This is a genomic window from Streptomyces zaehneri, from assembly GCF_032248645.1.
In the GTDB taxonomy this organism is placed as follows: domain Bacteria; phylum Actinomycetota; class Actinomycetes; order Streptomycetales; family Streptomycetaceae; genus Streptomyces; species Streptomyces coriariae.
In genome coordinates, this window is sequence record NZ_JASTTJ010000007.1 from 1 (window position 1) to 55,668 (window position 55,668).

Sequence of the window (55,668 nt, forward strand, 5' to 3'; positions counted from 1 at the left end):
CGGCTGGCCGTACCCCTGCGGGGGGACGCCCTGCGGCGCCTGCTGGCCGTAACCGGGCTGGCCCTGCTGGGGGTAGCCGTAACCGGGCTGCCCCTGCTGGGGGTTCTGCGGCTGACCGTAGGGGTCGTTGGGCGGGCCGAAGCTCATGGCGATTTTCCTCCGTTGCACAAGCGGGGACGACGCGGAGTGCGCGGAGGAACATCTTCAGATGAGCGGTTTGCCCCCCAACACCGACCGCATACTGCGGAGACCCATCGTTCTTGGACAGGTGTGCTCCTGTCCAGCCGCATTCCGCAGGCTTTGTGCAAGTGCAACCTTCCCGATCATGGCCGAAACGCCACCGTGCGGACCCGTCGTTGGGGGTGGCCGGAGCCGGGTTCGCCGGTGCCCGGGTTCATCCGGATTGGAACCGGGGGCCCGTCATCCGGGAGGATGGGTCCATGACCGCCCAGATTCTCGATGGCAAGGCCACCGCAGCCGCGATCAAGTCCGATCTGACCGCCCGGGTGGCGGCGCTCAGGGAGAAGGGTGTGACGCCCGGACTCGGCACGATCCTCGTCGGCACCGACCCCGGCAGCCAGAAGTACGTCGCCGGCAAGCACCGCGACTGCGCCGAGGTCGGCATCGCCTCCATCCAGCGCGAGCTGCCCGGCACGGCCACCCAGGAGGAGATCGAGGCGGTCGTCCGCGAGCTGAACGACGACCCCGCCTGCACCGGCTACATCGTCCAGCTCCCGCTGCCCAGGGGCATCGACGAGAACCGGATCCTGGAACTCATGGACCCGGCCAAGGACGCCGACGGCCTGCACCCGACGAACCTCGGCCGGCTCGTCCTCAACGAGCCCGCCCCGCTGCCCTGCACCCCCAACGGCGTGCTCACGCTGCTGCGCCGGTACGGCGTCGAGATCAAGGGCGCCGAGGTCGTGGTCGTCGGCCGCGGTGTCACCATCGGCCGTTCGATGCCGCTGCTGCTGACGCGGCGCAGCGAGAACGCGACGGTGACCCAGTGCCACACCGGCACCCGGGACCTCTCGGCGCACCTGAAGCGGGCCGACATCATCGTCGCCGCGGCCGGGTCCGCGCACCTGATCCGGGCCGAGGACGTCAAGCCGGGCGCGGCCGTGCTGGACGTCGGCGTGTCCCGCAACGCGGAGGGGAAGATCGTCGGCGACGTCCACCCGGACGTCCGTGAGGTGGCCGGCTGGATCTCCCCGAACCCCGGTGGCGTGGGCCCGATGACCCGTGCCCAGCTGCTGGTCAACGTGGTGGAGGCGGCGGAGCGCAGTGCCCACTGACGGAACCACCGGCAAGGCCGGGAACCTCGACGAGACCGACTGCGCCGACGTCACCGACGCCGGCAGCAGCAACAACAGCAACAGCGGCAGCACCGACAGCGGCAACAGTGCCGACCTCACCGAGGGCATCGACGGCATCGAGGTGCGGGACCCGGTCAGCGCGCCCGACGCCGACGGGGTGCCGCGTCGCACCACCCGCCGCTTCCCGCTGTTCACCCGGGACACCGCGCGTCCCGAGGGCGGCGGCCGGGCGGCGCCCGGTGACGCGCTGGCGGCCCGGCAGTGGCCGATCATCGTCGTCCTGGGCATCGTCGCGCTCGGTCTGCTGGTGACCGCGCTCGACGTGTTCCGGATCGGCACGATCCTGATCGGTGTCGGGCTGCTGGTCGGCGCGGTGATGCGCTGGCTGCTGCCCGGGGTCGGCATGCTCGCCGTCCGCTCCCGCTTCACCGACATCGTGACGTACACCGTGCTGGGCACGGCGATCGTCCTGCTGTCGCTGATGGCGCAGCCCAACCCGTGGCTCCAGATCCCCTTCCTCAAGGACACCCTGCACTTCACGGTCAGCAGCTGAGCCGAACCGGGCTCGGTACAGCGCGACGCGTCGGCGGCCCGTCCCCATCCCCCGAGGAGGACGGGCCGCCGACGCGTTCCACGTTCCACCCTCCTGAACTGCCTGTTCAACAGTCGGCCGGTCGCTGTGGCACGGAGGTGACCGTTCCGCCACCGTGTGCGCGCCCCGCCACAGCCGCACCCGCTGCGGGAACCGTCCGGCCGTCCCGCGTCGTCCCCCCAACGGATCGAAGGAAAGGTGGGCGGGATGGGCGCCTGGCAGCCGCTGCCGGACGGGCTGCCGTCGGAGGTACGGCACTTCGTGGAGCAGTTGCGGCAGCTCAAGGACGGTACGGGCCTCAGTCTGGCCTCGCTCGGCGCGCGCACCGCGTACAGCAAGTCCTCCTGGCAGCGCTACCTCAACGCCGTCCAGCCGCCGCCCCGGCAGGCCGTCGCCGCGCTGTGCCGGGTGGCGGGTCTGGCCGGTGCGGACGCCGAACGGCACGTCGTGCGCTGGGAGCTGGCCGTCGAGGTCTGGCCGCGGCCGGCGCCGGTGAACCCGGCCGAGGAGTACCGCGACGACCCGACGATCCCCTGGTGGGAAAGCCTGGAGGAGCCCGCTGCGCAGGCTTCGACCCGGCCCGCCGGACGCCTGCTGCTGTACGCGGCCCTGTTGCTGCTGGCCCTGCTGTGCACCGCCGTCGGGGGAGCGGTCGTCTTCGGCTGACGTGCGTTCGTCGTGCGGAGGCGCGCTCGTCGTGTCGATACGTTGACGGTTCGGGTATGTGTCCCGAATCGTCTCGGCATCGGGTTTAACGTGGCCGATGGGGGATTTGGCGGAGGGAGGGGGGTTCGATGGCTCGCTGGAGGGCTCTGCCCGGTGAACTCGACCCGCAGGTGAGGGAGTTCGCCGAGCAGTTGCGGCGGGTCGTGGACCGCACGGGACTGAGTGTCGCGGCGGTGGCCGACCGTACGGGCTACGGCAAGACGTCCTGGGAGCGGTATCTCGACGGCCGGCTGCTCGCACCGAAGGGCGCGATCGTCGCGCTGGCCGAGGTCACCGGCACGCCTCCCGTCCATCTCACCACCATGTGGGAACTGGCCGAGCGGGCCTGGAGCCGCTCGGGGACCCGGCACGACCGGACCATGGAGGCCGTCCGGATCTCCCAGGCGCGGGCCGCGCTGGGGGAGTTCGGGCCGGCGCCCGATGTGCGGGAGTTCGACGCCGGCCGGATGGCGTCGACCCCGGGCGTCGCTGGACCGGCGGGCGTGTCACCGACGATGCCGGTGTCGCGGGAGACGCGGCGGACGCGGGAGGCGCGGGAGAAGCGCGGTTCCGCGGGGGGCGCCCCGGGTGGTTCCGGCCCACGGCGCACGACGCTGTTCCTCGCGGGGGTCGTGGGTGTCGTGACGATCGTCGTGGGCGCGTTCCTGCTCACCGACGGAGGGGACCCACGGCAGGCGGTGGGCACCACCAAGTCGCCGTCGCCCGCCTCGGCGGCGCCGAGCACCGCGCTGCCCTCCGGGGTGCTGTGCGCCGGCTCCGACTGCACGGGCCGGGACGCGGAGGAGACGGGGTGCGGTGGCGACCTCGTGACGACGGCGAAGACCGCGACGGTCGGGACGACCCTGGTCGAGGTCCGCTACAGCGCGACGTGCGGGGCGGCCTGGGGCCGGATCACCCGGGCCGCGCAGGGCGACGGGGTGCGGGTGACCGTGGGTGCGGTGCGGCAGACCGGCGCCGTCACCGAGTTCGGCGACACGATCGCGTACACCCCGATGGTGGCGGTGAGGAGCGCGGCGGACGCGACGGCGTGCGCGGTGCTGGCGTCGGGACAGCAGGGGTGTACGCCCTGAGGCGGCCGGACGCCGGGCCGCGCGCTGGGCCGAACGGGTGAGGTGAGCGGCGTCGGCGGAAGCCGCGCAAAGAAAGTCGGAGCGGGCAGGAATACCCGCCTTGGCCCCGGGCACGCGAAACGTACCCCCACGGGAGTCGGGCGCGACCCGATACCCCCTCCACGGCGGCCGCTCGGTTCCACCTCTCCCGGACCGGCGGCCGCCGCCTTCCGCACGGCCGGGGCCTCTCCGCCCGGACGGCCGGGGCCTCTCCGCCCGGACGGCCGGGGCCTCTCCGTCCGTACGGCCGGGGCCACCCCGTCGGGGCGGCCTGGACCACTCTGTGGGACGGGCCACACAACCCCGGACGCCCGGGATCCCGACGGCGCGATAGCCTGACCGCTGGTTGGATCTCTTGATACCAAGAGATCGATCATTTGTACGTCCCACCAGGGGCAGGGACGCCCCACCGACAGCTGTCATACGGAGAACGCCATGACCCGCACTCCCGTGAACGTCACCGTCACCGGCGCGGCCGGCCAGATCGGTTACGCCCTGCTCTTCCGCATCGCCTCCGGCCAGCTGCTCGGCGCGGACGTGCCGGTCAAGCTGCGCCTGCTGGAGATCACCCCCGCGCTGAAGGCCGCCGAGGGCACCGCCATGGAGCTCGACGACTGCGCGTTCCCGCTGCTCCAGGGCATCGACATCAGCGACGACCCGAACGTCGCCTTCGACGGCGCCAACGTCGCCCTCCTCGTCGGCGCCCGCCCGCGCACCAAGGGCATGGAGCGCGGTGACCTCCTCGAGGCCAACGGCGGCATCTTCAAGCCGCAGGGCAAGGCCATCAACGACCACGCCGCCGACGACATCAAGGTCCTGGTCGTCGGCAACCCGGCCAACACCAACGCCCTGATCGCCCAGGCCGCCGCCCCGGACGTACCGGCCGAGCGCTTCACCGCGATGACCCGCCTCGACCACAACCGCGCGCTGACCCAGCTCGCGAAGAAGACGGGCTCGACGGTCGCCGACATCAAGCGGCTGACCATCTGGGGCAACCACTCCGCGACCCAGTACCCGGACATCTTCCACGCCACGATCGCCGGCAAGAACGCGGCCGAGACCGTGAACGACGAGAAGTGGCTGGCCGAGGACTTCATCCCGACCGTCGCCAAGCGCGGCGCGGCCATCATCGAGGCGCGTGGCGCGTCCTCCGCCGCCTCCGCCGCCAACGCGGCCATCGACCACGTGTACACCTGGGTCAACGGCACGGCGGACGGCGACTGGGCCTCCATGGGCATCCCGTCGGACGGCTCCTACGGCGTCCCGGAGGGCCTCATCTCCTCCTTCCCGGTCACCACCAAGGACGGCTCGTACGAGATCGTCCAGGGCCTGGACATCAACGAGTTCTCCCGCGCCCGCATCGACGCGTCGGTGCAGGAGCTCGCGGAGGAGCGCGAGGCGGTCCGCGCCCTCGGCCTCATCTGAGTCCTGCCGGCCGGTCCCTGACCGCTGCCGACCGTTTCCGATCCCCGGGTGGCCGTGGCCGCCCGGGGATCAGTGCGTCCGGGTCCTCACGACCCGCTCGGCCAGGTCGAGGAACTCGTTCAGGGTCGGCGGCCGCAGCTGGCTCAGCTCCCGGTCCTGGAAGCGCGGCGAGCTCAGCGCCCGGTCGAAGGGGACCGCGATCACCTGGTTCACGCTCACCCCGATACGGCTTGCCAGAGCGGCCGGTACGCGCCGGGCCGAGGGCCCCTCGACCTCGGTGACGACGATGATCGCCTCGTCGGCCAGCCGCCAGCGGCGAGCGGCGCGCAGCCGCTCGAGGACCTGCCGGGCGGCGGTGAGGAACCAGTCCGCGGTGCCGCAGCACAGGATCAGCCGGTCGGTCAGGTCCAGCACGGTGTCCGCCGAGTCGTCGAGCCGCTGCGGGGCCCAGTCGGTCAGCACGAAGGAGTAGAAGGGCTCCGTCCGGGCCAGCACGTGCTCATAGGCCTGGGCGTGCACCAGGTTCGGGTTGGCGTGGCCGGTGGGGTGCGCGGCCACTTCCAGCCCGGACGGCAGACGGGTGGTGAGGGCGCGGACCTCGTCGTACGGGGAGTCGGCGGGAAGACCCGCGAGATCGCGCACGGTGGCCGGGTTACGGTCCGTCAGGAAGCGTCCCAGGGCACCCTCGTGAGCCGCCCCGTCGAGGGCCAGGACGGGCTCGCCCCGGACGGAGGCGAGCAGGGAGCCGAGCACCATGGTGGTGGTCGCCCGCCCGCTGTAGTGGTAGGCGCCGACGACGGTGAGGCGCCTGCCGTGGCGCAGCGGCGTCCGCAGCCGGGCCAGCCGGGCCTCCGCCGCACGGCGGGCGGCGCCGAAGCGGGGCGGGCGCAGGGCCGGCGGCGCGCCGGCGCCCGCCGGAGCGGCGGCCGGCGGCAGGGTGAGCGGAACGCGCTCCGTGGGCAGTGCGTTGACCGCGGACGCCGGCGGGACGGTGCGGGTGACGCGGGACTGGGCGATGTACCGGGCCAGGACGTCCGCGACCTCGGCCGCGCTGGGCCGCTCGGCCGGGTCGGCGGCCAGGCAGCGCAGGACGCGCCGCCGCAGTTGCTTCCAGGTGTCGCCCTGCCACAGGTGCATGCCCTCCGGGCGGCCGGGCAGTTCCCAGCCCGCCTTGCTGCTGACGATCTGGAGCAGCTCGCCCAGCGCGCGCACGTTGTCCTCGGGGGTCGGCGTGGGCCCGGTGCCCGCGTACGCGCCGTCCACGGCGCAGTCGGACAGGTCCGCGAGGACGACCGACCGGCGCAGCACGTGGATGTTCTCGGCGTTGAGGTCCGTGAGGACGATTCCGTGCAGGTGGCACAGGGCCAGGGCGCTGGCGAGGTGCCAGCCGACGACCAGCGCGGTGATCTTGTCGAAGGGGGCGCGGCCCCCGGCGTGGGCCGCGTTGAAGATGTCCGACAGGACCGCCAGGCTGGGCTGCTGCGGGCCGTCGCCGATCGGAGCCACCGCCAGCCAGGGCCGGTCGTCGCGGACCCCGGTGGCGAGCAGGGCGGGGGCGTACTGGCCGCCCAGCCGGCGCAGCGCCTCCGTCTCGGCCGCCAGGGCGTCGCCGGCCGGGAGTTCGGGGCGCGGGGTGCGGACCAGGGCGCGGCCGCCCTGCTGGTCGACGCCCTCGTACTCCACCGTTCGCCGCAGTCGTCGGCGTCGCAGCAGCAGGTACGGTCCGAGGTGCCGCGGGTCGTCCTCGATCAGCCGGGTCCAGCCGTCCGGCGAGTCGGCGCCGCGGCCGCGCCCCGCTTCCAGCCCCTGCGCCTCCCGCTCGAACGACACCCCGAAGCGGGTGAGCAGCCGGCGTTCGACGCTGGTGAACGGGCGGTGGCTGCCCGGGAGATGGGCTGGGCCGTCCGGGTGGGCGAGCCAGGCGGGGAAGTCGGGTGAATGGCCCGCGAGTCGTTCCAGGCGCTGTCCGATGCTGCGGCTGGTCCTGAGGAGTTCGGCCTGCGGAACCGCGTCCAGGAGCACCAGTCTGGAGGTGTCGGAGAAGTCGAAGACCTGGTGTTTGGCGGGCAGCGGCCCCGGCACCGGGGCGGGGTGCGGCCGCATGAGTCCGCCGAGGAAGACCTCCGCGAGGTGGGAGGTCCGGGCCCGCCACGGGACCGCCGTCTGCACGAGCCGCATCACCGGCACGGTCAGCGGCGACACGGCCGCCAGATGCGCCGCGAGCCGGTAGGCCTCCGGGGTGGCGGCGTCCCGGAAGTGCTGGGCGTCGCCCGGGTCGGGGGCGGGTCCGGCCGCGCTGTGCCGGCCGGGCCGGGACAGCAGGGGCAACGGGACCGTGGCGCCGGGGGAGGCGAGGAGATGGGCCCAGTTCCGCAGGGAGGCGGCCGTCGGCTCCAGGACGGGTACCGGCACGCCGTCGAAGGGGGCGAGATCGGCCGGGAGGACCGGGTCGGTGATCTCCCAGGAGGTGTTGGCTCCGCCGATGCGCCGGGTCGTGGCCTGCCAGCGTTCGGCGTGGATGCCGGATCCCTCCCACAGGTCGGGCGGGAGCGTGTGCAGCACCGCGGTGGGTCCGCGCGAGGCCCACTGCGACAGCAGCCCGTGCAGCGAGCCGCTGCGCCAGGAGGCGCCCGTGCCGTCGCTGACGACGAGGACGAGGGTGTGTCCCGAGGGGTCGCTGACCGAGCTGAGCGGCACGGGCGGGCTGTCGTGCCGGAAGGGGCGGGCGTGCAGCCGGGGTTCCTGAGCGTTGCGGGTGTCGAGGCCGAGGACGCGGTTGGTGGCGAAGGCGCCGAGCCGTTCGAGGAGGGTGCGCAGTTCCGCGCCGAGGCGGTGCCACAAGAGCATCGACAGGCCGTCGTCGACGAGCAGCACCAGATGCAGCCACCTTTCCTGCACGGGCCGTTGCACCACGTCGGGCAGCCGGGTCTCGGCGAGTTCGGCGGCGGTGCGCTCCTCGTCGATCTCCAGACGGTGCGGGCTGGGGCGGCGGCGGCGCAACGGCCGGAGCGCGCGGGCCAGAGCCAGTTCGGCCGCGAGGGCCTTGTCCTCGGGCACCCGGACGGGCATCGCCCGGTTCGGCTCGGTGCTCGGCCGCAGCCGGATGTCGGGCAGCCGCGGCGGTGCCGGACGGGCCGACCCGTACAGCGAGGACGCGGTCAGGTCGGGCAGGTCCGGGTCGTCGGGGTCGGGCGGAGTGCGCTCCCGGTCGGCCGCGTCGGCCTCGGGCGCGGACGGTTCGGCGTCCGTCGGGTGGCCGGCGGCGGTGGACCGGCTCAGCGGGGTGGCCGCTCCGGAGGGCAGCGCCCTGGCCAGCCACAGCACGTCGAGTACCTGGTCCGCGTCCAGCTCGTGCCCGCAGGCCCGCAGCACCCGCAGGGCCTGCGCGAGCCGCGCACCGCCTTCCTGGGCCCCGGTCACCGCACCCCCCTGGTCACGGCCGCCTCACATCGCGCCGGTGAGCTGGTGCAGTACGGCGTCCAGCAGGCCTTCCGCGTCGAGGTCGACGCCTCCGGTGCGCAGGAACACGGCGTTGAGGAGCTGGTCGGTGGCGAGTTCGCCGGGGGCGCGGCGGCGCAGGAACGCGTCGATCAGATCGTCGGCCTCGCGCAGCGCCTCCTCACCGAGGTGGGCGGTGACGATGGCGCGCAGCCGTGCCTCGTCGGGCACCGGCAGGTCGAGCCGGACGCAGCGGCGCAGGAAGGCGGGCGGGAAGTCGCGCTCGCCGTTGCTGGTGATGACGGCCACCGGGAACTCGGCGCACTGGACCCGTCCCTGGCGCACCGTCACGGTGCCCCGATGGTCGGCGGTCTGCACTTCCACCTCCGCCATGTCCTCGGGCAGCCGGGTCAGTTCGGGGATGTCGAAGTAGCCCTCCTCGAAAACGGTGAGCAGGTCGTTGGGCAGGTCGACGTCACCCTTGTCCATCTCGTCGATGAGCAGGGCGCGGGGCGTGGCGCTCGGTACCAGCGCGGTGCCGAGCGCGCCGAGCCGGATGAACGTCCCGATGGACGGCTCGCGTTCGCCCCGGTCGCGACTGAGGGTGGTCTCGCGCAGTCGCCCGATCGCGTCGTACTGGTAGAGCGCCTCACGCACGGCCGACCGGCTGTTGATGGACCACCGCAGCAGCTCGCCGAGCCGCAACTCGTGCGCGACGGCCCGCGCCAGCGAGGACTTGCCCGTGCCGGCCGGTCCGGTGACCAGCAGCGGACGGCGCAGGTGCAGCGCGGCGTTGACGACATCGGCGTGCTGCGGCTCGATCAGGTAGGGAAGTTCGGGTCGCACGGCCGGCGTCGGGCTGAAGCGCCGCCATGGCGGGGCCGAGGGCAGGTCGACGGCCCGCGGGACGCCGTCGCCGCGGAACAGGCGCCAGTCGGCGCCGGCCCCGGAGTCCTCTGGGGAGGTCATGCGCTCTCCTGTGGTTCGGTCAGGTGCAGCCGGGGCACCGTGCGGTCGGCGTCCGCCCAGGCGAGGACCGGGCGGCCGGGGAACTCCGGAGCGCGTTTTCCCTTGGCGTTGGCCCGGTAGACGCGGACTCCGTCGGGCAGTTCACGGGTGGCGACCGCCTCCATGTGCCGGACGACATGCGACGACGTCGAAGAGGTGGACGCAGTGGGGGCCGCAGAGGATGACACCGGGGGCGAGGACGGTGCGGAAGTGCGCGAGGACGCCTCCGTGCCGTCCCCGCGGTCCCACACCACCACCGGTATGCCCACGGCGAGGCAGATCTGGACGATGGCGTCGCGCGGGCCCGGGGGGACGTCGACGCAGACGCGGACCGTGTCGAGCCGGCCCATCAGCTCGTAGTAGATCTGGTGCGGGTCCTGGGAGGGGTCCGAGACGACCAGCGTCTCCCCCGAGTCGAGCTGCCTCCACCGCTCACGCCAGTCCGGGAGGAAACGCTCGTGCCGTCGCAGCAGTTCCGGGCAGTGCACCACCAGCGGGAACTCGACCCCGAGCACACCCGGCACGATCTCCCCCGGCGACTGGGCGGCCCATTCGTCGACCGGGAGATTGAGGTCGGCGCGGTCCACGAGGACCTCGACCAGCGGCCGCGCCCCGTCCGTGGCCGAGGGCGCGAGGGATTCCAGGACGCGCATCAGTTCGCGTGCCGCTCCCGACGCCGTGAACGCGGCGGAGCTGTCGGTCGACACCTGCCGCGGCCCCGTGCCCTCGTCGCACCACACGCGCAGCCGGTGACGCCCCCGCCCGGCTCGCGTCACCTGGGCCAGGACCCGCACCCGCCGGGCCCCGCCGCGCAGCATCCGGGCCCAGTCCTCCGCGTCGGAGCGCCGCTCGCGCAGCGCCGCCGCGGGGATGCCGAGCCGGCCGGCCACCGCGTCCGACCACAGCCGCAGGTCCGCCTTGCGGGGTTGCGGACAGAGCGCGGCGATGTACTCGACGACCCGCAGCAGCGCCGGGACCCGGGGCCCGCCGTCGTCGGAGTGGCCGTCCCCGGGCAGCGTCTCCAGACGGTCGAGGACGACGTCGAGGGTGTCCCCGTCGGCGGGCACCGCGACCCGCTTCGTCGCCTCGCGCACCGCTTCGGGGAACCGCGCGAGGACGGGCCGCTCGACCCGGCGCAGCACCTGGTGCAGTCGGCGGTGCTCGCGCGGCGCGAGCAGCAGTGGCGTGTCGGTGAGCCGGCCGGCGACCAGGAGCCGGTCGGCGGAGCCCGGATCCCTGGGCCGCAGGATCTCGACCAGGGCGGGCAGCGCACGCGGGTGGGTGACCAGGAAGTCCGCGAACTCCTCGACCGCGGGCGGCGTCACCGGGCTGCCCGGCTCGATCCCGCACTCGTGCGCGAGCCGGCGGGCGGTGTCGCCGAGCGTGTACGGCGACGCCAGGACGTTCCGCAGCGCCAACACGAGCATGCCGCGAGCGGGGTCGTCGGACTCGGCGCCCCCCGCGTCACCCGCGTTGCCCGGGTCTCCCGTGTCGAGGACACCGAAGGGCCGCAGTTCCGCCTCGACCCGCTGCCAGGGGATGCCCCAACTACGTCGGATCAGGTGCTGCGGGGAGGCCGGGAGGGGTACCCCGCCCGGATCGCACGGCGGCATGAAATGCGCGGCGACGAGTCCCACGACCGCCCCGTCCTCCTCCGACCACAACGGGCCCCCGCTGTAGCCGGGGCCGACCGCCATACCGGTGCTCTTCCCGTCGAGGTAGCCGATCGGGCCGTCCAGAGCGGCGACCCGAAGATCGGCGAAGGTCGCGCCGTGCCCGCTGCCGTGCCAGGCCCGCACCTGCTGGCCCGGCGCCATGGCCGCACGGGGAACCGGGGCGGGGATGCCGCCGAGCGGCGCGTCCACCCGCAGCACCGCGAGGTCACCGAGCCACTCGCTGTCGCCGTCCCGGACAGCGCCGCCGTCCCGCGCACGCGGGGCGATCCAGTGCACCACGCGCGCGGGAAACCGCTCCGTGCCGCGCGGCCCGTCCAGCGCGACGAACACGTCGTCGAGCCTTGGTGTCCTGGCCTCGAACAGATCCCTGCCCAAAGCGTCGTTGACGACATGTGCGCAGGTCAGCACCGTGTCGATGCCGAGGATGACCGCGGCGCCCGCCGGCGAGCCGTCGGCCGCCCGGCACACGGACGCCACGCGTGACCTCGTCTCCTTGTCGCCGGACGCCCCCACGGCCCTGAACCACCCCATGGCTCACTCCGCGCCGGGCGCCGGTTTCCAACTGGCGGTCACCGTGAGATGCGCCTGCCCGTTCCCGCCCACGATCCCGAGCTTCAGGTCCTGCCCGATCTGGACACCGAACGTGACGCTCAGCTCGGCGGGTGGGTCCGGCACGGCCGAGACGACGTCGTGCACCTCCTGCAGCAGTGGCCCGAGCGGCTTGAGCGCGGCCTTCAGCGCCCCCGCCGCGAAACTGGCGACGGCGGCGCCACCGGTGGCCACGGGGACGGCCCGGCCCATGCCCTCGGGGAGGCCGTCACCGCCCGCCGGGACGGGGGCGGCCCCGGGCGTGAGGAGGAATCTGACGGGGGTCCCGTCGTCCAACTCTGCCTCTGCGCTTATCGGTTCGGCCACGCCGACATTGTGATCGACGAGACGAAAACGGACCAGACCCCCGCATCGAACAGGAGCGCTCCGCGCTCCGGGGCCTTGCTGTCCCGCACGGGGACCAGGGCGGGGACGCCTTCGGCGACTTCGAGGCAGTTGCCGCCGTCCGGGTTGCTGTAGCTGGACTTGCGCCATGTGGCGGTGCTCAGGAAGTCGTCGGAGACTTCCAGGCAGTCGCCGCCAGTGGTGTTGCTGTAGCTGCTCTTGCGCCAAGTCGCGTTGCTCAGATCGATGGCTCGCACGGCGCTTCCTCCAACATCCGCAGGATGAACTTCCGCGACTCGACCGGGGAAAGAGCCAGGTCGCGCATCAAATCGTACGCACGTTGCAGTCGCTCGACCGATACGTTTTCCTCGATCAGTTCGCCACGGTGAGCGGTCTCGACGTAGGCGACGGTAATGCCGTCCAGCAGCCGCAGGAACATCGTGTCGGTGTTCACCAGTCCGTACAAACCCGAGCTCTGGGGCATCACTTGGAGCGTGATGTTGGCGCGCTCAGACACTTCGAGCAGGTACTCCAGTTGATCCCGCCACCCCTGGGTGTCACGCATCGGCGTGCGCAGTACCGCCTCGGACAGGATGGCCCGGAAAGGTGGTGCGTCCTCTCCTTCGAGTAACTTCTGTCGCCCCGTGCGCGCTTCGATCTGCTGATTGAGGTCCTTGCCCTTGAGGCCGCCCAGAGCGAGCACCTCCCGTGCGTATCCGGGCGTCTGGAGGAGACCTGGCGTGACGCTCACGGAGAACTGCCACAAACTCACCGCCTCCGCCTCCAGCGCCATGTACCGCCGGTACTGCTCCCGGAACTGGCTCGGATCCGCCAGCGCCAGTTCCCACAGCGTCAGCAGCAGCCCCGGCGTGCCGTAGTGCTGGTCCAGTGCCTCGACGATCTCGGGGCTGCCCAGCGACTCCCCGCTCTCCATCTTGCCGAAGGTGGACGGGTCCCAGCCCAGCCGCTCGCCCACCTGCCGCAGGCTCTCCCCGCGCGCGCCGCGCAGCAGCCGCAGCTCCTCGGCGAACCGGCGGCGCGGTTCCTGGCTCCGTCCGGTGACCACTCGTCGCGATGGCATCGCACGCTCCTCGGTGTAACCCCTGGAACACGCAGAGTAATTCAACGCCGTTCCGGGATCGGGCGGTTCGCCGGTACTGCCTGGTCGGCGGCCACCCCGGTCGCGCGGGCCGGCTTCGGCCGAAGGTCCTGGCCGCGTCCACGGTCCGCCCAGCCGTCCGTTCATGATCACCAGTACGTTTTGTCAATTTATGTCCATAACTTCAGTGATGCAGCGCACTTTCGGCCAAACATTGCGCATGCAATGAGAGGTTGGGGGCATGTGGACGCCGTCGCCGAGACGGACCCATAGGTGACGCAGGGGGACTGAACAGGAACGGAAGGCGACAGCGATCATGGCCGACAGGACGGAACAGCCGGAACAGCGCGACCACCGGACGATCCACGCGGGCGGAGAGTGGCTGGAAGCCTTCTCCGGCGCGACCCGAGAGATTCTCGACCCCGCGGACGGCCGCCCCTTCGCGGTGGTCGCGGAGGGCGACGAGAAGGACACCGACCTCGCGGTCGCGGCCGCCCGCACCGCCTTCGACGAGGGCGACTGGCCGCGCACCCCCGTCGCCGAACGCGCCGCCCTGCTGTACCGCGTCGCCGATCTCCTCGTGCGCGATCGCGAACGGCTCGGCCTGCTGGAGAGCCGGGACGCGGGCAAGACGGTCGAGGAGGGGCGCGTCGACATCGACTGCGTCGCCGACGCCTTCCGCTACTTCGCCGCCCTCGTCGCCGCCGAGTCCCCGGGCCGGGTGGTGGACGCGGGCTCGCCCGACGTCCACAGCGTCGTCGTACACGAGCCGGTCGGCGTGTGCGCGCTGATCACCCCGTGGAACTACCCCCTGCTTCAGGCGAGTTGGAAGATCGCTCCGGCGCTCGCCGCGGGCAACACGTTCGTCGTCAAGCCGAGCGAGATCACCCCGATGACGACGATCGCGCTCATCGACCTGCTCCTCGAGGCCGGGCTGCCCGCCGGGGTCGCCGGCATCGTCACCGGACCCGGGCACACGGTCGGCGCGCGGCTCGCCGAGCACCCCGACGTCGACCTCGTCTCCTTCACCGGCGGCCTGGTCAGCGGCACCAAGGTCGCGCAGGCGGCCGCCCCGACCGTCAAGAAGGTCGCCCTCGAACTCGGCGGCAAGAACCCCAACGTGGTCTTCGCCGACGCCTGCGCCACCGAGGAGGCCTTCGACACCGCCGTCGACCAGGCCCTCAACGCCGCCTTCATCCACAGCGGCCAGGTCTGCTCGGCGGGCTCCCGGCTCATCGTCGAGGAGTCGGTCCGGGACCGATTCGTCGCCGAACTCGCCCGCAGGGCCGAGCAGATCCGGCTCGGCCGCGGCACCGAGGACGGCGTCGAGTGCGGTCCGCTCGTCTCCGAGCAGCAGCGTGCCAAGACCGAGGCGTACGTCGCCTCCGCGCTCGCGGAGGGCGCGGTGCTGCGGTCCGGCGGCCGGCGTCCGCAGCCCGCCCCGCAGCGGCCGGAGTCCGGCTACTTCTACGAGCCCACCGTCCTCGACCGCTGCCACCGCGAGATGCGGGTCGTGCGGGAGGAGGTCTTCGGACCGGTCCTCACCGTCGAGACCTTCCGCACCGAGGACGAGGCCGTCGCGCTCGCCAACGACACCGAGTACGGCCTCGCGGGCGCCGTCTGGACCGCCGACGCGGGCCGGGCCCGCCGGGTCGCCGGCCGGCTGCGGCACGGCACCGTCTGGATCAACGACTTCCACCCCTATCTGCCGCAGGCGGAGTGGGGAGGCTTCGGGAAGAGCGGAGTGGGCCGCGAACTCGGCCCCGCCGGGCTCGCCGAGTACCGCGAGTCCAAGCACATCTACCAGAACCTCGCGCCGCGCCCCGTCCGCTGGTTCGCCGGCTGACGCCCCGCCCGACCCGCGCCTGATCGAAGACTTCGCACGCCCCTGGAGTACCCCCATGCCAGAGAACGCACATGTCTACGACTACGTCGTCATCGGAGGCGGAACCGCCGGTTCCGTCATCGCCTCCCGGCTGACCGAGAACCCCGACACCACCGTCGCCGTCATCGAGGGCGGCCCCAGCGACGTCGGCCGCGACGACGTCCTCACCCTGCGCCGCTGGATGGGCCTGCTCGGTGGTGAGCTCGACTACGACTACCCGACCACCGAGCAGCCGCGCGGCAACTCCCACATCCGGCACAGCCGCGCCCGCGTCCTCGGCGGATGCTCCTCGCACAACACGCTCATCGCCTTCAAGCCGCTGCCGTCCGACTTCGACGAGTGGGAGGCGGCCGGAGCCCGCGGGTGGGGCGCGGTCCCGATGGAGGCGTACTACGCGCGCCTGCTGAACAACATCGTCCCGGTCGACGAGAAGGACCGCAACGCCATCGCCCGCGACTTCGTCGAGGCCGCTCGGCAGGCCACCGGAGTGCCGCGGATCGAGGGCTTCAACAGCAAGCCCTTCGACGACGGCGTCGGCTTCTTCGACCTCGCCTACCACCCGGAGACCAACAAGCGGTCGAGCGCCTCGGTGGCCTATCTGCACCCGGTGATGGACGAGCGGCCCAACCTGACGATCCTGCTGGAGAGCTGGGCCCACCGGCTGGAGCTCGACGGCACCCGCGCGGAAGGCGTGCACGTCCGCACCAAGGACGGCGAGGAGATCCTCGTACGGGCCCGCCGTGAGGTCGTGCTGTGCGCGGGCGCCGTCGACTCGCCGCGCCTGCTCCTGCACTCCGGCATCGGCCCGAAGGCCGACCTGGACGCGCTCGGCATACCCGTCGTGCTCGACCTGCCCGGCGTCGGCGAGAACCTCCTCGACCACCCCGAGTCGGTGATCGTCTGGGAGACCCACGGGCCGCTCCCGGAGAACTCCGCGATGGACTCCGACGCCGGTCTCTTCATACGCCGCGACCCCGCCCACCAGGGCCCCGACCTGATGTTCCACTTCTACCAGGTCCCCTTCACGGACAACCCGGAACGCCTGGGCTACGAACGCCCACCCTACGGCGTCTCGATGACCCCCAACATCCCCAAGCCGAAGTCCCGCGGCCGGCTCTACCTGGAGAGCGCGGACCCGGCCGTGAAGCCCGCCCTCGACTTCCGCTACTTCACCGACGAGGACGACCACGACGGCCGCACCCTCGTCGACGGGATCAGGATCGCCCGCGAGATCGCCAAGACCGAGCCGCTGGCCGGCTGGCTCAAGCGCGAGGTGGCGCCGGGCCCGGACATCACGGGCGACGAGGAACTGAGCGAGTACGCCCGCAAGGCCGCACACACCGTCTACCACCCGGCCGGCACCTGCCGCATGGGCGCCGAGGACGACGAACTGGCCGTGGTGGACCCACGGCTGCGGATCCGAGGCCTGGAGGGCATCCGCATCGCGGACGCCTCCGTGTTCCCCACCATGACCGCCGTGAACCCCATGATCGGGGTGCTCATGGTCGGCGAGAAAGCCGTCGACCTGATCGGAGACGATGCGCGATGACGATCATGCCCGCCACCCGTAAGCCGCCCACCGCGGACACCGAAGCCCCCGTCTTCTCGGTGGACGGCCTCTGGAAGGTCTTCGGACCCAAGTCCGCGAACATCCCGGCCGACCCCGAACTCGCCGCGCTCCCGCCCGCCGAACTCCGTGCCCGCACCGGCTGCACCGCCGCCGTCCGCGACGTCTCCTTCGACGTGCGCAAGGGCGAGGTCTTCGTCGTCATGGGCCTGTCCGGCTCCGGCAAGTCCACCCTGGTGCGCTGTCTGACCCGGCTGATCGAGCCGACGGCCGGCACCATCGTCGTCGACGGCGAGGACGTCCGCGCGATGGACCGCACCCGGCTGCGCGAACTGCGCCGGCACCGCGCCGCGATGGTCTTCCAGCACTTCGGCCTGCTCCCGCACCGCACGGTCCTCGACAACGTGGCCTACGGCCTGGAGATCCAGGGCATGGGCCGCGCCGAGCGACGCGCCCGCGCCAAGGAGGTCGTCGACAAGGTCGGCCTGGACGGCATGGAACAGCGCAGGCCCGCCCAGCTCTCCGGCGGCCAGCGGCAACGCGTCGGCCTCGCCCGCGCGTTGGCCGTCGACCCCGAAGTGCTCCTCTTCGACGAGCCCTTCAGCGCCCTCGACCCGCTCATCCGGCGCGACATGCAGGAGGAGGTCGTCCGGCTGCACCGCGAGGAGGGCCGCACGATGGTCTTCATCACCCACGACCTCAGCGAGGCGCTGAAGCTGGGCGACCGGATCGCCCTGATGCGCGACGGCGAGGTCGTGCAGCTGGGCACGCCCGAGGAGATCGTGGGCTCCCCGGCCGACGACTACGTCCGCGAGTTCGTCCGTGACGTACCGCGCGAGCAGGTCCTGACGGTGCGCACGGCCATGCGGCCCGCGTCCCTGGAGGAGGCGGGCGCCGGCCCGGCCGTGTCCCCGGACGCCACGGTGTCCCAGGCGATCGAGGCGGTCGCCCGGGCGGGCGTCCCGGTACGGGTCATGGACTCGGCCCGCTGCCTGGGCGTCGTCGACCACGAGGGACTGCTCGGCGTGGTGGCCGGCACGGGCCCCGCAGCCGTCCCGGCCGGACGGGAGCCCGGATCCGTCGCGGTCGGAACGGAGCCCCGTAAGGAGGCGGTCTGATGGCCACGCTGACCACACCCGCCCCCCGGTTCGCCCTCCCGGGCGTCCTCAGGCACCAGACCGTCCGCAAGCTGCTGATCCTCGCGCTCGCGGCCGCGATCCTCGTCCCCCTGGCCCACGCCCGGTGGTCCAGCGGCACCTGGCCGCACGCGCTCACCGTCGACCTGACCGACCCGCTCACCGGTGCCAGCGACTGGATCGTCGACAACCGCGACAGCAACCCCCTGTTCCTCTACTTCTTCGGCTACCTCAGCAACGGCGTGGTCCTCTCGGTGCGCGCCGTGTACCTGGTGCTGCTCGGCGCGGGCTGGGCCGGGGTCACCGCGGCGGCCGCGCTGGTCGCCTGGCGGGTGGCCGGGGTGCGGCTCGCGCTCGGCACGGCGGCCGCCTTCCTGGCCTGCGGCCTGCTCGGCATGTGGGTGCCGACCATGCAGACACTGGCCCTGATGATCGTCGCCGTCCTCGTGTCGGTCGTCGTGGGCGTGGTGCTCGGCCTGGCCGGCGGTCTCTCCGAGCGCCTGGACCGCGGCCTGCGCCCGATCCTCGACACCATGCAGGTACTGCCCGCCTTCGCCTACCTGCTCCCGGTCGTGCTCGTCTTCGGCATCGGCGTCCCGGCGGCCGTCCTGGCCACCGTCGTCTACGCCGCCCCGCCCATGGCCCGGCTCACCGCGCTCGGACTGCGCGGCGCGGACAAGGAGGTCCTGGAAGCGGTGGACTCGCTGGGCGCGACCGCCCGGCAACGCCTGCTGACCGCCCGGATCCCGCTGGCCCGCAAGGAACTCCTCCTCGGCCTCAACCAGACGATCATGATGGCGCTGGGCATGGCGGTCATCGCGTCGGTGATCGGCGCGGGCGGCCTCGGTGACCGCGTCTACCAGGCGCTGGCCTCGGTCGACGTGGGCGCCGCCCTCGCCGCCGGTATCCCGATCGTGCTCCTCGCGGTCGTCCTGGACCGCGTCACGGCCGCCGCGGGCCGCGCCGGCGACGGCGAACCGGGCAGCCACCGGGCCGGCTGGCTCTACGCCGCCGGCGCCGCCGTGGCCGTCGCCCTCGCCGGGCGCGCGGCCGGCCGGCTCGACTGGCCCGACGCCTGGACGGTGAGCATCGCCGCCCCGGTCAACGACGCCGTCGACTGGATGACCGACCACCTCTACTCCGGGGTGCCCGTGATCGGCGGCACCGCCGACTGGGCCGGCCACTTCACCACCTGGGTCCTCGACCCCCTCAGGGCCGGCCTCCAGGGCCTGCCCTGGTGGGCCGTGCTGCTGCTGGTCGCCGCGATCGCCTGGCCGATCGGCACCTGGCGCACCGCCCTGACCGCCGTCCTCGCGCTGGCCGCGACCGGCGTGCTCGGCGTGTGGGAACCGTCCCTGGACACCCTCTCCCAGGTGCTGGCCGCAGTCGCCGTCACCCTCGTCCTCGGCTTCGCGACCGGCATCGCCGCCGCCCGCAGCGACCGTGTCGAACAGGTGCTGCGCCCGGTCCTGGACGTGTTCCAGACGATGCCGCAGTTCGTGTATCTGATCCCGGTCGTCGCCCTGTTCGGCGTCGGCCGCGCCCCCGCCGTCGCGGCGGCCGTCGTCTACGCGCTGCCCGCCGTCGTCCGCATCACCACCCAGGGCCTGCGCCAGGTCGACCCGGCGGCGATGGAGTCCGCCCGGTCCCTCGGCGCGACCGGCGCGCAGCAACTGCGTCAGGTCCAGCTTCCGCTCGCCCGGCCCGCGCTGCTGCTCGCCGTGAACCAGGGCGTGGTCCTCGTCCTCGCCGTCGTCATCATCGGCGGTCTGGTCGGCGGCGGCGCGCTCGGTTACGACGCCGTGTTCGGGCTCGCCCAGGGCGACCTCGCGACCGGTCTGGTGGCCGGCGCCGCGATCGTCTGCCTCGGCCTGATGCTCGACCGGGTGACCCAGCCGGCCGACCGCCGCGTGAAGAAGGGAGCGTGACATGCGACTTCGTGACCTGCGGCTTCGTACGACCGCCATGACCGCCGGGGCGTCCGCGCTCCTGCTGCTCACCGGCTGCGGCGCCGCCGACATGACCAAGCAGGCGTCGCCCTTCGCCAACGCGCAGGGCGCCAGGACCGTGACCCTCTCGGTCCAGTCCTGGGTGGGCGCGCAGGCCAACGTGGCCGTCGCCCAGTACCTCCTGGAGCACAAGCTCGGCTACCGCGTCGACACCGTCCAGGTCGACGAGGTGCCCGCCTGGGACGCGCTCAGCCAGGGCCGGGTCGACGCGATCCTGGAGGACTGGGGCCACCCCGGCCAGGAGCAGCGCTACGTCGACGACAAGAAGACGATCGCGCGCGGCGGCGACCTCGGCGTCACCGGGCACATCGGCTGGTTCGTCCCGACGTACTTCGCCAAGCAGCACCCGGACGTCACGAACTGGAAGAACCTCAACAAGTACGCGTCGCGGTTCCGCACCGCCGAGAGCGGCGGCAAGGGCCAGCTCATGGACGGCTCCCCGTCCTACGTCACCAACGACAAGGCCCTGGTGCAGAACCTGAAGCTCGACTACCAGGTCGTCTTCGCCGGTTCCGAGGCCGCCCAGATCACCCAGATGAGGCAGTTCGCCAAGGAGAAGAAGCCCTTCCTCACCTACTGGTACGCCCCGCAGTGGCTCTTCGAGAAGGTCCCGATGACCGAGGTGAAGCTGCCCGCCTACAAGGAGGGCTGCGACGCCGAGCCGGACAAGGTGGCCTGCGCCTACCCGCACACCCCGCTCCAGAAGTACCTCAACGCGGACTTCTCGAAGGACGGCGGCAAGGCGGCCGCCTTCCTCAAGAAGTTCAAGTGGACGACGGAGGACCAGAACGAGGTGTCCCTGATGATCGCGGACCAGAAGCTCACTCCGGAGGCGGCCGCCAAGAAGTGGGTGGACAGCCACGCGTCGACGTGGAAGGCGTGGCTGTCCTGACGGTCACGGCCTCAGCTCGGTGACGAGATCCCGCAGGAGGGTCATCGTTCGCCGCTGGAGTCCCGGTCCGAACGTGACGCGGGTGGCCCCGAGTTCACCGAGTGCGGTGGGCGAGGGGCCCGCGCCGACCTGCGCGAACACGTTCAGCGGCCCCTGCGTCCCGGACCGCAGCAACGGCAGGACGGCCGCCGGGGCGCCGATCGGATAGACGCAGTCGGCGCCCGCGGCGACGTACGCCGCCGCCCGTCCGATGGCGTCGTCCGGGTCCCCGGCGCCGTGCGCGAAGGTGTCGACGCGCGCGTTGACGAAGAGCCGGTCGCCCGCCGCCCGCCGGACCTCGGCGAGCCACTCGGCGTGTTCGCGCGGGTCCTTGAGGACGCCGTCGGCCGAGTCCTCCAGGTTGCAGCCGACGGCGCCCGTCTCCAGCAGCCGCTCCACCAGCTCCTCGGGCGCCAGCCCGTACCCGCCCTCGACGTCCGCCGACACCGGCACGTCCACCGCCCGTACGATCCGGGCGACCGCCGCGAACATCTCGTCGGCCGGGGTCCGCCCGTCCGCGTACCCGAGCGAGGCGGCCACGCCCGCGCTGGGCGTGGCGAGCGCCGGGAACCCGGCCTCGGCGAACACCCGGGCGCCGGCCGCGTCCCAGGGGCCGGGCAGCACGAGAGGGTCGCCCGGCAGCCGGCCGTGGTGCAGCCGACGGAATTCGTCCACCTTGCTCACGGCGTCCACCTCGCTCATGGTGTGTAACCCCCGGGCGGGATGCGGCGGGCGACCATCACCCGGTTCCAGCTGTTGACAGCGGTGATCAGCGCGACGAGGTGGGCGAGCCGCGGGGCGTCGAAGTGCCCGGCCGCCCGCTCGTACACCGCGTCGGGCACGAAGCCTTCCGTCAGTACGGTCACCGCCTCCGTGAGGGCCAGCGCGGCCCGCTCCCGCTCGTCGTAGACGTCCCCCGCCTCCTCCCACGCGCTCAGCAGCTCGAGCTGCCTCTCGCCCACCCCGTGCGCGCGGGCGAGGGCGAGGTGCATGTCGAGGCAGAACGCGCAGTGGTTGAGCTGCGAGGCGCGGATCACCACCAGCTCGGCGAGCGCGGGGTCGCCGAGGCCCTGCTTCGCGGCCGCGCTGAGCGTGGACATGGCCCGGCCGACCTCGCGGTCGAGGAGGTTCGTACGGCTCACGCGTGCTGCCCCGGCCGGTAGTGGCCCGGCACCAGCCGGCAGGTCACGCCGAACCGGTTCCACGCGTTGATCACCGTGATCGCGGCGATCAGCTGCGCCAGCTCGGCCTCCTCGAAGTGCGCGGCGGCCCGCTCGTACACCGCGTCGGGCACGAAACCGTCCGTCAGCACGGTCACCGCCTCCGTGAGGGCCAGCGCCGCGAGCTCCTTCACGGTGTAGAAGTGCGCCGACTCCTCCCACGCGCTGAGCTGGATGATCCGCTCGACGCTCTCGCCCGCCGCGAGCGCGTCCTTGCTGTGCATGTCGACGCAGAGCGCGCAGTGGTTGAGCTGCGAGGCGCGGACCTTCACCAGTTCGACCAGCTTCGGGTCGAGGCCCTTACGGGCGGCGGCGTCGAGCCGGAGCATCGCCTTGAGGACCTCGGGGGCGTGCGCGGACCAGTTCAGCCGGGGGGTGTGCTCGGGGGCGTAGGGAACCTGTTCGTCGGTGGTCGTGGGGTCTGCGTGCGTCGTCATGCCCTCGACCCTAGGAGCGGGGCAGCCCAGGGGTATGGTCCATTTCCATGGCGAGATCCTGGGCCACTTTCGGCGTCGACCTGCATCTGGAACCGACCGGACCGCACCTGCGCCGGGGCCTGACCGACGCCCTGCGCGAGGCCGTCCGCGGCGGCCGGCTGCCCGCCGGCACCCGGCTCCCCTCCTCGCGCTCGCTCGCCGCCGACCTGGGCATCGCCCGCAACACGGTCGCCGACGCCTACGCCGACCTCGTCGCCGAGGGCTGGCTCACCGCCCGACAGGGCTCGGGCACGCGGGTGGCCGAGGGGAGGACCGCCCCGACCGCGGGCGCGGCATCCCCCCGCCCCGAGCGCCGCCGGCCCGCCTACGACCTGCGGCCCGGCACCCCCGACCTCGGGTCCTTCCCGCGCGCCGAGTGGCTCAGGGCGGCCCGCCGCGCCCTCACCGCCGCCCCCTCCGACGCCCTCGGCTACGGCGATCCCCGCGGCCGGACCGAACTGCGCACCGCCCTCGCCGGCTACCTCGCCCGCGCCCGCGGCGTGCGCGCCGACCCCGAACGCATCGTGGTGTGCGCCGGGTTCGCGCACGGCCTGAGACTGCTCGCCACCGTCCTGCGGGCGCGCGGGGTGCGCACGATCGCCGTCGACTCGTACGGCCTGGACGAGCACTGGAGGCTGCTGGCGGCGGCCGGGCTGGCCATGACCGCGCTGCCCGTCGACGAACGCGGCACGGACACAAGGCTGTTGACGGACCCGGGGCTGTCGAGGGGCGCGGGCGCGGTCCTGCTCACCCCCGCCCACCAGTTCCCGATGGGCGTGCCGCTGCACCACGACCGGCGGGCGGCCGTCGTGGACTGGGCGCGGCACACCGGCGGGCTGGTCCTGGAGGACGACTACGACGGCGAGTTCCGCTACGACCGCCAGCCCGTCGGCGCCCTCCAGGGCCTGGACCCCGACCACGTGGTGTACCTGGGCACCGCGAGCAAGTCACTGGCCCCCGGCCTGCGCCTGGGCTGGATGGCGCTGCCGCCGGATGTCACGGACGAGGTGCTGGCGGCCAAGGGCGGGGTGGACACCTCGGGGGTGCTGGACCAGTTGACGCTGGCGGAGTTCATCACCTCGGGCGCGTACGACCGTCATGTCCGGGCGGCGCGCACCCGCTACCGCCGACGCCGTGACGCGCTGGTCGCGGCCCTGGCCGCGCACGCCCCCGCGGTCCGCGTCACCGGTATCGCGGCGGGCCTGCACGCCGTGCTGCGGCTGCCGCCCGGCACGCTGGAGGCGGTGGTACGTGCGGCGGCCTACCAGGGCCTGGCGGCCGACGGCCTCACCCCCCGCTACCGCCACCCCGACGCGGTCACCGAGCCCCTCGACGCGCTGGTCGTCGGCTACGGGACCCCGCCGGACCACGCCTGGTCCGGCGCGCTGGACGCGTTGTGCGCGGCGCTTCCCTCCGGTGAGAACGGCTCCGGAATTCCTTTTCCCGGATGAACCCGCGCCGACAGGAGGCCGTCGAGACGGCCACCCTCGCGCCGGAGGCGAGGACCCGCCCGCGGGACGGCATCACGGAGACGATGGCCTGACCGGCGGCTCCGGCGCCGGCTCCGCCACGGGCGCCGCTTCGGGCGCCTCCCCGAACCGGGCCGGCTCCGGCGCTCCCGCCACGGCGACGGCGAAGCCGAGCACGGCCGGCCGGCCGGCCGAGTCCCTCCCGGGTCCGTCCGGTCGCCCAGCCACACCACGCCCACCAGCGCCGGCCCGATCGTCTCGCCGATCACCACCCCGGCCGTGGCGGTCGTCACGGACCCAGCACCGTCGCCGTGCCGAAGCAGACCGCCGCGCCGAGGGCGCACACCATTGCGAAGAGCACGAAAGGACTGTGGGGGAACGGCTGGTGGGCGGGCCGCCTTCGGTCGCTCTCGGCAGGGTGTCTAGGCTGACGGCCGGAAATCGTCGTAGGGGCGATGCGGAAACGGGGAGACGGAACATGGCGGACGCGCGGCGCAGACTTCGCTCGGGCACGGTCGTACTCGGCGGCATGGGAGTGCTCGCGGCGGCCCTCTCCGCCTGCTCCTCCGACCCCGACAAGCGCTGCGTCGACCGCGACAGCTACAACCTCACCAAGGGCTACAAGGTCGTCGCCGACAAGAACTGCAAGTCCACGTCCGGCAAGTCCGGCTCGGCCGGCAAGGTCGGCGGGTCCACCACGGCCTCCACCGACGCCGCCTGGTACTACGGCGGCGACAAGAAGGGCTCCTGGGTCGACGGCGGCTCCTTCACCAAGCCGGGCAAGGGGTCCGGCGGCTCGACCGGTTCGAGCAGCAGCGGCGGCAGCAGTAGCAGTGGCGGGAGCGGCAGTGGCGGCAGCGGCGGCAGCGGAGTCGACCGGAACGGGTTCGGCGGCGACGGCGACAGCGGCAGCGGCGTCGGCAAGGGCAGCTCGGGCGGCTGAGCGCCCGAGCGGCTGAACAGGACACCGGCACCGTGCGACGTCACAGCATCGAACCCCGCCCCGACTGGCAGCGGACCGTCGAGGACCAGGGTCTCGTCTACCCCCTCACCCGTCACCCCGACGGCCGACTGCGCCCCTACTGGGACGAGAGCGCGTACTACGTCTTCACCCTCGACGAGGTCGAGGCGCTGGAGGAGACCGTCGAGGAACTGCACACCATGTGCCTGGCGGCGGCCGCCCACCTCGTCGAGACCGACCGCCTCGCCGACCTCGGCATCACCGACCCGCGGGTCGCGGCGGCGGTCGCCGAGGCCTGGCACCGGCGTGCCGAACTCCCGTCCGTCTACGGCCGTTTCGACCTCCACTACGACGGCACCGGCCCGGCGAAGCTCCTGGAGTACAACGCCGACACCCCGACCTCGCTCGTGGAGGCGGCCTCCCCCCAGTGGTTCTGGATGGAGGAACGATTCCCCGGCGCCGACCAGTGGAACTCCCTCCACGAACGCCTGGTCGCCGCCTGGAAGAAGCAGGCCCCCCTGCTCCCGCCCGGCAGCCCGCTGCACTTCGCGCACTCCTCGCAGGACGAACTGGGCGAGGACCTCATGACGGTCGCCTACCTCAAGGAGACCGCCGAGCAGGCCGGCCTGGACACCGCCTGGATCTCCATGGAGGAGATCGGCTGGGACCCGCTGTCCGGCCGCTTCGTCGACCGTCAACTCCGCTTCATCCGCAGCTGCTTCAAGCTCTACCCCTGGGAGTGGCTGACCACCGACCGCTTCGCGGGCCATGTCCTCGACACCCTCGACAACGGCGGCGGCACCGGCACGACCCTGTGGATCGAACCGGCCTGGAAGATGCTCCTCAGCAACAAGGCCCTGCTGGCCGTCCTGTGGGAGCTGTACCCCGGACACCCCAACCTCCTCCCCGCCTACCTCGACGGCCCCCGCGAACTGGCGGCCACCACCGGCTATGTCGCCAAGCCGCTGCTGGGCCGCGAGGGCGCCGGCGTCACCCTGCACGCACCGGGCGGCGATCTTGCCCCGCGCACCGACGAAGCCTGCTGCTACCAGCAGCTGGCGCCCCTGCCCACGTTCGACGGCAACCACGTCGTCCTCGGCGCGTGGACGGTGGAGGACGAGTCGGCCGGCCTGGGCATCCGCGAGTCCTCCGGCCTGATCACGGACGAGTACGCCCGCTTCCTGCCCCACGTGATCCTCTAGTAGGGCGTTTCTTCTATCGGGTCGGATCAGGCGCCGGGCGCCGTGGACCCAGGGCTGATCCAGAAGAGGCGCCCGAGGCCCCGCGACCCCGGTCCGGCGGCTGCTCCGGGGCGACCGGAGGCGTGCTCCAGCGCGGGTCCGGCCTCGCTCGCATGGTGGACGCCGGACCTTGGGATCAGGGCCTGCCCGGTAGGCTGGCGAGCGGGCCGTGACTGGCGCGCTGGGATGGGACGGACCATCGGGGAGCGGCCTGTGAGCGACAAGAGTGCCGTGCGCCTGGGCCAGACCGAGAACCGTGACCGCACGCCACGCCCCCGGAGGCCGACGACATGTCCGAGCAGCAGTCCCTCTCCACCGAGTCCACCGCCTTCCGTGCCGCGCTCGACGTGATCCGCGCCGTCGAGCCGCGCGTCGCCGACGCCATCGGCCAGGAGGTCCACGACCAGCGCGAGATGCTCAAACTGATCGCCTCGGAGAACTACGCCTCCCCGGCCACCCTCCTCGCGATGGGCAACTGGTTCAGCGACAAGTACGCCGAGGGCACCATCGGCCGCCGCTTCTACGCCGGCTGCCGCAACGTGGACACCGTCGAGGCGCTGGCCGCCGAGCACGCCCGCGAGCTCTTCGGCGCCCGCCACGCGTACGTCCAGCCGCACTCCGGCATCGACGCCAACCTCGTCGCCTTCTGGTCGATCCTCGCCGACCGCGTGGAGGCCCCGGCCCTCGCGAAGGCGGGCGTCCGCCAGGTCAACGACCTCTCCGAGGCCGACTGGGCCGAGCTGCGCCAGGCCTTCGGCAACCAGCGGATGCTCGGCATGTCCCTGGACGCCGGCGGCCACCTCACCCACGGCTTCCGCCCGAACATCTCAGGAAAGATGTTCGACCAGCGCTCGTACGGCACCGACCCGGCCACGGGCCTGATCGACTACGAGGCCCTGCGCGCCACGGCCCGTGACTTCAAGCCGCTGATCATCGTCGCGGGCTACTCCGCGTACCCCCGGCTGGTGAACTTCCGGATCATGCGCGAGATCGCCGACGAGGTCGGCGCGACCCTCATGGTCGACATGGCGCACTTCGCGGGACTGGTCGCGGGCAAGGTCCTCACCGGCGACTTCGACCCGGTCCCGCACGCCCAGATCGTGACGACCACCACCCACAAGTCCCTGCGCGGCCCCCGCGGCGGCATGGTCCTGTGCGACGACTCCCTCAAGGACCAGGTCGACCGCGGCTGCCCGATGGTCCTCGGCGGCCCGCTCCCGCACGTCATGGCCGCCAAGGCCGTCGCCCTGGCGGAGGCCCGGCGGCCGTCCTTCCAGGACTACGCCCGGCGCATCGTCGACAACTCCCGCGCCCTCGCCGAGGGCCTGACGCGGCGCGGTGCGAACCTGGTCACCGGCGGCACGGACAACCACCTGAACCTGATCGACGTGGCCTCCTCCTACGGGCTCACCGGCCGCCAGGCCGAGGCGGCGCTGCTCGACTCGGGCATCGTCACCAACCGCAACGCCATCCCCGCCGACCCGAACGGCGCCTGGTACACCTCCGGCATCCGCATCGGCACCCCGGCGCTGACGACCCGGGGCCTGGGCACGGCCGAGATGGACGAGGTCGCCGGCCTCATCGACCGGGTCCTGACCACGACGGAGCCGGGCACGACGAAGTCGGGCGCCCCCTCGAAGGCCGCCCACGTCCTGGACGCGAAGGTCGCGGACGAGATCTCCCGGCGGGCGACCGACCTGGTGGCGGGCTTCCCGCTGTACCCGGAGATCGACCTCGGCTGACCCCGGCGGCACCCCCGGGCGGCCCCCGTGGCCGCCCGGGACCCGTTCCGGGCGGTCTCCGCGCTCTGAGACAATGATGGACATGGCCTCAGACCGACCCCGCGTGCTCTCCGGAATCCAGCCCACCGCAGGCTCGTTCCACCTCGGCAACTACCTCGGCGCCGTCCGCCAGTGGGTGGCGCTCCAGGAGTCCCACGACGCGTTCTACATGGTCGTCGACCTGCACGCGATCACGGTCCCGCAGGACCCGAAGGAGCTCAGCGCCAACACGCGGCTGGCCGCCGCCCAGCTCCTCGCGGCCGGCCTCGACCCGGACCGCTGCACGCTCTTCGTCCAGAGCCACGTCCCCGAGCACGCCCAGCTCGCCTGGGTCATGAACTGCCTCACCGGCTTCGGCGAGGCCAGCCGGATGACCCAGTTCAAGGACAAGTCCGCCAGGCAGGGCGCCGACCGCGCCTCCGTGGGCCTGTTCACGTACCCGATCCTCCAGGTCGCGGACATCCTGCTCTACCAGGCCGACGAGGTCCCGGTCGGTGAGGACCAGCGCCAGCACATCGAGCTGACCCGCGACCTCGCGGAGCGCTTCAACGGCCGCTTCGGCGACACCTTCACGATCCCGAAGCCGCACATCCTGAAGGAGACCGGGAAGATCTACGACCTCCAGGACCCGTCGATCAAGATGAGCAAGTCGGCGTCCACGCCGAAGGGCCTCATCAACCTGCTCGACGAGCCGAAGGCGACCGCGAAGAAGGTCAGGAGCGCGGTCACGGACACCGACACGGTCGTCCGCTACGACACCGAGAACAAGCCCGGCGTCAGCAACCTGCTCAGCATCTACTCGACGCTGACCGGCACCGGCGTCGCCGAGCTGGAGCAGCGGTACGAGGGCAAGCTCTACGGCGCGCTCAAGACGGACCTCGCCGAGGTCGTCGTCGACTTCGTGACGCCGTTCCGGGACCGCACCCAGCAGTACCTGGACGACCCCGAGACGCTCGACTCGATCCTGGCCAAGGGTGCGGAGAAGGCGCGCGCCGTCGCCGCGGAGACGCTTTCCCGGACGTACGAGCGGGTGGGCTTCCTGCCCGCGAAGCACTGAGCGGCGCCCGGAAGCACGCGGAAGCACCAGGGGCGCACCGCACACCTGTTCCTCCGGGCAGAGCGCTGCACATCACTTTCCCTGCGCCTGCCCAGAGCACAGCTGTGGCCGTACAGTCGATAGCCGTACGACTGAGTACGAACCCGGCAACACACCCCGCCATGACGACATGACGACAGGAGAAGACGTGGGGACCGTAACGATCGGTGTGTCGATCGCGGTCCCGGAGCCTCACGGCAGCCTGCTCCAGGAGCGGCGTCTGGGCTTCGGCGACGCCGCGGCGCACGGCATCCCCACGCACGTCACGCTGCTGCCGCCGACCGAGCTCGGGAGGAGCGCGCTGCCCGCCGTCGAAGCGCACCTCGGCGAGGTCGCCGCGGCCGGCCGCCCCTTCCCGATGAGGCTGTCCGGCACCGGCACCTTCCGGCCCATGTCGCCCGTGGTCTACGTGCGGGTCGTCCAGGGCACCGAGACCTGCGCCTGGCTCCAGCAGCGGATCCGGTCCGCCTCCGGGCCGCTGACCCGCGAGCTCCAGTTCCCCTACCACCCGCACGTCACCGTGGCGCACGGCATCGACGAGGCGGCGATGGACCGGGCCTTCGCCGAGCTCGCCCACTACGAGGCCGAGTGGTCCTGCACCGGCTTCGCCCTGGCCGAGCAGGGCGCCGACGGCGTCTGGCGCAAACTGCGCGACTACGCCTTCGGGGGCGCGGTCGTACCCCCGCAGGCGGCCCACGTCGACCGCGGCTCGCTGCCGACGCGCTAGCGGCCCGCCCCGGCGCTCCGCCGGATCGGCAGCCTGCGGCCCGCCCGCGGCCTAGATCGGCAGCCTGCGGAACAGCCCGCGGGGCGCGTGGCGCAGCGCCGACATCACCACGCGCAGCACGCCCGGCACCCACACCGTCTCCGAGCGGCGCCGCAGCCCCAGCTCGACGGCCGTGGCGACCGCCTCCGGTGTGGTCGCCAGCGGAGCCTCGGGCTGCCCGGCGGTCATCTTCGTCCGGACGAACCCGGGGCGTACGACCATGACGTGCACGCCGGTGCCGTGCAGCGCGTCGCCCAGCCCCTGGGCGAAGGCGTCGAGGCCCGCCTTGCTGGAGCCGTAGATGAAGTTCGAGCGGCGGGCCCGCTCGCCGGCGACGGAGGAGAGGACGACCAGGGAGCCGTGGCCCTGGGTCTGGAGGGCGCCCGCGGCGACCAGCCCCGCCGACACCGCCCCCGTGTAGTTGGTCTGCGCGACGCGCACCGCGGCCGCCGGGTCGCGCTCGTCGTTCGCCTGGTCGCCGAGGACGCCGAAGGCGAGCAGCACCGCGTCGACGTCGCCCTCGGCGAAGACCTTGCCGAGGGCCGTCTCGTGGGACTCGGGGTCGAGCGCGTCGAAGGGCACGGTGTGGACGTCCGCCCCCAGGGTGCGCAGCTCGGCGGCGGCCGACTCCAGGGCGGGCGACGGGCGCCCGGCCAGCCACACCGTGCGGGTGCGGCGGGCGATCAGCCGGCGGGCGGTGGCCAGCGCGATGCCGGACGTGCCGCCGAGGACGAGAAGCGACTGGGGGAGGCCGAAGGCGTCCTTCATGGTGACTCCTGGAAGTTGAGCCGGCGGGCGAGGTCCGACACGAACACCCCGCGCGGGTCCAGCTCCGCGCGCAGCGCGCGGAAGTCGTCGAGGCGCGGGTACATCGCGGTGAGGAGTTCGGGGCGCAGCCGGGAGTCCTTGGCGAGGTAGACGCGGCCGCCCGCGGCGGCCACCTCCTCGTCCAGCTCGTCGAGGAAGGCGCCGAGGCCGGGCAGCCCGGCCGGGATGTCCAGGGCGAGGGTCCAGCCGGGGCGCGGGAAGGACAGCCAGCCGGGGTCGGCGTCCCCGAACCGCTTGAGGACGGCCAGGAAGGACGGGCAGCGGCGGGCGGAAACGCGTCCCACGATCCTGCGCAGGGTCTCCTCCCGGCCGTACCCGACGACGAACTGGTACTGCACGAAGCCGGCGCGGCCGTAGACGCGGTTCCAGTGCGGGACGCCGTCGAGGGGGTGGAAGAAGGCGGACAGGCTCTGGAGTTCGCCGGAACGCGCGCGGGGTGCTCTGCGGTACCAGAGCTCGTTGAACAGTCCGACGGTCGTGCGGGTGAGCAGGCCGCTCGGCAGGAACGCGGGAGCGGCCGGGAGCCGGGACGGGCGGAACGCGAGCGGGGCCCGGCGCGCGCGGGCGGGCAGGGCGCCCAGGGGAGCGTGCTCGCCGCGGGTCAGGACCGCGCGTCCGGTGGCCGCGCCGCGCGCGAGGAGGTCGATCCACGCGACCGAGTAGCGGTAGCGGTGGTCGTCGGCCGTCAGCCGGGCCATCAGGTCGTCGAGGTCGGCGGCCCGCTCGGTGTCGACCGACATCAGCGACGTCTCGACCGGCTGGAGCCGGATCCTGGCCGTCAGGACGACGCCGGTCAGGCCCATGCCGCCGGTGGTCGCGTCGAACAGGTCGGTGCCCTGCTCCACCGTGCGGATCGTGCCGTCCGCCGTGAGCAGTTCGAAGGACAGCAGATGCCGGGCGAAGGACCCGGACACATGGTGGTTCTTGCCGTGGATGTCGGCGCCGATCGCGCCGCCCACGGTCACGTACCGGGTGCCGGGGGTCACCGGCACGAACCAGCCGAGCGGCAGCAGGACCTCCGTGAGCCGGTGCAGGGAGACCCCCGCGTCGCACAGGACGCTCCCCTCGTCGGCGTCGATGACGTGGATCCGGTCCAGCCCGGTCAGGTCGATCACCGCCCCGCCGGCGTTCTGCGCCGCGTCCCCGTAGGCCCGCCCCAGACCCCTGGGGATGCCTCCGCGAGGCCCGCAGTCCCGGACCGCCGCCACGGCCTCCGCGTAGGTCCGGGGGCGGACCAGGCGTGCGGTGGTGGGGGCGGTGCGGCCCCACCCCGTGACGGAGACGGTCTCGGCGGTGGTCTCGGCAGGCATGCTCGTGACCGTATCGCCTCTATATGGGCGATTAATTTTGAAACATGCATCACTCCCCGAAATGGGTGATTAATGGGATGTCGCTCAATATTGCCGGAGTTCCGAGGACGCAGGCGTGAACAGTGAGTCCACATGGACGAACTCGACGACCTGGACCACCGGATCCTCTCGGCGCTCCACGCCCGGGGCGCGGACCCCCGCGTCGCCCGCGTCGCGCGCGCCCTCTCCTGGGCGGGCGAGCACGCCGCCCTGTGGCTCGCGGCGGGCGCCGCCGGAGCCGCCGTCGACGGCACCCGGCGCGGCGCCTGGCTGCGCGCCACCGCGCTCACCGCGGGCGCGCACGCCGCCAGCATGGGGGTGAAACGTATCGTCCGGCGCCCGCGTCCCACCCACGTCGAACCCCTGGTGCGCACCGCGGGACGGCATTCCTTCCCCAGCTCGCACGCGACCTCCGCCGCGGCCGCCGCCGTCGCCTACGGCTCGCTCGGGGCGTACGCCGCCGCGCCGCTCGCCGCCGCGATGTGCCTCTCCCGCCTGGTCGCCGGCGTCCACCACCCCTCCGACGTGGCGGCGGGCGCGGCCCTGGGGGCGGTCACCGCGCGGCTGGGGGCGCGCTGGATGAGAGAGGGCCACCATGGCTGAGGCACTGCTCCACCGACAGCGCACGCACCGCCCGCCGGCCTCCCGGCCCCCGAGCGACCGCCCCGGCACCCTCGTCGGCGGCCTCCTGCGGACCACCCGCCCCAAGCAGTGGGTCAAGAACATCCTGGTCGTCGCCGCCCCCGCCGCGGCCGGCCGGCTCTTCTCCCTGCACGCGGTCACCCGACTCGCCCTCGTCTTCGCCCTGTTCACCGCCTGCGCCGCCGCCGTCTACCTGGTCAACGACGCCCGTGACGCCGAGGCCGACCGTGCCCACCCCACCAAACGGCACCGCCCGATCGCCGCCGGACAGGTCCCGGTGCCCGTCGCCTACGGCGTCGCGGTGGCCCTCGCGGTCCTCGCGCCGGCCGCCGCGGCGCGGCTCACGACACCCGCCGTCGCGCTGCTGCTCACCGCCTACCTGGGCATGCAACTGGCCTACTGCGTCAGCCTGAAGCACGTCCTGGTCGTCGACCTCGTCGTCGTCACGACCGGCTTCCTGATGCGGGCCATGGCGGGCGGACTCGCCCTGGGCATCCCGCTCTCCCGCTGGTTCCTGATCACCACCGGGTTCGGGGCGCTGTTCATGGTCGCGGCCAAGCGCTACTCCGAGGCCGTCCAGCTGGCCGGCACGGCGGGCGCCACGCGCGTGCTGCTCACCGAGTACACCACCGGCTACCTGCGCTTCGTCTGGCAGCTGGCGGCCGGCGTCGCCGTGCTCGGCTACTGCCTGTGGGCCCTGGAGGAGGGCGGCGTCCCGCACCCGGGCGTGCTGCCCTGGCGCCAGCTGTCCGTGGTCGCGTTCATCCTGGCCGTCCTGCGGTACGCCGTCTTCGCCGACCGGGGCACCGCGGGCGAGCCCGAGGAGGTCGTCCTGGGCGACCGCGCCCTCGCCCTCATCGGCCTGGCCTGGCTGGCCATGTACGCGCTGGCCGTGGCCGGTTGGTGAGCCACGCGCGCGTGCCGCGACCAGGTGACACGGCACCGGCCACGGTCCCGCGAATCCGGGGTACCCGAATTCCGGTGTTCCGCGATATCCGCATCGGCGATATCCGCGTCTTTCCTCCGGACAGGGGCAGAGTCGGATCATGGACTGGCTGAAGAAGCTCCCCGGCATCGGGCCGTGGGTCGCGCGCCTCATGGCCACGCACGCGTGGCGGTCGTACGAGCGACTGGACCGGGTGAAGTGGACGCGGCTGGCCGCCGCCATGACGTTCGTCAGCTTCGTCGCGCTCTTCCCGCTGCTGACCGTGGCCGCCGCCGTCGCCGCCGCCACGGTGAGCGAGTCCCAGCAGCAGGAGCTCCAGGACAAGATCGCCGATCAGGTCCCCGGCATCTCCGACCAGCTGGACATCGACGGCCTGGTCCAGAACGCGGGCGCCGTCGGTCTCATCGCCGGCGCGCTGCTGCTGCTCACCGGCATCGGCTGGGTCGGCCAGATGCGGGACTGTCTGCGCGCCGTCTGGGAGCGGCCCGACGACGACGAGAACCCCGTCCTTCGCAAGGTCAAGGACACGGGCGTCCTCGTCGGCTTCGGCGGCGCCGTCCTGCTCACCCTCGCCATCTCCACCGTCGCCTCGGCGCTGGTCGGCTGGATCATCGAGCAGTCCGGCATCGACAAGGCGGGCTGGGGCAGCGTGCTGCTGCGCGTCGCCGCGTTCTCCGTCGCCGTCCTCGCCGACTTCCTGCTCCTGCTCTACGTCCTCACCCTGCTGCCCGGCGTCGAACCCCCGCGCCGCCGCCTCGTCGTCGCCGCGCTCATCGGCGCCGTCGGCTTCGAACTGCTCAAGCTGCTGCTGAGCGGCTATATGCAGGGCGTGGCCGCCAAGAGCATGTACGGCGCGTTCGGCGTGCCCATCGCCCTGCTGCTGTGGATCAACTTCACCTCGAAGCTGGTCCTGTACTGCGCGGCCTGGACGGCGACGGGCAGCGTCCCCGACAACCCGCGCGACATCGACGTCAGCGACGACGTCGTACCAGGTCCGGCAGCGGCCAGCGGCGGTTGACGAGGTACCCGCCGCCCGCGAGCAGCACCAGCAGTCCGCCGGTGACCGCCAGCGCGATCCACATGCCGCCCGAGCCGCTCTCGGTCACCGCGCCCGCCACCGGCTTCGCCGACACGTCCCCGGCGCCGCCCGCCTGCCCGTCCTGCGCGGAGGACGACGGGTTGGCGCCGGGCTGCGCGCCGGCCTGCGCGGTGCCCTTCGGCGCGACCAGCTCACCGACCGGCGTCACCTTGCCGGCCGCCTGGAAGCCCCAGTCCAGCAGGGCGGCGGTCTCCTTGTAGACCTCGTTGTGGTCGGTCTTCTCCGGGTTCATGACCGTGACGAGCAGCACCTTGCCGTTGCGCTCGGCCACGCCGGTGAAGGTGGCGCCCGCGTTGGTGGTGTTGCCGTTCTTGACGCCCGCGATGCCCGGGTACTGGGAGATGTCGTAGTCGCCGCTGAGCAGCCGGTTGGTGTTCTGGATCTCGAAGGTCCCGCGGGTCGTCTTGCCCTTCTTCCTCGTCGTCTCGCCGGGGAACTTGGCCGTGACGGTCGAGCAGTACTCCCGGAAGTCCTGCTTCTGGAGTCCCGAGCGGGCGAACAGCGTCAGGTCGTACGCGGAGGAGACCTGGTGTGGGGCGTCGTAGCCGTCCGGGGAGACGACGTTCGTGTCGAGGGCCTGGAGCTCCTCGGCGTGCTCGTTCATGTCCTTGACGGTCTCGCCGATGCCGCCGTTCATCTGCGACAGGACGTGCACCGCGTCGTTGCCGGAGCGCAGGAAGACGCCGAGCCACAGGTCGTGGACCGTATACGTCTCGCCCTCCTTTATGCCGACGAGGCTGGAACCGGCCCCCATGCCGGCCAGGTCCTTCGCCTCGACCTTGTGCACGGTGGCCTTGGGGAACTTCGGCAGCACGGTGTCGGCGAAGAGCATCTTCATCGTGCTCGCCGGGGGCAGCCGCCAGTGCGCGTTGTGCGCGGCGAGCACGTCCCCCGACTCGGCGTCGGCCACGATCCACGACCGCGCGGTGAGGTCCTTCGGCAGCACCGGCGCGCCACCCGCGATCGCCACCTGCGTCCCGGCCTGCCCGAGCCGCGTACCGCCCACGGACGACATGTTCGCCGGTGGAGCGACCGACGGCGAGGCGGACGCGGACCCTGAGGTGGACCGCGATCCGGACGGCGAGGCCGACGCGGACGGCGATCCGGACGCCGCCGGGGACGGTGACGGGCTCGGCGCCGCGAGCGAGGCGGGCGCGGTGAGCGCGAGGGACGCGAGGGTCGCGGAGGTGACCAGCAGGGTTCGCCTGACGGTCTGCTTCATGGGTGCGGGCACGACGGAGAACGTACCTGGCACGCGACGGGAAGTCCCGTCACCCTCCCCACCCCGGTCACGGAACCGGACAACCGGCGGTGATACTGAACCCATGAAGCTCAGCCGCCCCGTCTCCTGGTTCCTGCTCGCCTTCGGGGTGTGGAGCTGGGTCATCTGGGTCACTTTCGTCAAGAACCTGATCAAGGACAGCAGCGGGCTCGCCTTCGACGACGGCGATCCCACGGCGTACTTCTGGGTGCACCTGACGCTCGCTGTCGTCTCCTTTGTGTTGGGGACGGTCGTCGGGGCCATCGGGTTGCGCGGTCTGCGCGCACTGCGGCAGGCGTCATAGCCGTGGTGATCGTCTTCGTGCTGCTCGTCCTGACCGTGCTCGTCACGGCCAACTGGTACCTGTGGCGGCGGCTGTTCCGCGACACCACCCGCGGCCCCGGCCGCGCGCGCCGCGGCGGCGCGGTGCTGGTCGCGGGCGGCTGGGCGCTGGCGATCGGCGCCCTGGTCGCCGAACGCACCGGCGCCCCCTTCTGGCTCCAGCGCGTGCTGGCCTGGCCGGGCTTCCTGTGGCTGGCCCTGTCGGTCTACCTGCTGCTGGCCGTGATCGTCGGCGAGGCCGTACGGCCGCTGCTGCGCCGCTTCCTGGAGAAGCGGGCGCCCGCCGGGACCGCCGCGGCACAGCCCGAGCCGAAGCCGGTCCCGATCGGAGCGCCGGCCTCCGAGGCAGGGGAGGCCGAGCGGCCGCAACGCGCCGAGCCGACGCCCGGCGGTCCGGGGTCCGAAGGCCAGGTGCCCGCACGGCCGGAGTCCGGGAAGCCGGCGCCCGAGGGTCCGGCGCCCGAGCGCCCGGAGCGGTCTCCTTCGGCCCCCTCCCGTCGGCTCTTCGTGTCCCGGGTCGTGGCCGGTGCGGCGGCCGCGGCCGCTGTCGGCACGGTCGGTTACGGCACCTACGGCGTGCTGCGCGGCCCGAGGGTCAAGCGGGTGACGGTGCCCCTGGCCAAGCTCCCGCGCGGCGCCCACGGCTACCGGATCGCGGTCGTCAGCGACATCCATCTGGGCCCGGTCCTCGGCCGGGGCTTCGCGCAGAAGGTCGTCGACACGATCAACGCGACGCAGCCCGACCTGATCGCGGTCGTCGGCGACCTGGTCGACGGCAGCGTGAAGGACCTGGGCCCGGCGGCGGCCCCGCTCGCGCGGCTGAAGGCCCGGCAGGGCAGCTTCTTCGTCACCGGCAACCACGAGTACTTCTCCGGCGCCGAGCAGTGGGTCGAGGAGGTGCGGCGGCTCGGCCTGAACCCGCTGGAGAACGCCCGTACGGAGCTGCCCTGGTTCGACCTGGCCGGCGTCAACGACATCGCGGGCGAGAGCGAGGGCCAGGGGCCCGACTTCGCCGGCGCGCTCGGCGACCGTGACACCACGCGCGCGTGCGTGCTCCTCGCCCACCAGCCCGTCCAGATCCACGACGCCGTACGCCACGGCGTCGACCTGCAGCTCTCCGGCCACACGCACGGCGGCCAGCTGTGGCCCGGCAACCTCCTCGCGGCCGCCGCGAATCCGACCGTGGCGGGGCTGGAGCGCTACGGCGACACCCAGCTGTACGTGTCCCGGGGCGCGGGCGCCTGGGGCCCGCCCACCCGCGTCGGGGCGCCGTCCGACATCACCGTCGTCGAACTGGCCTCGACGCACGCCTGACGGCCGGTCAGAAGCCTGTGGAGAGGCTGTGAAACCCGGTCGAAACACGGCGTCGGTAAGTTCTTTCCCATCTCGCCAGAATCCTCTTCCCCCTGGCGAAACACGTGTGATTAGGTGAGCCCGCCGCCAAGGGGAGCGGCACTTTTTCTGTGGACTGGGCCCGTCTGGCGGCCTGGGGAGGCAGGGCATCACCATGCGATCTGTTCGCATGCGGATACTCCTGACGCTGCTGGTTCTCGCGGTCGTCGGAGTGGGTGGCTGGCAGTTGCTGCCGTCGCAGGACAGCGGTGGAGCGACCATCACGGTCGGCACCACGGACACGGTCACCTCGCTCGACCCGGCGGGCGCCTACGACGCCGGGTCCTGGGCGCTGTTCAGCAACGTCTTCCAGTCGCTGCTGACCTACGAGCCGGGCGGCGTCTCGCCCGTGCCGGACGCGGCCGAGAGCTGTGCCTTCGACAAGGGCAGCCTCGTCACGTACAGCTGCGAGCTGCGGGACGACCTCACCTTCGACAGCGGCTCCGAGGTGACCGCCGAGGACGTGAAGTACTCCTTCGACCGGGTCAAGAAGATCAACTCGGATGTCGGCCCGGCGTCCCTGTTCTCCACCCTGAAGTCGGTGGACGCCAAAGGCCTGAAGGTCACCTTCCACCTGTCGTCGCCGGACGCCACCTTCCCGTTCAAGGTGGCCACCGGAGCCGGCTCGATCGTCGACCACACCCGCTACCCGGCGGACGGGCTGCGCGTCGGCAGCGGCGTCGACGGCACCGGCCCGTACCGGCTGACCGGGTACACGAAGGGCAAGAAGGTCCTGCTCTCGCCCAACTCGCGCTACAAGGGCGCCGTTTCGACCGGCGCCCCGATCGAGTTGCGCTACTACGCGGACCCCGAGGCCCTGGAGAAGGCCTGGAAGGCCAAGGAGGTCAAGGCCGCCACCCGGCAGCTGCCGCCCGCGGTGCTGGCCGCCCTCGACACCAGCGACCCCGGCCAGCGCGTCTACGAGGCCGACGGCTCCGAGACCCGCAACCTGTACTTCGACACCCGCTCCGGCTCGCCGCTGCACGAGACGGACGTCCGCAAGGCGGTGGCCTGGCTGATCGACCGCGAGCAGCTGGCGGCGAGTGTGTACGACGGGACGGTCGACCCGCTGTACTCGCTCATCCCGACCGGCATCACCGGACACACCACCTCCTTCTTCGACAGCTACCCGGACCGGAGCGCCGAGAAGGCACGCAAGCTGCTGAAGTCGGCCGGCGTGAGCATCCCGGTGAAGTTCACCTACGGCTACGGCCTGGGCAGCGGCGCCGCGGCGGCCGAGGCCCAGGAGCTCAAGCGTCAGCTGGAGGCGAGCGGTCTGTTCGAGGTGGACGTCAAGGGTTACGAGTGGACCGACTTCCAGAAGCGGTGGGCCACCGGCAAGCTCGACGCGTACGCGGTCGGCTGGGTCGCCGACTACCCCGACCCGGACACCTTCGCGGGCCCGCTCGTCGGCACCGACTCCACCATGAACACCGGCTACAGCAGCAAGGCCGTCGACAAGTACATCGCCGGGAGCCGGCAGTTCGCCGACCGCAGCCGGGCCGCCGGCGACTTCCGCGACCTCCAGCAGGTCATCGCCAAGGAGGTGCCGGTCGTCCCGCTGTGGCAGCGCAAGGAGTACATCGTCACCAGCGCGGACATCGGCGGCGGTCAGTTCCTGGCGGACGGCAACGGCGTGTTCCGCCTCTGGAAACTCGACTGGATCTGAGCCGAAGTACCCACCCGGCTCGCACAGCTGATCCCGTGAGCCGGCATGCGCCCCCGTCATACCGGGCAGGCACCCGGAGCGGCACCATGTGAGGGAGGTGTGTACGGGATGAGGAGCAGACGTGCTGAGACGCAACTCCTTCCGGCTGCCCCGGCATCCGGCGTCCGTCGGTCTCGCCCGGCGCCGGGTCCGGGACCATCTCGCGGACTGGGGGCACGGCCCCGACGACCCGGCGCTGGCCGACGCGGTCCTCGTCGTGTCCGAGCTGGCCACCAACGTCGTACGCCACGGCCCCCTCCTCGAGCGGGAGTTCGAGGTGGCCGTCACCGCGCTCGGTGACGGTTCCTGCCTGATAGAGGTCTCCGACGAGGGCCGGCTCGAACCCCGGCCGCGGCCGGCCGGGGAGTCGGAGGAACACGGCCGTGGGCTGCACCTGGTGGAGCACCTCGCCGCGGCGTGGGGCGTGTGGAGCAGAGGACGCCACGGCAAGACGGTATGGGCCCTGGTCACGGCCCCCGCCTAGGGCGTCTCTCGTGGATCAGCCCGGGTCCGACCCGGTTCAAAAGAAGCGCCCTGGAGGAGCCCCCGCCGGCGCCCACGGGCCGGCCCCGCGGTGGCACGCGTTCAGACGACGCGGGCCTTCGGCCGGGCCGGCAGCGTCACCGTGACGGCCAGCCCCTCGCCCGGCGCCGTCCGTACGCTCACCTCGCCGCCGTGCGCCTGGACGACCCCCTGCACGATCGCCAGACCGAGACCGCTGCCCGCGCCGCCCCCGGCCCGGAAGAAACGGTCGAAGACCCGCGCCGCGTCCTCCGGCCCCAGCCCCGGCCCCTTGTCCTCGACCGACAGCCGTACGACCCCGTCCACCCGCTCCACACCGAGCCGCACCGGCACCTCGACCGAGGTGTGCGTGCGCACGTTGGCCACCAGGTTGCCCAGCACCTGACGCAGCCCCGACTCGTCGGCCCGCACCAGCACGGCGCCCTCGGCCTCGACCGTCACCGGCCGGCCGGGCTGCTGCGCGCGCAGGTCCTGCGCCGAGTCCCGCATCAGACGGCTCACGTCGACGCCCCGCAGCCGCAGTTCGGGCCGCTGGTCGAGGCGGGCCAGCGTGAGCAGCTCGTCGACGAGCCGGCCCATCCGGTCCACCTCGCCGTTCATCCGGTCCCAGGCCCGCCGGCGCTCCTCCTGCTCGACCAGCATGCCCTGGTCGTACAGCTGGAGATAGCCGCGGATCGCGGAGAGCGGGGTGCGCAGTTCGTGCGAGGCGTCGGCCACGAATCGGCGCAGCTGGGCCGTGCTGTGCTCGCGCGTGCGGTACGCCGTCTCCACCTGGTGGAGCATGGAGTTCAGGGCGAGCCGCAGCTGTTCGACCTCCTGGGTGGGGTGGTGGCTGGAGGGCACGCGCCGGGTCAGGTCCCCCTCGGCGATCGCCGACGACGTCTCCACCATGTCCTCCAGCGGCCGCATCCGCCGCCGCACGCTGAACAGGGTCAGACAGGCGAGCAGGGCCAGCAGCAGCGTGCCGACGGCGAGGTCGAGCTTCAGGGCCTTCGCTATGCCCTTGTGGAGGGCTTCGGTGGAGGTGGCCAGCAGGATGTACGTGCCGTCGGGCAGCCGGGTCGCGGTCGCGCGGTACGTGTCGCCGTGCACCGTGACGTCGTGCGGGTCGGCGTCGGCGCTGAGGGCGAGCGGGTCGGACACCGCGTCCGCGAGGCCGCGCTGGGCGTCGGTGGGCCGGACGTCGAAGACGGCGAGGGCGGTGCCCCGGCCGTCGACGGCGGTGAAGATCGAGTCCGGCGCCGGCCGGGCGTCCGTGCCCCGCGTGTCCGCGTTCTGGGGCATGAGCCGGTCGCTGACCACGCTCAGCACGGACAGCGAGTCGATCTGGCGCAGGGTGAGCTGCGAACTGCCCAGCGAGTCACGCATCTTGGTCAGCTCGGCGTCCACCTGGTCGAGCAGGTAGTGCCGCATCCCCATCAGGCTGACGGCGGTCGCGACGACGATGCCCAGCGCGAGCAGCCCCACGTTGGCCGCCGTCAGCTTGGCCCGCAGCGAGTGGATGCCGTGCCGGTGGATCCGCCTCACGCCAGCCCGTATCCGACGCCCCGCCGGGTGGTGATCACCGACGGCCCCAGGACGTCCAGCTTGCGCCGCAGATAGCTGATGTACGTCTCGACGACCGTCGACTCCGGCGGGGTGTGCTCGTACTGCCAGACATGGCGCAGGAGTTGCTCCTTGGGCACGATCCGGCCGCCGTTGCGCACCAGGAACCGCAGCAGCGCGTACTCGGTGGGGGTGAGCTCCACCGAGCGGCCCGCCCGGTGCACGCTGTACGTCGTCTCGTCGAGCTCCAGGTCGCCGTACCGCAGCGGCGGCCGCTGCGGAAGGACGTCGGCCGGCCGGGTACGGCGCAGCACGGCGGTGATGCGGGCGACGACCACGTCGATGTCGAACGGTTTGGTGATGTAGTCGTCGCCGAAGCCGAGGGCGCCGACGATCTCGGTCGGCGCGTCCCGCGCGGTGAGGAACACCAGCGCCAGGTCCGGCCTGCGCGACCGCAGTTCACGCCCCAGGGCCCGGCCGTCGCCGTCCGGCAGCATGACGTCCAGGAGCGCCACGTCGGGCCGGGTGCGGTCGGCGAGGGCGAGGGCCTCGCGGACGGTGCCCGCGGTCATGACCTCGAAGCGGTGGTAGCGCAGGGCGATGGCCAGGACGTCCGCGATGCTCGGTTCGTCCTCCACGACCAGCACGGTGCCGGATGCCGTCGTCATGCCCCCAGTATCGGCGGACCCGCCGACGACCGCGCCGGTTCACGCTTTGGAGTTCCTTGAGAGTCATGGTCGTCACATGTCCACGCACGCGTGGCGCCACCGATCCTGTTGCCCAGGACCTGGGGGACCGACCGACGATCTGGTGAAGGAGATTGAGCGTGGCGGCATTGGCACGCTGGTGCTATCGGCACCGGCTGGTGGTCCTGTTGCTCTGGGTGGGGGCGCTGTTCGGCCTGGGATTCTCGGCCTCGACGGCGGGCACGGACTACGCGAACGTCTTCTCCCTCCCCGACACGGACTCCAAGAAGGCGTACGACCTGATGGAGAAGGCGTTCCCGGCGAGCGCCGGCGACACCGACACGGTCGTGTGGAAGGTCGACGAAGGCTCGGTACGGGACCAGGACGTACGGTCCCGGATCCAGCCCGCGCTCGACAGAATCGCGGGCATGAAGGGCGTCGGCGGGGTGACCGGCCCCTACGCGGCGGACGCGGCGGGCGCGGCGCGGATCAGTGGTGACGGGCGGATCGCCTACGCCCAGATCACCTTCACCGAGCAGGCGAACTCCGTACCGAAGGAACTCGTCCAGGACGTCGTCGACACCGCTCGGGGCGCCGGACGGGACGGCCTGGAGGTCGAGGTGGGCGGCCAGGCCGTCCAGCGGGTGCAGGAACCGCCCACCGGCCTCGCCGAGATGGTCGGCCTCGCGGCGGCGGCGGTGGTCCTGTTCCTGGCCTTCGGCTCGCTGTACGCGATGCTGCTGCCGCTCGCCGTCGCGGTCTTCGGCGTCGGCATGGGCCTGTTCTCCACCCAGCTGCTCAGCCATGTCACCGACATCCCGGACCTGGCCCCGCTGCTGTCCTCGCTGATCGGCCTCGGCGTCGGCATCGACTACGCCCTGTTCATCGTCACCCGGCACCGCAAGGGCGTCCTGCGCGGCCTGGACCCGGAGGAGTCGACGGTCGTCGCCCTCAACACCTCGGGCCGGGCGGTGCTGTTCGCGGGCGGCACGGTGTGCATCGCCCTGGCCGGCATGCTGGTGACGAACCTGCGCTTCCTGGACGGCGTCGTCATCGGCACCTCCCTGACGGTGGTGCTGAGCGTCCTCGCCGCGACGACCCTGCTGCCCGCGCTGCTCGGCTTCCTCGGCGCGCGGGTGCTGAGCCGCAGGCAGCGGCGCGTGCTGGCCGCGACCGGCCCGGAGCCGGAGAAGGCGAGTGGCCCCGCGGCCCGCTGGTCGACGGGCGTGCAGCGCCGGCCGCGGACGATCGCCGCGCTCGCGCTGGTCGTCATGGCCGTCCTCGCGCTCCCCGTGCTGTCGCTCCGCCTCGGCGCCACCGACCAGGGCAACGACGACGCCTCGACGACCACCCGCAAGGCCTACGACCTGCTCGCCGAGGGCTTCGGGCCGGGCTTCAACGGCCCCCTCCAGGTGGTCGTGGACGGCGGTGACGCCACCGCCCTGACTCAGGGCATCAAGGACACGCCCGGCGTCGCCCAGGTGGCCGCCCTGCCGCCCGCGAGCGGGGTCACGGTCATCCAGGTGGTGCCCACGACCTCGCCGCAGTCCGCGGAGACGGACACCCTGATCGACCGGCTGCGGGACGACGTCATCCCGGAGGCCGGGGCCCAGGCGCACGTGGGTGGCGTCACGGCGGTGTCCAAGGACTTCGCCACGGTCACCGGCGACCGTCTGCCGCTCTTCATCGCCACCATCATCGGCCTGGGCTTCCTGCTGCTGCTGGTCGCCTTCCGCTCCCTGGTGGTGCCGCTGACGGCCGCCGTGATGAACCTGGTCGCGGCCGCGGCCTCCTTCGGCGTCCTCGTCGCGGTCTTCCAGTGGGGCTGGGGCCTCGACCTGCTCGGCCTCGGCAAGGAGGGGCCGATCAACGCCTTCCTGCCCGTCATCATGCTGTCCCTGCTCTTCGGCCTGTCGATGGACTACCAGGTCTTCCTGGTCAGCCGGATGCACGAGGAGTGGGTGCACACCAGGGACAACGCGCGAGCGGTCCGGGTGGGCCTCGCGGAGACCAGCCGGGTCATCAACTCCGCCGCCCTGATCATGGTCTGCGTCTTCCTCGCCTTCGTGCTCAGCGGCGACTCGGGCGCGGCGATGGCGGGCGTCGGCCTCGCGGCCGCCGTCGCGCTGGACGCGTTCATCCTGCGTACGGCACTGGTCCCGGCCGCGATGCACCTGCTCGGCGACTCCAACTGGTGGCTGCCCGGGTGGCTGGAGAAGCGGCTGCCGCATCTCGCGGTCGAGCCCAAGGAGGAGGCGGCGGCGCCGGCGACGGCCGCGGTGGGCGAAGGGCCGGCCTCGGTCGTGCACGGCTTCGTCCGGAACACGGCCGGTGAACCGGTCGAGGACGCGACGGTCACCCTGATGTCGCAGGGCGGACGGGAACTGGACCGCGTGGCCTCCCTCGCGGACGGCTCGTACATCCTCTCCGTCCCGGCCCCGGGAACGTATCTGCTGGCGACGACGGCCGCGCCGCCCCTGCTGAAGCGTGCCCGCCGGCTGACGGTCGCGGGGGAGCCCCTGGTCTACGACGTGGAGCTGGAGGAGGCCGCGGAGGTCAGCTGACCCCATCCGGATCCGGAGAAGAGCCCGCAGAGCCCTCGGGGCCCGCAGAGCTTCCAGAGCCCGCCCGGCCCGGCGGGCTCTTCTTCACGGGGTCCGGCAGGGCGTTGGTCATGCCGGGCAGGAAGTCCGTGAACAGGTCGTGGACCTCGAGGACGAGCGGCCGCAGCACCCGGAACCGGGCCAGCGCCACGCCCCGCGCGGTGAGGCGCGCGCCCCGGCCGGCCAGCCGGTAGCTGCGCTCGCGCCCCGGCGTGCGGTCGTAGATCCAGTACATGACGAGGCCCATCTGGGAGAGCCACATCAGCTCCGGCAGCACCTCCCGCAGCTCCTCGGGAACCTTCGCCTTCGACCCCGCGAGAACCTCCTTGTGGACGGCGATGGCCTCCACGCGCGCGTGCTCCGACTCGGCGGAGAAGGGGCTGAGCGGGCTGTCCGGGTCGGCGGCGTTCTTGAAGAACTGGACCGCGAACTCGTGGTACGGCTCGGCCACCTCCAGCCAGACCCGCAGCACCCCCGCCAGCCGGGCCTCCAGGTTGCTCTCCCGCGCCAGGACGTCCCGGACGGCCTCCCGGTGCTCGGCGGCGAGCCGGTCGTAGAAGCCCTGGATCAGGTGCTCCTTGCCGGCGAAGTAGTAGTAGGCGTTGCCGACCGAGACGCCGGCCTCCTGGGCGATGGCCCGCATCGTCGTCTTGTCGTAGCCGCGCTCCTGGAACAGCCGCATCGCCGTCTCCAGGATCAGAGCGCGGGTCTGCTCGGACTTGGACGTGGGGGCGGCCTCATGACGTTCGGTCGCGGAAGCGGCCTCATGGGGCTCGGACGGGGAAGCGGCCTCGGCGGGACCGTCGTTGTTCGCGGGCACGTACAGGAGCCTAGCCAGTTGAACAGGTGCCGTCGGCACAGGTGGGCCGGTGGTAGCTCCAGCCCAGCCGCGGGTCGTACGACCAACCGTCGCCACGGCGGTAGACGCCCCCGCCCCAGCCCACGGACCGCCCCTGCCCGCCGCGCCACTTGGCGGCGGCGAGAACGGCGCCCCGCGCCAGTTTCGCCCCGGCGGGGGTGCTCAGCCGGTGGGACAGCGGGCGGTACTCGCGCAGCGCCCACAGGGTGACGATCCAGGCGGCGGTGCCGCGGTAGACCTGGCCGGAGTCGCCGACGACGGTGATCTCGTCGAGGGTCGCGCGATGGTCGAGTCCGGGGAAGCGGGCGGCCGCCTGCGCGGACCCCGCCGGGACGAACTCCAGCGGCACCAGCTGCGGCTGCCGGCCCAGCCAGTCGCGCAGGAAGCCGCACAGGGAGCATTCGGCGTCGTGGAGCACGGTGAGCCGGCGGACCGGGACGCGCCGGGCGTCCCGGTCGGCGGCGTCCCGGTCGGCTGCCATCGTGTTCACGCCCCGGCGGTGGGCGCCGAGGGGGCGGCCCAGGCCTGCGGGGCGACGGGCGGGACCTGCTCCCGCTCCATGACCCCGCGCCGCCGGATCCGGTTGAGGACGTACACGTTGGCCAGGTGCATCGCACCGAGCACCAGCAGCACCACACCGACCTTGGTCGACAGGGCCTCGAAGATGCCGCGCGTGTCCTCGATGGTGTCGTCGCCGCTCAGGTAGAGGGCGACGAAGCCGAGGTTGACGAGGTAGAAGCCGACCACCAGGAGGTGGTTGACGGCGTCGGCGAGCTTCTCGTTGCCCTGGAGCACGTCGGCGAGGAAGATCCGTCCGTTGTTGCTGAGGGTCCTGGCCACCCAGACGGTCAGTCCGATGCTGACGACCAGGTAGACGACGTAGGCGATGACCGTGCGGTCCATGTTCCCCACCCTTTCTTGAACGCGTTCAAAACGCTGTCGCGGATGACTGTAGCGCTTGTTTTGAACACGTTCAACTGAAGGGGTGCGGGTAGGGCGCCGCCGTCGGGTGCCGCCGCCTCGGGGTCCTAACGCCTCGCCAGCTCGGGCCGCTTGAGGTAGTCCGTGAACCCGAGGACGTTCCCCCACGGGTCGGCGATCTCGACGGTCCAGCCGGTGGACGTGGAGAACGGCGGATCCAGGGGGGTGACGCCCGCCTCGGTCAGCCGCCGCGCCGCCGCCCGCGCGTCCGGCACCTCCAGCCAGACGCGTGGGGACGGCCAGGGCGGCGGTTGGTGCCCGAGGGCCTCCTCGTGCCGGAGGAGGACCCCCGGTGTCTCGCCCCCGACCTTCAGCAACGCGATCCCGGCCTCGTCGAACCGCAGCCCCACCGTGAATCCGGCCCGCTCGTAGAAGCCGACAGCCTCGCCGAGGTCCCCGACGGGCAGCAGGAGGTTGTCGAAACCGAGCAGCTCGCACGACTGGTCATCTGACATGTCGTCAGATTAGGTGTAGGGGGCCCGAAAACCGGTCAAGAGCACCCCGGTCTCCGCGTGGCGGGTTTTCTGCTGCAAGATGTCCTGCGTTAATCCGCACTCATCTCGTCAGCGGATCATCCGATCAACAGACCTCGGGGGAACTCGCCTTGTCCGAAACGCCACAGCAGCCCCAAGAGCCTCAGCAGCCGCCGCAGCCGCCCCCACCCGGCTACGGGTACCCGGCCGGCGGCTCCGGGGGTCCGAGCGGCCCGCAGGACGCGGGTCCCGGCCAGCCGGGCCCCGGCCCCTACGGCTACCCCCAGTCCGGCCAGCCGTACCCGGGCTACGCCCACCCCGGTTACCCGGGCCCCGGCTATCCCGCCGGCGGCTACATACCGCCCGGCACCTTCACCGGCGACCCCCAGGCCCCCTACGGGTACGACCTCATGGGCCGCCCCTACTCCGAGAAGTCGAAGATCGTCGCGGGCGTGCTCCAGCTCACCCTGGGCAGCTTCGGCGTCGGCCGGTTCTACATGGGGGACGTCGGCATCGGCCTCGCCCAGCTCTTCACCTGCGGCGGCCTCGGCATCTGGGCGCTGATCGACGGCATCATCCTGCTGGTCAGCGACGACAAGACCGACTCCAACGGGCGGATCCTGCGTGGCTGACGCGGAGCGCCTCTCCGCGAGGTGTCCGGCCGTGCTGCGGCACCCGGCGGCGGCTCCCGTCGCGGTGCTCGCCGCCGGCGCGGCCGGCACCGCGTATCTCTACGCCACCGACCCGCACCAGCCCGGCCACTGGCTCCCGCGGTGCCCGTTCCGGCTCGTCACCGGCCTGCTCTGCCCCGCCTGCGGCGGCACCCGCATGGTGTACGACCTGATGCACGGTCACTTCACGCAGGCCTGGCTCGACAACCGTGTCCTGCTGCTCGCCTCGCCGTACGCGCTCGCACTGCTGGTCCGCTGGATGTGGGCCGGTCTGCACGGCCGCGCCTGGCATCCGCGCCTGGGACCAAGGGGTTTGACGCTTGTCCTCGGTGTCGCGATCGCGTGGGCGGTGCTCCGGAACGTAGTTGACTGATTTTGATCACGGATCAGGAACGATGGATCATTTGTACTCCCTTTTTACCCTCTGTTTTCTCTAGGCTCACCAGTCACAGGGGGGACGTCCTGGCGCGGCGGAGCCGTGCGAGGGCGTGGGTCGAGATCGGTCGACGTCGGTCGACGCGTGTGTTCGTCGCGTCGTATCCCTCCCGGACTCCCCATTTCGGAGCAGGCCGCACCGGCCTCCCGCAGGCATTTCAGGAGCAGTTCTCATGACCGTCCCCACCCCGCAGGCCCCCTACGGGGTCGACCCGCTTGGTCGTCCGTACTCCGACAAGTCCAAGATCGTCGCCGGTATCCTCCAGCTCTTCCTGGGCACCCTCGGCATCGGACGCTTCTACGTCGGCTCCGTCGGCGTGGGCGTCGCGCAGCTCTTCACCTGCGGCGGCCTCGGCATCTGGGCGCTGATCGACGGCATCCTGTTCCTCACCAGCAACGACCGCACCGACAAGCAGGGTCGCGTCCTGCGCGGCTGACACCTGCGCGGCGACACCGGCCGACGCCGGCGCGGCGACACGGCGAGGGCCCCGCTCCTTCAAGGAGCGGGGCCCTCGCCGTGTGCGCAGACCAGCGAGCCGGGAGGCTCGGAAAGCTCAGAAGCGGCGCGTGATCAGCGCTCGCTTCACCTCCTGGATCGCCTTCGTGACCTCGATACCGCGCGGGCAGGCGTCCGTGCAGTTGAACGTCGTGCGGCAGCGCCAGACGCCGTCCTTGTCGTTCAGGATCTCCAGGCGCTGCTCACCCGCCTCGTCGCGCGAGTCGAAGATGAAGCGGTGGGCGTTCACGATCGCGGCCGGACCGAAGTACTGGCCGTCGTTCCAGAACACCGGGCAGGACGACGTGCAGGCCGCGCAGAGGATGCACTTCGTCGTGTCGTCGAACCGCTCGCGGTCCTCGGCGGTCTGGAAGCGCTCACGCGTGGGCTCGTTCGTGTCCTTCGTGATGAGGAAGGGCATGACGTCCCGGTACGCCTGGAAGAACGGCTCCATGTCGACGACCAGGTCCTTCAGGACCGTCAGGCCCTTGATGGGCTCGACCGTGATCGGCTTCTCGGGGTTGATGTCCTTGATCAGCGTCTTGCACGCGAGGCGGTTCTTGCCGTTGATCCGCATCGCGTCCGAACCGCAGATGCCGTGGGCGCAGGAGCGCCGGAAGGTCAGCGTGCCGTCGACGTCCCACTTGATCTTGTGGAGACCGTCGAGGACGCGCTCCTTCGGGTCGATCTCCAGCGTGAAGTCCTGCCAGGCGGCATCCGCCGAGACCTCCGGGTTGAACCGGCGGACCCGGAAGGTGACCGTGATGTACGGAGAGGCCGCGGACTCCGCCTCGACCTTGTCCAGAACGGGAGTTGCCATCAGTACTTACGCTCCATCGGCTGGTAGCGGGTCTGGACGACCGGCTTGTAGTCGAGTCGGATGGACTCGGTGCCGTCGTCGCCCACCTCGCGGTACGCCATGGTGTGGCGCATGAAGTTGACGTCGTCGCGGTTCGGGTAGTCCTCGCGGTAGTGACCGCCGCGGGACTCCTTGCGGGCCAGCGCCGACACCGCCATGACCTCGGCCAGGTCGAGCAGGTTGCCCAGCTCGATGGCCTCCAGCAGGTCCGTGTTGAACCGCCGGCCCTTGTCCTGGATCGAGATGTTCCGGTAGCGCTCGCGCAGCTCGGCGAGCTTCTCCACCGCCGTCTTGATCGTCTGCTCGGTGCGGAACACCATGACGTTCGCGTCCATGGTCTCCTGCAGCTCGCGGCGCAGCTCCGCGACCCGCTCGGTGCCGGTGGACGAGCGCAGGTGCTCCACCTGGTCGATCACCTGCTGCGCGGGGTTCTCCGGCAGCTCGACGTACTCCGCCTTCTGCGAGTACTCGGCGGCGGCGATGCCCGCCCGCTTGCCGAACACGTTGATGTCCAGCAGCGAGTTGGTGCCCAGACGGTTGGCGCCGTGCACCGACACGCAGGCGACCTCGCCGGCCGCGTACAGGCCCGGGACGACCGTCGTGTTGTCGCTCAGGACCTCGCCCTGGACGTTCGTCGGGATGCCGCCCATCGCGTAGTGCGCGGTGGGCTGGATCGGGATCGGGTCCGTGTACGGCTCGATGCCGAGGTACGTGCGCGCGAACTCCGTGATGTCCGGGAGCTTCGCGTCCAGCTGCTCCGGCGGGAGGTGGGTGAGGTCGAGGTAGACGTGGTCGCCCTCGGGTCCGCACCCGCGGCCTTCCCGGATCTCCGTGTAGATCGAGCGGGACACGACGTCACGCGACGCCAGGTCCTTCATGACCGGCGCGTACTTCTCCATGAAGCGCTCGCCGTCCTTGTTGCGGAGGATGCCGCCCTCACCGCGGGCGCCCTCCGTCAGCAGGATGCCCATGCGCCAGATGCCGGTCGGGTGGAACTGGAAGAACTCCATGTCCTCCAGCGGCAGCCCGCGCCGGTACACGGCGGCCTGGCCGTCACCCGTCAGCGTGTGCGCGTTCGAGGTCACCTTGAAGAACTTGCCGGTGCCGCCGGAGGCGTAGATGACGGCCTTCGCCTGGAAGACGTGGATCTCGCCGGTCGCCAGCTCGTACGCGACCACACCCGCGGACCGCTTCACACCGTCGACCTCGGTGATCAGCTGGTCGAGGACGTAGAACTCGTTGTAGAACTCCACGCCCTCCTTCACGCAGTTCTGGTACAGCGTCTGGAGGATCATGTGACCGGTGCGGTCGGCCGCGTAGCAGGACCGGCGGACCGGGGCCTCGCCGTGGTTGCGGCTGTGACCGCCGAAGCGGCGCTGGTCGATCGTGCCGTTGGGCGTCCGGTTGAACGGCAGGCCCATCTTCTCCAGGTCGAGGACGGAGTCGATGGCCTCCTTCGCCAGGATCTCGGCGGCGTCCTGGTCGACCAGGTAGTCACCGCCCTTGACCGTGTCGAAGGTGTGCCACTCCCAGTTGTCCTCCTCCACGTTGGCCAGCGCGGCGGCCATGCCGCCCTGCGCGGCGCCCGTGTGGGAGCGGGTGGGGTAGAGCTTGGTCAGCACGGCGGTGCGGCTGCGCTTCGTCGACTCGATCGCGGCGCGCATACCGGCGCCGCCGGCGCCGACGATGACTGTGTCGTACTTGTGGATCTTCATGAGTGTTTCTCTCAGTCCCTCGGTCCCGTGCGCCTAGCGGATGTTCGGGTCGAAGGTGAAGATCACCAGCGTGCCCAGCAGGATGGTGAACACCGCGGCGGTGTAGAGCAGGCCCTTCAGCCACAGCCGGGTGTTCGCGCGCTCCGCGTAGTCGTTGATGACCGTGCGCAGGCCGTTCGTCCCGTGCAGCATGGCGAGCCACAGCATCAGCAGGTCCCAGACCTGCCAGAACGGGGAGGCCCAGCGGCCGGCCACGAAGGCGAAGCCGATCTTGGAGACACCGCCGTCCAGGACGAGCTGGATCAGCAGGTGACCCAGGACCAGGACGACCAGTACGACGCCGGACAGGCGCATGAACAGCCAGGCGCCCATCTCGAAGTTGCCCCGGGTGGACCTGGGCGTCTTCTTGGTGCGCAGGCGCGGCGGCTCGATGAAGGGCGCGGGGTTGTCCACGTCGTAGACGGAGCCGCCCTCGACGGGGCCGATCCCGGCCGCGGTGGTTTCAGTGGTGGCCATCGGTCTCAGCTCCCGAACAGTTCACGAGCGGCGTGGCCGAGCACGGGGTAGATCGCCCCGAGCATCAGCAGCAGCCACAGGCCCACGACACTCCAGAGCATCTGCTTCTGGTAGCGGGGGCCCTTCGACCAGAAGTCGACGGCGATGACGCGCAGGCCGTTGAGCGCGTGGAAGAGGATGGCGGCCACGAGGCCGTACTCCAGCAGCGCCACGACCGGCGTCTTGTAGGTGGCTACGACCTTGTCGTAGTCCTCGGGGGAGACACGCACGAGGGCGGTGTCCAGCACGTGAACGAACAGGAAGAAGAAGATGAGGACGCCGGTGACTCGATGAGCCACCCAGGACCACATTCCTTCCCGGCCGCGGTACAGCGTTCCAGCCGGCACGGAAGAACCCTCCGGGAGCGGGGATTGGGGCCTGCCGGCTTGGGGTGTCGGACGGGCCCGGCCGGGTACGGTCCACCGGCCCCCAGCATCGTAGCGAGGCACTGGCGCTCGGCTTACGTCGGGCCTACCTGTGTGATCAAAGTGGCACGCGGATGGGTGAGCGTTGCGGCATCTGGGGTGGAGTGTCCCGTTCGGTTCCGGATGCGGTGCCGTGGTGGCCGGTCGTGCCCCGCGGCGGAGCCGCGCCGGTCACCGCCCCGCGCCTCGGGCGAGCCGCGTCAGCCGTTGCCTTGCCAGTCTCCGGAGTTCCTCCGCCGCCACGACCCGTTCGTCCTCGGGATCGTTTGCCAATCGTGACCGGATGCCCTCCAGGACGTGGTCCAGGGACTCCTCCTGGGGAACGCCGTCGAGGCAGATGACGAACGCGTGTCCGAATCGGGCCTCGTAGGCCGCGTGGGCCGCGTCCAGCGCCATGTGCGCCGCTCCGTACGCGTCCGCGGGCAGGCCGGGCAGGGATTCCGTCGCCAGGGCCTCCGCCAGATCGGCCGGGCTCAGGTCGTACGCGGCCTCGTCGGATGCGGCCAGCAGGGCGTCGAGCGTCGGATACGGGCGGTGGTCGGCGATCCGGCGGGCCCAGCGGAGGCTGTGGAGGCAGGCGAGGAGGGTGCGGTGTGCCTCGGCGGCGGGCACGGTGTTGAGACCGTCCGGCACGGACGCGGGTGAGCTCCGGGTCTGTGCCGGTATGGCGAGGCAGCCGGAGGGAGGGGAAGGACGGTGCGCAGGCAGCGTGGATCCTCGCGTCACGTGTGATGTGGCAGGGGATGCAGTGAAAGGTGTGTCGACACGTTATCGAGTGCGGTCAGGACGTGTCTGACCGATGCCTGAATTTCACCCGAACGAGAGAGTTTCGGAAGGTGTCGTGGACTCCGTCACGCCGGGCCCGACGCGCTTCGGGCCGCCGGGAGTCGTACGGTGGGCGGAGTGAGCAGGCACAGGCATCGGCGCCGGGCGCCGCGGAGGAAGCCGCACCAGCAGGTCGCGGCGCGGGCAGTGATGGCGGGCGGCCTGGTCGCCGCGCTCGGCGTGGGGCTCGGCGTGTGGGCCTCGTCGGACGACGACGGCACGACACCGGCCGGATCGGCCGCCTCCCGGCAGGCCGCCAGGACGCCCGGCGCGGGTGACACCGGCGCCGCCGCCGCGCAGGCCCCGACGCCCACCCGCTCCTACGCCCTCTCCACCACCCCCCGCACCATTCCCGCCGTCAGCGCCCACACCCCGGCGCGCGGCCCCGGATGGAAGCCGCAGTCCACCCGCCGGGTGGTGGTGAGCGACGCCGGGCTCGCCGACGAGGGACGGCTGGTCGCCGGCGAGCTGGGGCTGACGTACGCCGGGGAGAAGGACGACGTACGCGACGGGGACCTGCGGCTGGCGCTCAACGACGACGAGGGCGCGAACCCCGAGTCGTACACCATGACCGTGCGCGGCGGGCGGGTCACCGTCAGCGCGCCCTCCGACGCGGGCGTCTTCTACGGCACCCGCACCCTCAAACAGGAGGTGCACGCCGGCGGTACGGCGCCGGAGGGCGTCGTACGGGACCAGCCGGCCAAGCCGCAGCGCGGGTTCACGCTGGACATCGCGCGCAAGCACTTCACCGCCGCCTGGATCGAGGACCGGGTGCGCGAGCTCGGCGATCTGAAGTACAACCAGCTCGGCCTGCACTTCTCCGACGACCAGGCCTTCCGGATCGAGTCCGACAGCCACCCGGAGATCGTCTCGAGCAAGCACCTCACCAAGGCCGAGGTGAAGAAGATCGTCGACCTCGCCGCGAGCCGGCACATCACCGTCGTGCCCGAGATCGACTCGCCCGGACACCTGGGCGCCGTTCTCGCGGCCCACCCCGAACTCCAGCTGCGCAACGCGAGCGGGGTGGCGACCCGCGGGGCGATCGACATCTCCAAGGACGAGTCCGCGGACCTCCTCGACGACCTGCTGGACGAGTACGCCGACGTCTTCCCCGGCGCCTACTGGCACCTCGGCGGCGACGAGTACCAGGCCCTGACGGTCTCCAGTCCGGCGGCCTCCTACCCCCAGCTGGCCGCCGCCGCGACGGCCCGGTACGGCTCCGGCGCGGGCGTCGCCGACCTCACCACCGGCTGGCTCAACGACCGCGCCGACACCGTCCGCGCCCACGACCGCACCATGCGGGTGTGGAACGACGGCTTCTTCCGCGGCACGTCGGTCAAGCCGGCCTCCGACCTCGTGGTCGCCTACTGGACCGGCAAGGAGATCGGCGCACGGCCGCCGGTCGAGTACCTGAGCACCGGGCTCAAGATGCTCAACTACAACGACGAGTACCTGTACTACGTCCTCGGCGAACCGAACGACTTCGTCTACCCGACCGGGAAGCGGATCTACGAGCAGTGGACCCCGCGGGTGCTGCGCGGCACCACGCCGGTCCCCGCGAAGTACGACGCCCAGATCCTCGGCGGCTCCTTCTCGGTGTGGTGCGACCTCGCGAACTCGCAGACCCAGGACCAGATCGCGGCCGGGATCCGGATGCCGCTGCGGGCCACCTCGCAGAAGCTGTGGGACGCCGGGACACCCCCGCTGACCTGGACGCAGTTCACGGCCCTGGCGAACAGGCTCGGTTGATTTCCGCTGGACGCACGGCGTCGGTGATCCGTATGTTCCGCGTGCTGCCGCGCAGGAGGCCCAGGGGAGGGCCGGACGCGGTCGGCATCCTCGCGGCCGTCCTCGCGATCGCCTTCGTCCTGCGGCTGACGGGGATGCAGAACGAGAAGGCGCTCCAGGGCCCGGGCGCGGTATCGCCGCCGGTCGGTGCGGTCGGTGCGGTCGGCGCCGTGGGAGGGGGCGGCGAAATCGGCGGGATCGGCCGAACCGGTGGCGGTGGCGGCCTCGGTGGAGTTGGCTGAAAACCCCTGCCTGTGACACTCCTGGCCCGTCGCACGCAGTAAGGGGAAGTGTGGGCTCCGTAAGGTCGGCGCCCTGGCGAGGGAGGCGTGGATGAGCCTGGTGGAACTGATCGCTCAGGCCGACGAACGCGGACTGGCTGCCAGCGGGCTGGCTTGTTTGGATCGGTGCGTACCCCTGCTCGGTGGTGACGACGAGATCCTGCGACCGCTGTGGGGCGCCCTCACGGAGGACTCCGACGCCGCCGACTGGGGCGAGCTGCTGGAACAGGCGCGCGGCAAACTGGCGTCGGAGGCGGAGGAGGGCGACGAGGCCGGGCTCCTGGCCCGCCGGATGCTGGCCGCCGCACCGGGGAGCCGCTCCGCCGCCGAGGTGCGGCTCTGGGCCGACGCCTGCTCCGTCGCCTCGCTCCAGATCCACCGCCTCCTCGACCCGGCCGAGGACGCCTCCCCGGTCGACTCCCGCCGGGAAGGCCGCACGGAGGGCATGTCACCCCTCGTCGCCGCCGAACTGCGCCGCCAGGTCGCCGTCCTGGAGGTGCTCGCCGGTCATGGCGCGGGCGG

53 protein-coding genes, 1 pseudogene and 1 riboswitch (1 of these 55 only partly in view) are annotated in these 55,668 nt (G+C 72.2%); of the genes and pseudogenes, 30 read left to right on the plus strand and 24 right to left on the minus strand.

The annotated features are described in order from the left end of the window. The first annotated feature begins 440 nt into the window (after window positions 1-440). The 5 genes from QQM72_RS13435 (at window position 441) to QQM72_RS13455 (ending at window position 5,168) form a co-directional block, all read left to right on the plus strand. Complete coding sequence (locus QQM72_RS13435; RefSeq protein WP_314221095.1) at window positions 441-1,295, plus strand: bifunctional methylenetetrahydrofolate dehydrogenase/methenyltetrahydrofolate cyclohydrolase; 855 nt, start codon at window positions 441-443, stop codon at window positions 1,293-1,295. Beyond that, window positions 1,285-1,869: a DUF3017 domain-containing protein gene (locus tag QQM72_RS13440; RefSeq protein WP_314221096.1), complete on the plus strand. Its 585-nt coding sequence runs from the start codon at window positions 1,285-1,287 to the stop codon at window positions 1,867-1,869. The genes QQM72_RS13435 and QQM72_RS13440 overlap by 11 nt, the downstream gene beginning before the upstream one ends. 246 nt (window positions 1,870-2,115) lie before the next feature. After that, complete coding sequence (locus tag QQM72_RS13445) at window positions 2,116-2,574, plus strand: helix-turn-helix domain-containing protein (RefSeq protein WP_314221097.1); 459 nt, start codon at window positions 2,116-2,118, stop codon at window positions 2,572-2,574. A 128-nt stretch (window positions 2,575-2,702) separates the two neighbouring features. After that, a complete protein-coding gene (locus QQM72_RS13450) occupies window positions 2,703-3,704 on the plus strand; it encodes a helix-turn-helix domain-containing protein (RefSeq protein ID WP_314221098.1) in 1,002 nt (333 codons plus the stop codon). Between the two features lie 474 nt (window positions 3,705-4,178). Then, window positions 4,179-5,168, plus strand: a complete 990-nt coding sequence (locus tag QQM72_RS13455; RefSeq protein ID WP_020131101.1) for a malate dehydrogenase — start codon at window positions 4,179-4,181, stop codon at window positions 5,166-5,168. 69 nt (window positions 5,169-5,237) lie between these two features. Here QQM72_RS13455 and QQM72_RS13460 read toward each other — a convergent pair whose 3' ends face one another. Genes QQM72_RS13460 through QQM72_RS13485 form a run of 6 tightly spaced genes read right to left on the minus strand, consistent with a single transcriptional unit; the run spans window position 5,238 to window position 13,304 of the window. After that, the gene (locus QQM72_RS13460; RefSeq protein ID WP_314221099.1) at window positions 5,238-8,588 is read right to left on the minus strand and encodes an SAV_2336 N-terminal domain-related protein; all 3,351 of its coding nucleotides are present in this window, start codon (window positions 8,586-8,588) and stop codon (window positions 5,238-5,240) included. A 24-nt stretch (window positions 8,589-8,612) separates the two neighbouring features. Next, window positions 8,613-9,575, minus strand: coding sequence for an AAA family ATPase (locus QQM72_RS13465; protein ID WP_314221100.1), 963 nt, complete (start codon window positions 9,573-9,575; stop codon window positions 8,613-8,615). Beyond that, window positions 9,572-11,821: a VMAP-C domain-containing protein gene (locus QQM72_RS13470; RefSeq protein WP_314221101.1), complete on the minus strand. Its 2,250-nt coding sequence runs from the start codon at window positions 11,819-11,821 to the stop codon at window positions 9,572-9,574. The genes QQM72_RS13465 and QQM72_RS13470 overlap by 4 nt, the downstream gene beginning before the upstream one ends. 3 nt (window positions 11,822-11,824) lie before the next feature. Continuing rightward, window positions 11,825-12,205, minus strand: coding sequence for a CU044_2847 family protein (locus tag QQM72_RS13475; RefSeq protein ID WP_314221102.1), 381 nt, complete (start codon window positions 12,203-12,205; stop codon window positions 11,825-11,827). Beyond that, the gene (locus QQM72_RS13480) at window positions 12,190-12,480 is read right to left on the minus strand and encodes a DUF397 domain-containing protein (RefSeq protein WP_314221103.1); all 291 of its coding nucleotides are present in this window, start codon (window positions 12,478-12,480) and stop codon (window positions 12,190-12,192) included. Before QQM72_RS13480 ends, QQM72_RS13475 begins: the two co-directional genes overlap by 16 nt. After that, on the minus strand, window positions 12,462-13,304 hold the full coding sequence (locus tag QQM72_RS13485; protein WP_314221104.1) for a helix-turn-helix domain-containing protein: 843 nt from the start codon (window positions 13,302-13,304) through the stop codon (window positions 12,462-12,464). The genes QQM72_RS13480 and QQM72_RS13485 overlap by 19 nt, the downstream gene beginning before the upstream one ends. A gap of 334 nt (window positions 13,305-13,638) precedes the next feature. On the opposite strand from QQM72_RS13485, the gene QQM72_RS13490 reads away from it, so the two are divergent. Genes QQM72_RS13490 through QQM72_RS13510 form a run of 5 tightly spaced genes read left to right on the plus strand, consistent with a single transcriptional unit; the run spans window position 13,639 to window position 20,811 of the window. Next, window positions 13,639-15,168, plus strand: a complete 1,530-nt coding sequence (locus tag QQM72_RS13490; RefSeq protein ID WP_314221105.1) for an aldehyde dehydrogenase family protein — start codon at window positions 13,639-13,641, stop codon at window positions 15,166-15,168. Window positions 15,169-15,223: 55 nt separating this feature from the next. Next, the gene (locus tag QQM72_RS13495) at window positions 15,224-16,756 is read left to right on the plus strand and encodes a GMC family oxidoreductase (protein ID WP_314221106.1); all 1,533 of its coding nucleotides are present in this window, start codon (window positions 15,224-15,226) and stop codon (window positions 16,754-16,756) included. A gap of 5 nt (window positions 16,757-16,761) precedes the next feature. Next, window positions 16,762-17,892, plus strand: a complete 1,131-nt coding sequence (locus tag QQM72_RS13500; protein ID WP_399077272.1) for a betaine/proline/choline family ABC transporter ATP-binding protein — start codon at window positions 16,762-16,764, stop codon at window positions 17,890-17,892. Further along, the gene (locus QQM72_RS13505; RefSeq protein ID WP_314221108.1) at window positions 17,892-19,838 is read left to right on the plus strand and encodes an ABC transporter permease; all 1,947 of its coding nucleotides are present in this window, start codon (window positions 17,892-17,894) and stop codon (window positions 19,836-19,838) included. The genes QQM72_RS13500 and QQM72_RS13505 overlap by 1 nt, the downstream gene beginning before the upstream one ends. Before the next feature lies 1 nt (window position 19,839). After that, window positions 19,840-20,811 carry an ABC transporter substrate-binding protein gene (locus QQM72_RS13510; RefSeq protein ID WP_314221109.1) on the plus strand — a complete coding sequence of 324 codons (972 nt, stop codon included), beginning with the start codon at window positions 19,840-19,842 and terminating at the stop codon, window positions 20,809-20,811. 3 nt (window positions 20,812-20,814) lie between these two features. Here QQM72_RS13510 and QQM72_RS13515 read toward each other — a convergent pair whose 3' ends face one another. From QQM72_RS13515 to QQM72_RS13525, 3 genes are read right to left on the minus strand one after another with little or no spacing between them, the layout of a single operon-like run. Beyond that, the gene (locus QQM72_RS13515; RefSeq protein ID WP_314221110.1) at window positions 20,815-21,552 is read right to left on the minus strand and encodes an isocitrate lyase/PEP mutase family protein; all 738 of its coding nucleotides are present in this window, start codon (window positions 21,550-21,552) and stop codon (window positions 20,815-20,817) included. Beyond that, window positions 21,549-21,992 (minus strand): carboxymuconolactone decarboxylase family protein, encoded by a 444-nt coding sequence (locus QQM72_RS13520; RefSeq protein WP_314221111.1) that lies wholly within the window; start codon window positions 21,990-21,992, stop codon window positions 21,549-21,551. Before QQM72_RS13520 ends, QQM72_RS13515 begins: the two co-directional genes overlap by 4 nt. Next, the gene (locus QQM72_RS13525) at window positions 21,989-22,507 is read right to left on the minus strand and encodes a carboxymuconolactone decarboxylase family protein (RefSeq protein ID WP_314221112.1); all 519 of its coding nucleotides are present in this window, start codon (window positions 22,505-22,507) and stop codon (window positions 21,989-21,991) included. Before QQM72_RS13525 ends, QQM72_RS13520 begins: the two co-directional genes overlap by 4 nt. A gap of 47 nt (window positions 22,508-22,554) precedes the next feature. On the opposite strand from QQM72_RS13525, the gene pdxR reads away from it, so the two are divergent. Further along, window positions 22,555-23,997, plus strand: coding sequence for a MocR-like pyridoxine biosynthesis transcription factor PdxR (gene pdxR / locus QQM72_RS13530; protein WP_314221113.1), 1,443 nt, complete (start codon window positions 22,555-22,557; stop codon window positions 23,995-23,997). Between the two features lie 72 nt (window positions 23,998-24,069). Here pdxR and QQM72_RS13535 read toward each other — a convergent pair. Beyond that, window positions 24,070-24,314, minus strand: a pseudogene (locus QQM72_RS13535) (hypothetical protein); the annotation flags it as partial. A 179-nt stretch (window positions 24,315-24,493) separates the two neighbouring features. Between QQM72_RS13535 and QQM72_RS13540 the strand changes: the two are divergent. The 5 genes from QQM72_RS13540 to QQM72_RS13560 all read left to right on the plus strand — a co-directional run bounded on the left by QQM72_RS13540 (window position 24,494) and on the right by QQM72_RS13560 (window position 29,821). Continuing rightward, window positions 24,494-24,958, plus strand: a complete 465-nt coding sequence (locus tag QQM72_RS13540; protein WP_314221114.1) for a hypothetical protein — start codon at window positions 24,494-24,496, stop codon at window positions 24,956-24,958. Window positions 24,959-24,990: 32 nt separating this feature from the next. Continuing rightward, a complete protein-coding gene (locus tag QQM72_RS13545; protein ID WP_314221115.1) occupies window positions 24,991-26,178 on the plus strand; it encodes a glutathionylspermidine synthase family protein in 1,188 nt (395 codons plus the stop codon). Between the two features lie 198 nt (window positions 26,179-26,376). Further along, a riboswitch (ZMP/ZTP riboswitch) is annotated at window positions 26,377-26,467 on the plus strand. Between the two features lie 40 nt (window positions 26,468-26,507). Further along, window positions 26,508-27,959, plus strand: coding sequence for a glycine hydroxymethyltransferase (locus tag QQM72_RS13550; protein WP_314221116.1), 1,452 nt, complete (start codon window positions 26,508-26,510; stop codon window positions 27,957-27,959). Window positions 27,960-28,041: 82 nt separating this feature from the next. Continuing rightward, on the plus strand, window positions 28,042-29,055 hold the full coding sequence (trpS, locus tag QQM72_RS13555; RefSeq protein WP_314221117.1) for a tryptophan--tRNA ligase: 1,014 nt from the start codon (window positions 28,042-28,044) through the stop codon (window positions 29,053-29,055). A gap of 187 nt (window positions 29,056-29,242) precedes the next feature. After that, entirely contained in the window at window positions 29,243-29,821 is a 579-nt protein-coding gene (locus QQM72_RS13560) for a 2'-5' RNA ligase family protein (protein ID WP_314221118.1), read from the plus strand. Window positions 29,822-29,872: 51 nt separating this feature from the next. Here QQM72_RS13560 and QQM72_RS13565 read toward each other — a convergent pair whose 3' ends face one another. Beyond that, a complete protein-coding gene (locus QQM72_RS13565; RefSeq protein WP_314221119.1) occupies window positions 29,873-30,628 on the minus strand; it encodes a decaprenylphospho-beta-D-erythro-pentofuranosid-2-ulose 2-reductase in 756 nt (251 codons plus the stop codon). Next, the gene (locus QQM72_RS13570) at window positions 30,625-31,998 is read right to left on the minus strand and encodes an FAD-binding protein (RefSeq protein WP_314221120.1); all 1,374 of its coding nucleotides are present in this window, start codon (window positions 31,996-31,998) and stop codon (window positions 30,625-30,627) included. The genes QQM72_RS13565 and QQM72_RS13570 overlap by 4 nt, the downstream gene beginning before the upstream one ends. A gap of 132 nt (window positions 31,999-32,130) precedes the next feature. On the opposite strand from QQM72_RS13570, the gene QQM72_RS13575 reads away from it, so the two are divergent. The 3 genes from QQM72_RS13575 (at window position 32,131) to QQM72_RS13585 (ending at window position 34,643) form a co-directional block, all read left to right on the plus strand. Beyond that, the gene (locus QQM72_RS13575; protein WP_314221121.1) at window positions 32,131-32,640 is read left to right on the plus strand and encodes a phosphatase PAP2 family protein; all 510 of its coding nucleotides are present in this window, start codon (window positions 32,131-32,133) and stop codon (window positions 32,638-32,640) included. Then, window positions 32,633-33,586: a decaprenyl-phosphate phosphoribosyltransferase gene (locus tag QQM72_RS13580; RefSeq protein WP_314221122.1), complete on the plus strand. Its 954-nt coding sequence runs from the start codon at window positions 32,633-32,635 to the stop codon at window positions 33,584-33,586. Before QQM72_RS13575 ends, QQM72_RS13580 begins: the two co-directional genes overlap by 8 nt. Before the next feature lie 139 nt (window positions 33,587-33,725). Then, window positions 33,726-34,643, plus strand: a complete 918-nt coding sequence (locus QQM72_RS13585) for a YihY/virulence factor BrkB family protein (protein ID WP_314221123.1) — start codon at window positions 33,726-33,728, stop codon at window positions 34,641-34,643. Here the strand turns inward: QQM72_RS13585 and QQM72_RS13590 are convergent. After that, complete coding sequence (locus tag QQM72_RS13590; RefSeq protein ID WP_314221124.1) at window positions 34,597-35,958, minus strand: D-alanyl-D-alanine carboxypeptidase family protein; 1,362 nt, start codon at window positions 35,956-35,958, stop codon at window positions 34,597-34,599. The two genes, QQM72_RS13585 and QQM72_RS13590, sit on opposite strands and share 47 nt — an antisense overlap. 91 nt (window positions 35,959-36,049) lie before the next feature. On the opposite strand from QQM72_RS13590, the gene QQM72_RS13595 reads away from it, so the two are divergent. The 4 genes from QQM72_RS13595 to QQM72_RS13610 all read left to right on the plus strand — a co-directional run bounded on the left by QQM72_RS13595 (window position 36,050) and on the right by QQM72_RS13610 (window position 39,911). Continuing rightward, window positions 36,050-36,289: an SCO4848 family membrane protein gene (locus tag QQM72_RS13595; protein WP_142265844.1), complete on the plus strand. Its 240-nt coding sequence runs from the start codon at window positions 36,050-36,052 to the stop codon at window positions 36,287-36,289. A 2-nt stretch (window positions 36,290-36,291) separates the two neighbouring features. Further along, window positions 36,292-37,641, plus strand: coding sequence for a metallophosphoesterase (locus tag QQM72_RS13600; protein WP_314221125.1), 1,350 nt, complete (start codon window positions 36,292-36,294; stop codon window positions 37,639-37,641). 193 nt (window positions 37,642-37,834) lie between these two features. After that, window positions 37,835-39,388: an ABC transporter substrate-binding protein gene (locus QQM72_RS13605; protein WP_314221126.1), complete on the plus strand. Its 1,554-nt coding sequence runs from the start codon at window positions 37,835-37,837 to the stop codon at window positions 39,386-39,388. Between the two features lie 121 nt (window positions 39,389-39,509). After that, complete coding sequence (locus QQM72_RS13610; protein ID WP_314221127.1) at window positions 39,510-39,911, plus strand: ATP-binding protein; 402 nt, start codon at window positions 39,510-39,512, stop codon at window positions 39,909-39,911. A 101-nt stretch (window positions 39,912-40,012) separates the two neighbouring features. Here QQM72_RS13610 and QQM72_RS13615 read toward each other — a convergent pair whose 3' ends face one another. After that, window positions 40,013-41,476 carry a sensor histidine kinase gene (locus QQM72_RS13615; RefSeq protein WP_314221128.1) on the minus strand — a complete coding sequence of 488 codons (1,464 nt, stop codon included), beginning with the start codon at window positions 41,474-41,476 and terminating at the stop codon, window positions 40,013-40,015. Beyond that, window positions 41,473-42,162, minus strand: a complete 690-nt coding sequence (locus QQM72_RS13620) for a response regulator transcription factor (protein ID WP_314221129.1) — start codon at window positions 42,160-42,162, stop codon at window positions 41,473-41,475. Before QQM72_RS13620 ends, QQM72_RS13615 begins: the two co-directional genes overlap by 4 nt. 167 nt (window positions 42,163-42,329) lie before the next feature. Between QQM72_RS13620 and QQM72_RS13625 the strand changes: the two genes are divergently transcribed. Next, the gene (locus tag QQM72_RS13625; RefSeq protein WP_314221389.1) at window positions 42,330-44,744 is read left to right on the plus strand and encodes an MMPL family transporter; all 2,415 of its coding nucleotides are present in this window, start codon (window positions 42,330-42,332) and stop codon (window positions 44,742-44,744) included. Here the strand turns inward: QQM72_RS13625 and QQM72_RS13630 are convergent. The 4 genes from QQM72_RS13630 to QQM72_RS13645 all read right to left on the minus strand — a co-directional run bounded on the left by QQM72_RS13630 (window position 44,737) and on the right by QQM72_RS13645 (window position 47,078). Then, complete coding sequence (locus QQM72_RS13630) at window positions 44,737-45,603, minus strand: TetR/AcrR family transcriptional regulator (protein ID WP_314221130.1); 867 nt, start codon at window positions 45,601-45,603, stop codon at window positions 44,737-44,739. The genes QQM72_RS13625 and QQM72_RS13630 overlap by 8 nt on opposite strands. A 10-nt stretch (window positions 45,604-45,613) precedes the next feature. Further along, window positions 45,614-46,123 carry a thiol-disulfide oxidoreductase DCC family protein gene (locus QQM72_RS13635; protein WP_314221390.1) on the minus strand — a complete coding sequence of 170 codons (510 nt, stop codon included), beginning with the start codon at window positions 46,121-46,123 and terminating at the stop codon, window positions 45,614-45,616. 5 nt (window positions 46,124-46,128) lie between these two features. Next, window positions 46,129-46,545 carry a hypothetical protein gene (locus QQM72_RS13640; RefSeq protein WP_314221131.1) on the minus strand — a complete coding sequence of 139 codons (417 nt, stop codon included), beginning with the start codon at window positions 46,543-46,545 and terminating at the stop codon, window positions 46,129-46,131. A gap of 125 nt (window positions 46,546-46,670) precedes the next feature. Then, window positions 46,671-47,078 carry a VOC family protein gene (locus QQM72_RS13645; RefSeq protein WP_314221132.1) on the minus strand — a complete coding sequence of 136 codons (408 nt, stop codon included), beginning with the start codon at window positions 47,076-47,078 and terminating at the stop codon, window positions 46,671-46,673. Between the two features lie 149 nt (window positions 47,079-47,227). Here QQM72_RS13645 and QQM72_RS13650 point away from each other — a divergent pair, with 149 nt between their 5' ends. The 3 genes from QQM72_RS13650 to QQM72_RS13660 all read left to right on the plus strand — a co-directional run bounded on the left by QQM72_RS13650 (window position 47,228) and on the right by QQM72_RS13660 (window position 48,639). Continuing rightward, the gene (locus tag QQM72_RS13650) at window positions 47,228-47,728 is read left to right on the plus strand and encodes a TM2 domain-containing protein (RefSeq protein WP_314221133.1); all 501 of its coding nucleotides are present in this window, start codon (window positions 47,228-47,230) and stop codon (window positions 47,726-47,728) included. Next, window positions 47,721-48,140 carry a DUF2752 domain-containing protein gene (locus QQM72_RS13655; protein WP_314221134.1) on the plus strand — a complete coding sequence of 140 codons (420 nt, stop codon included), beginning with the start codon at window positions 47,721-47,723 and terminating at the stop codon, window positions 48,138-48,140. Before QQM72_RS13650 ends, QQM72_RS13655 begins: the two co-directional genes overlap by 8 nt. 235 nt (window positions 48,141-48,375) lie before the next feature. Next, window positions 48,376-48,639: a TM2 domain-containing protein gene (locus tag QQM72_RS13660; protein WP_020131050.1), complete on the plus strand. Its 264-nt coding sequence runs from the start codon at window positions 48,376-48,378 to the stop codon at window positions 48,637-48,639. Window positions 48,640-48,756: 117 nt separating this feature from the next. Here the strand turns inward: QQM72_RS13660 and QQM72_RS13665 are convergent, their stop codons facing one another. The 5 genes from QQM72_RS13665 to QQM72_RS13685 all read right to left on the minus strand — a co-directional run bounded on the left by QQM72_RS13665 (window position 48,757) and on the right by QQM72_RS13685 (window position 52,978). Continuing rightward, entirely contained in the window at window positions 48,757-49,518 is a 762-nt protein-coding gene (locus QQM72_RS13665; RefSeq protein ID WP_314221135.1) for a succinate dehydrogenase iron-sulfur subunit, read from the minus strand. After that, window positions 49,518-51,272 (minus strand): succinate dehydrogenase flavoprotein subunit, encoded by a 1,755-nt coding sequence (sdhA, locus tag QQM72_RS13670; RefSeq protein ID WP_142265855.1) that lies wholly within the window; start codon window positions 51,270-51,272, stop codon window positions 49,518-49,520. The genes QQM72_RS13665 and sdhA overlap by 1 nt, the downstream gene beginning before the upstream one ends. Window positions 51,273-51,305: 33 nt before the next feature. Then, on the minus strand, window positions 51,306-51,788 hold the full coding sequence (locus tag QQM72_RS13675) for a succinate dehydrogenase hydrophobic membrane anchor subunit (RefSeq protein ID WP_314221136.1): 483 nt from the start codon (window positions 51,786-51,788) through the stop codon (window positions 51,306-51,308). A 5-nt stretch (window positions 51,789-51,793) separates the two neighbouring features. Beyond that, window positions 51,794-52,174 (minus strand): succinate dehydrogenase, cytochrome b556 subunit, encoded by a 381-nt coding sequence (gene sdhC, locus QQM72_RS13680; RefSeq protein WP_078615861.1) that lies wholly within the window; start codon window positions 52,172-52,174, stop codon window positions 51,794-51,796. 249 nt (window positions 52,175-52,423) lie between these two features. After that, window positions 52,424-52,978 carry a 2-oxo-4-hydroxy-4-carboxy-5-ureidoimidazoline decarboxylase gene (locus QQM72_RS13685; protein WP_314221137.1) on the minus strand — a complete coding sequence of 185 codons (555 nt, stop codon included), beginning with the start codon at window positions 52,976-52,978 and terminating at the stop codon, window positions 52,424-52,426. A gap of 249 nt (window positions 52,979-53,227) precedes the next feature. Here QQM72_RS13685 and QQM72_RS13690 point away from each other — a divergent pair, with 249 nt between their 5' ends. The 3 genes from QQM72_RS13690 to QQM72_RS13700 all read left to right on the plus strand — a co-directional run. Continuing rightward, window positions 53,228-54,826: a beta-N-acetylhexosaminidase gene (locus tag QQM72_RS13690; protein ID WP_314221391.1), complete on the plus strand. Its 1,599-nt coding sequence runs from the start codon at window positions 53,228-53,230 to the stop codon at window positions 54,824-54,826. Between the two features lie 32 nt (window positions 54,827-54,858). After that, window positions 54,859-55,107 carry a hypothetical protein gene (locus QQM72_RS13695; RefSeq protein WP_314221138.1) on the plus strand — a complete coding sequence of 83 codons (249 nt, stop codon included), beginning with the start codon at window positions 54,859-54,861 and terminating at the stop codon, window positions 55,105-55,107. 91 nt (window positions 55,108-55,198) lie between these two features. Further along, a protein-coding gene (locus QQM72_RS13700) for a hypothetical protein (RefSeq protein ID WP_314221139.1) crosses the window boundary here: on the plus strand, window positions 55,199-55,668 show its 5' portion. It continues 85 nt past the right edge of the window; the window shows 470 of its 555 coding nt (coding positions 1-470); the start codon lies at window positions 55,199-55,201; its stop codon lies beyond the right edge, outside the window.

Coding starts and splice junctions, on each gene's coding strand:
- QQM72_RS13435 (WP_314221095.1), top strand. CDS start 441: ATGACCGCCCAGATTCTCGATGGCAAGGCCACCGCAGCCGCGATCAAG.
- QQM72_RS13445 (WP_314221097.1), top strand. CDS start 2,116: ATGGGCGCCTGGCAGCCGCTGCCGGACGGGCTGCCGTCGGAGGTACGG.
- QQM72_RS13450 (WP_314221098.1), top strand. CDS start 2,703: ATGGCTCGCTGGAGGGCTCTGCCCGGTGAACTCGACCCGCAGGTGAGG.
- QQM72_RS13455 (WP_020131101.1), top strand. CDS start 4,179: ATGACCCGCACTCCCGTGAACGTCACCGTCACCGGCGCGGCCGGCCAG.
- QQM72_RS13465 (WP_314221100.1), bottom strand. CDS start 9,575: ATGACCTCCCCAGAGGACTCCGGGGCCGGCGCCGACTGGCGCCTGTTC.
- QQM72_RS13470 (WP_314221101.1), bottom strand. CDS start 11,821: ATGGGGTGGTTCAGGGCCGTGGGGGCGTCCGGCGACAAGGAGACGAGG.
- QQM72_RS13485 (WP_314221104.1), bottom strand. CDS start 13,304: ATGCCATCGCGACGAGTGGTCACCGGACGGAGCCAGGAACCGCGCCGC.
- QQM72_RS13490 (WP_314221105.1), top strand. CDS start 13,639: ATGGCCGACAGGACGGAACAGCCGGAACAGCGCGACCACCGGACGATC.
- QQM72_RS13495 (WP_314221106.1), top strand. CDS start 15,224: ATGCCAGAGAACGCACATGTCTACGACTACGTCGTCATCGGAGGCGGA.
- QQM72_RS13500 (WP_399077272.1), top strand. CDS start 16,762: ATGCCCGCCACCCGTAAGCCGCCCACCGCGGACACCGAAGCCCCCGTC.
- QQM72_RS13505 (WP_314221108.1), top strand. CDS start 17,892: ATGGCCACGCTGACCACACCCGCCCCCCGGTTCGCCCTCCCGGGCGTC.
- QQM72_RS13510 (WP_314221109.1), top strand. CDS start 19,840: ATGCGACTTCGTGACCTGCGGCTTCGTACGACCGCCATGACCGCCGGG.
- QQM72_RS13515 (WP_314221110.1), bottom strand. CDS start 21,552: ATGAGCGAGGTGGACGCCGTGAGCAAGGTGGACGAATTCCGTCGGCTG.
- QQM72_RS13525 (WP_314221112.1), bottom strand. CDS start 22,507: ATGACGACGCACGCAGACCCCACGACCACCGACGAACAGGTTCCCTAC.
- pdxR (WP_314221113.1), top strand. CDS start 22,555: ATGGCGAGATCCTGGGCCACTTTCGGCGTCGACCTGCATCTGGAACCG.
- QQM72_RS13540 (WP_314221114.1), top strand. CDS start 24,494: ATGGCGGACGCGCGGCGCAGACTTCGCTCGGGCACGGTCGTACTCGGC.
- QQM72_RS13550 (WP_314221116.1), top strand. CDS start 26,508: ATGTCCGAGCAGCAGTCCCTCTCCACCGAGTCCACCGCCTTCCGTGCC.
- trpS (WP_314221117.1), top strand. CDS start 28,042: ATGGCCTCAGACCGACCCCGCGTGCTCTCCGGAATCCAGCCCACCGCA.
- QQM72_RS13565 (WP_314221119.1), bottom strand. CDS start 30,628: ATGAAGGACGCCTTCGGCCTCCCCCAGTCGCTTCTCGTCCTCGGCGGC.
- QQM72_RS13570 (WP_314221120.1), bottom strand. CDS start 31,998: ATGCCTGCCGAGACCACCGCCGAGACCGTCTCCGTCACGGGGTGGGGC.
- QQM72_RS13575 (WP_314221121.1), top strand. CDS start 32,131: ATGGACGAACTCGACGACCTGGACCACCGGATCCTCTCGGCGCTCCAC.
- QQM72_RS13580 (WP_314221122.1), top strand. CDS start 32,633: ATGGCTGAGGCACTGCTCCACCGACAGCGCACGCACCGCCCGCCGGCC.
- QQM72_RS13585 (WP_314221123.1), top strand. CDS start 33,726: ATGGACTGGCTGAAGAAGCTCCCCGGCATCGGGCCGTGGGTCGCGCGC.
- QQM72_RS13595 (WP_142265844.1), top strand. CDS start 36,050: ATGAAGCTCAGCCGCCCCGTCTCCTGGTTCCTGCTCGCCTTCGGGGTG.
- QQM72_RS13605 (WP_314221126.1), top strand. CDS start 37,835: ATGCGATCTGTTCGCATGCGGATACTCCTGACGCTGCTGGTTCTCGCG.
- QQM72_RS13620 (WP_314221129.1), bottom strand. CDS start 42,162: ATGACGACGGCATCCGGCACCGTGCTGGTCGTGGAGGACGAACCGAGC.
- QQM72_RS13635 (WP_314221390.1), bottom strand. CDS start 46,123: ATGGCAGCCGACCGGGACGCCGCCGACCGGGACGCCCGGCGCGTCCCG.
- QQM72_RS13640 (WP_314221131.1), bottom strand. CDS start 46,545: ATGGACCGCACGGTCATCGCCTACGTCGTCTACCTGGTCGTCAGCATC.
- QQM72_RS13645 (WP_314221132.1), bottom strand. CDS start 47,078: ATGTCAGATGACCAGTCGTGCGAGCTGCTCGGTTTCGACAACCTCCTG.
- QQM72_RS13660 (WP_020131050.1), top strand. CDS start 48,376: ATGACCGTCCCCACCCCGCAGGCCCCCTACGGGGTCGACCCGCTTGGT.
- QQM72_RS13665 (WP_314221135.1), bottom strand. CDS start 49,518: ATGGCAACTCCCGTTCTGGACAAGGTCGAGGCGGAGTCCGCGGCCTCT.
- sdhA (WP_142265855.1), bottom strand. CDS start 51,272: ATGAAGATCCACAAGTACGACACAGTCATCGTCGGCGCCGGCGGCGCC.
- QQM72_RS13675 (WP_314221136.1), bottom strand. CDS start 51,788: ATGGCCACCACTGAAACCACCGCGGCCGGGATCGGCCCCGTCGAGGGC.
- QQM72_RS13690 (WP_314221391.1), top strand. CDS start 53,228: ATGGCGGGCGGCCTGGTCGCCGCGCTCGGCGTGGGGCTCGGCGTGTGG.
- QQM72_RS13695 (WP_314221138.1), top strand. CDS start 54,859: ATGTTCCGCGTGCTGCCGCGCAGGAGGCCCAGGGGAGGGCCGGACGCG.